Raw genomic sequence first — 57671 nt, 5'->3', positions numbered from 1 at the left:
GACGGTCGGCACGCCGCCGAGCTCGAGCGCTTCCATAACGTCGGTCGAGCCGGTCAGGTCGTCGCCATAGTAACTCAGAAGCAGGTTTTGCATGGCGTCAGGCCGCCTCGCCGCCGCCGAACTTCTCGATCGACCGCGCCAGCTCGACATGGCTCAAGGCATAATCCGCCAACGGAATATCCTGGACCGCCGCCTGCCAGGCCTGCTGCACGGCGCGCACGCCGGCGCCCGGCCCGTCCGGGTGGCTGACGATGCCACCGCCGCACAGATAGAGAAGATCGACCGTCCGGCCGGTTCGCTGGAAGGTTTCAGGCGCCTGCCCGCCCCACTGGCCGGAACCGGCGACCGGCAATGCGCAATCGGCCGGCGAAAAGATCGGCGTGGTCACCGCCTTGAAGGATTCGACGAAGGACCAGTCGGGTTCCCAGTATTTCGAGGCGATGCCGTTGATCTGGAACTGGTCGACGCCAAGCAGGCGCCAGAACTGCTGCCAGACCTTGAAATCCATGCCGAGACCGGGATGACGGGTGAGAATGTCCCAGCCATTGCGGTGGGCATGGAGCACAAGGCTGGAGCGTTTTCGAAGGTAAGCCATGCCGCCGAAACCGATCGAATTGATGTTGACCACGGCGCAATTGCCGCCGGCCTTTGCCACCAGGTCGTGGTTTCGCATCATCTCGTCGGGATCGGCATGTGAGATGCCGAAGGCATACATGACCTTCTTGCCGGTCTTCTGCTCGTGGTCGAGGATCAGCGGCATGATTGCCCTCACCCGCTCCGACAGCGGTGAATAGGCCGGGCTCATCAGCTTCTCGTCGTCCTTGATGAAATCGACGCCGGCGGCAATCAGCTCTTGCACCATTGCGGCCGTCTCGGGCGGGCGGAGCCCCAGCGCCGGCTTGACGATGGTCCCGATGATCGGACGATCCGCGACACCGGTCAGCCTGCGGCTGCCCGTGACGCCGAATTGCGGGCCCGGATGCGCGCCCCGGTACTCCTCGGGTAGCCTCATGTCGACGATCCGGATACCGGACAGGCCCTTGATCGAAAATGTGCCGCCGATGGCGATGGTCATCAACGCCGACAAATCGGTGCCGATGGCGTCTAGCGGAAACGCGATGTCGACGTCGGCGCGCTTGACCGGGCCATTGCGCGCTTCGGGACCGGTTTCGGGAAGAGACGGCCGATCCGCATCGGGCAGATGCCGTATCGCCAGGACTCGCGCCGCGACCCTGGCCTTGAGCTCTTCGGTCTCGCCGGCCAGCGCGACGAAGGTTCCAGTCGACTGGTCGCTTGCGATCTTGGCCGCCAGCGCCTCGATATTGCCGGGCGTTTCGATGCGATAGGTGAGAACAATCATATTCGCGCGGCCTGCCGGGTGGTTCGAAAAAGGTTCCTTGGCCCTTGAAATCTGGTATAATGAGTACATAAGCTTTGCAAGCCCTCTCCGGCTGGGCAGAGCCGGGCGAGCCGGCAGCAGGCGTTCCGGAATTCGCGCCGGAAATGCTAGATAGGGGCCGGTCAAAGGAGTGATTCGCGACGATGAACCGTTCGGAGCCGATCGTCCGGCGCAAGCTTTCCGACGAAGTATTCTTGAGACTGAAGCGCCTGATCACCAGCGGCGAATTGCTGCCGGGTGACGACATGCCATCGGAGCGCGAATTGATGGAGCGCTTCGAGGTCGGCAGGCCGGCGATCCGCGAGGCAATGCAGGCATTGAGCAATATGGGCCTCGTCGCGATCTCGCATGGCGAGCGGGCGAAAGTGCTGCAGCTGACCGCCAAGTCGATCATCAAACAGGTTGACGGCGCCGCCAAGATCATCCTGTCGTCGTCGAAGGACACGCTGGAGCACCTCAAGAACGCGCGTATCTTCTTCGAGCGCGGCATGGTCAGGGAAGCCGCGGAGAGGGCAACCGCCGAGGACGTGCAGCGGTTGCGCGCAACGGTTGCAGAGCAGCGCAGCCATCGTGGCGACTCGGAAGCCTTCATATCCGCCGACATGAAATTCCACACCCAGATCTCGGCAATATCCGGCAACCCGATCTATGTCGCCGTCAGCGAGGCAATGCTTGGCTGGCTAAAGGAATACCACACCGAAATGCTGATCTGGACCGGCAAGGAAAAGTTCACGCTGACCGAGCACGAAGAGATCATCGGACGCATCGAAGCCAAGGATGCGGATGGCGCCGAGAAGGCGATGATCAAGCACCTCGAACGCTCGCGTGCGCTTTACGTGATGAACTCCGGCAGCTGAAAATCAAGAGCAAGGTCCGGACCGGCGTAGCGGCCGGCACCTGCTCTCGGCCTACTGACTGACCACAGATCAGCCTGAGCCCGGAACCGACGCAGTTTTCTGTTGCCCTCTGAATCCGATGTATTGCCGCGTGTTTTCATTCAACGATTTCAGCATTTGCATCTTCGCAGCCATGGATTTCCGCGGCCCCGCCTTCATCAGCAAGCCCGCATAGGCCCTCCTGGAGCCCGCGCGCTTGTTCTGGAATTGGCAATTCTTGCAAAGACTATGCTAGGCTTGCCATCCACGAGAACGACACTGGAGTACCGCAATGGCTGTCAGGAGCCTCCACGTTGTGATCTGGCTGCCGTCGAATTTCTATTCGGCCGTCGTCTCGACGCTCGTGGAAATGTTTCAGCTTGTGAATGACGTCTGCCGTTCGCAGGTTCTCTCCTGTGAGTTCGTTTCAAGGAGCGCGCCGTCGGCATCAAGCACCGGAATTTCCTTCCCGACAAAAGCTCAACCATCCCGGAAAATGGATGTCCTGATTCTCATTGCCATGCCGGGTGTCGAGATTCCGCAGCTTCTGCGCTCGCTCGACGAGGAGAGTGAACATTCAAAACCGCTGATCGCGCTCGCGCAGCAGCAGGACGCAATCATCGCAGCACATTGCGGCGCGTCTTATCTGCTCGCCAATTCGGGATTATTGGACGGTAAACGCGCGACGATATCCTGGTGGCTGAGAGCCGAGGCAAGCCGCCGGTTTCCGCAAGTGCGATGGGACGCTTCCCGCCTACTCATTCGCCAGGACCGCCTCTACACATGCGGAGGCGGGTTTTCCGGACTTGAACTCGCCAGGGCTTTGCTGATCGATCTGGGCTTCTCGAAGGAAGAGCGGATCATTCGAAAACTTCTGGTTCTCCCGCCGCCGCGCACATTCCAGAGTCCCTACGAATTTTCCCTCGATGGAATTTCGAACGGAGCCAGCCCATTCGAGGACAAGTTGCGTGAGCTCTCGAAAGACAAGATGTCGGAAATCGATCTGAAATTTCTGGCAACCGAATTGGGCATGTCTTCGCGAACCCTGTCTCGCAGGTTTTTCGACGAACTCCAGACAACGCCGGGAAAATGGATCCAGGAAAGGCGGCTGGAGTTGGCAAGGTCCATGCTTGAGGAAACGAAACTGAGCGTTTCAGAAATTTGCTATCGGGTGGGTTATCAGGACGTCGCCTCGTTCAGCCGTCTTTTTTCCAAGACAACTGGAATGGCACCGGGCGAGTTTCGAAAGCAAATCCGGTGACAACTCGGCAGCGGAGTGCTGCGGCTACACGCAACCGCTACGCAAGTGCGGCTACCCATGAGCCTCGGCAAATGACTTCAGCCGATCCTGACGATTGCGTAGGGTGTCATCACAAGATGGTCTCGGCCCGACGTATCGCGCGGAATCTGGCGTGATAGTCGTCCATCCCAAATCTTGAGAGGACCCTGATCGGAGCCGAGCCCGGAAACGTCGACCGAAACGTCGACCGGAGTAAGGTTCGCCAGCCAGACGATGATCTTGCCTGCCTGGGAGCAGCCGGCAAGTGCCAGCACCCGCCTCTCATCGGTCGTTGTCGCCGCCACATGCGCATGGCCGGCCAGATCGCAAAGTCCTTTCACCGCGTGGAAAATCGGCCGGGGTGTACCTTCTTCGACAGGTTCGCCCGACGAGGCCAGCACGCCGAAGGTCCGGTGAAGCTGCAGAGCGTCAGCATTTCGAGTTCGGCCGGCGCAACACGTGCGGCATAGCCGATCGTCCATGCGGCTCCGAACAGCCCGGTATGGCGAGGGTCGCGGTCGGCCATGGCAATGCGCTGACTGTCGGGATTGGCCTTGGTCGCACCGCCATAGGGGTTCTGGCGCATGGCAATGGTCGACGGCCCGATCCGATAGGGTTTTGGCCCGAAGATCGCCCTCACCGAGGCTGTGATGGAAGGCAGCGTCTCCAACGATTGCATGACGCTGAGATCGTCGGCGGCGTGCACGATCGGGCAGGTGCAATGCGTGACGAAATCGAGCGGGTCGGTCGGCACACGCTTGCGATTGAGTTCGGTGAAATAGCTGAACATGCCGCCGCCGAGGCGGCTGTCGGGAAAGGCGCGTCGCGTCGCAGCATAGACGCCTTCGAGCGGCGGGCAGTGCGGCCACGCGCTGCCCGGTGGCGTCGACTGCCGGTCGACCGAGGGCGAAACGGCAATGGCCGAAAGCTCGAGCCCGGCCTGCCGCACCCTGTCGGCGACGCCCGAAAGCTCGGCGTCGAGATCGCCGTCGCCGGCAATGACACATTCGAGCGTTGTCCGGACCGGATAGGCGGCGGCGAGCTGGGCGTAAGCCCGCAAGGCGTCGAGCCCATGGCCACGCGTCGGGTCGAAGTGGAACATCAATTGCTGCGGGCCAAGCTCGGACAGCATCGGCAGCTTGCCCAGCGCCGCCTCGACCTCATCCGGGTAGATGATCACGCCGACATCCGGCAGCACCGGTCCGGCTTGGCCGAGCGTGATACGAATCGGTTCGGCGCTTGCCGCGGCAGCCGGCACTTTCCCGCCACCCGCCATCCGCAAGCTGATGGTCTGGCGGAAGGTCTTGCTGGCAGGCAGCACGTATGGCCATGGCAGCGCGAGCGGCCGGACATAGGTCTTGTAGGAGGCATCCGACCAGTTGCGCTGGTCCTCCATCTCGAAAATGTCGCCTTCCATCCGGCATTCAGCGGTGACGCCCGGCCGGACCTCATGGGTGATCGCCCGCAGATCCTTGAAAGGCTGCCAGGGATCGATCAGCTCTGGAAGCCTGGTCGCGACCACGCTGCCATCGGTATGCTCGACCGTGACCGGGCTGCCGGCCAAGCCGGCAATCGGATGCAGGATGCAGAAGCCACAGCGATTGGTTTCGAAATCGCTGTCGGGAAGAGCGCTCACGTCGAAGACCAGCTGGCCATCGGCGGAGCCCTTGATGGTGGCGCGGAAGCCGAGCCGGCTGCCGTCCGGCGCTTGGCAACTTGCCGTATAGCTGACGGAAAAAGCCTCGGCATCCTGCTCGATGGCAAGGTCGGCCAGTGTCGGCTCGTAGGTGCCCCAGTCGCGATCCCTGACGATGTAGGCGATAGCGCGCAGAACTTCGGTGCCGCCATGCCGAATGGTGCGCAGATTGCCGTTGACGAAGTCCGCCGTCAGCGCGCCGGCTTGCAGCCTGACCGGTTCGGCTTCAACGGCACGTGTGCCGTAGAGGAGGAAGGCGTCGGCTGTCATTTCAGCAAGGCGTCGAGTTGCACCGGCTCCCGGCTTGCGGCGCCGGCGTACGCTGCCTCGACCAGCGCTAATGTCTTGAGGTTGTCCGCGCCCGAGGTCGCGGGCTCGGTTCCGTTGGTCAGGCAATCGACCCAATGTTTTTGAATGGCGACGACGCTTTCCTGGATGTTGTGCCACGGCCGCGATGCCCAGGCCAGCAGCGGCGGCGAGACGTCGCTAACGACCGTCCCGCTCCTGCCGGTGACGGCGAGGCGGTAGCCCTGCGCCAGCCGGATCGTGCCGTCCTTGCCATCGATCTCGATCAGCGTCTCGGGGAACGGCTCTGTCGCGAGCTTGCTGGCGTAGCTACAGTCGACCACGGAAGTGGCGCCGCCCGTGTGGTCCATCAGCATCGTCGCAACGTCCTCGCCGGTTATGCCGGGATTGACGCGCGCCGTTCGCGCGGTGACTGTCGAGACGTCGCCCAGCAGAAAGCGGGCGATGTCGAGGATATGGATGCCGAGATCCTCGATAATGAAGCGCCTTCCGGTCGCCAGATAGGGCTGGCCGGAAAACACGTCATAAGCCGATCGGAACGAGATCCGTCCGAAGAAGGGGGTGCCGATTTCGCCGCTGTCGAGCACCGCACGCACCGCCTGGATCGGCGACTGCCAGCGAAAATTTTCATGCACCATCAACGGCACGCCGGCGTCGGCGCAGGCTTTCACCATGGCCTTGGCGTCGGCAAGCGACGGCGCGAACGGCTTTTGGCAGATTACCGGAACGCCATACTGCGCCGCCATCTCCACGAGCGTTCTGTGGCTTGGTGCGGTGGTAGCGATGTCGACGAAATCCAACCTTTCGCCGGCAAACAGCGCAGCAGCGTCGGTATAGCGCCGCGCGATGCTGAACTGGTCGCCGACGACCCTTAACCGGTCCGGATCGCGGTCGCAGATGGCGGCAATCGAAGCGCTCTCTATGTCGCGCCAGGCATGCATCTGGTTGACGGCAAAGAAGCCGCAGCCGATCAGCGCGCCACGCAGCTCCGCCATGTCAGCCGGCCTTTGCCATCTGCATCAGCGTGACACGGCTCTGCAGCCGGCGCTGGGCTTGGTCGACGACAACGGCTACGATGATGACGAGGCCCTTGATTACCATTTGCCAGAACGAGCTCACCCCCATCATCACCAGCCCGTCCGAAAGGATGCCGATTACGAAGGCGCCGACAATGGTGCCGCCGATGGTGCCGCGTCCGCCCGACATCGAGGTGCCGCCGAGCACTGCCGCGGCAATGGCGTTGAGTTCGAAGCTCTCTCCGGTCGCCGGATGCGAGGCCATCAGTTCGGACGAGATGATCAGCCCGACGATCGCCGCGCAGAACCCGGAAAACATGTAGACGAACATCTTCACCATGTTGACGCGGACGCCCGAAATCCGCGCCGCCCGCTCATTGCCGCCAACGGCGAAGATATGGCGGCCGAGCGGAGTGTATCTGGCGAGATAGGCCGCCCCCAGTGCGACGACGACCAATATCCATATCGAAACCGGCAAGCCAAGCAGCCGGCCGGCGCCGAGGAAGCCGAACCCCGTGGTGCCGAGCTCCGGCTTGCCGACGAGATTGGGGAAGGTGCGCCCGTCGGACGACAGCAGTGCCAGGCCGCGTGCGACATAGAGCACGCCGAGCGTGGCTATGAACGGCGCAACGTTAAGCCTGGTGATCAGCAAGCCGTTGACGGCGCCGATCAATATGCCGACGGCAAGCGTGATCAGCGCGATCTCGAAGACGTTGAAATAGATGGTGTAGCCGACCTGCAGGTCGACGCCGTTGAGCACGAGATAGCCGGCCACCATGCCGCACAGGCCGACGATCGAGCCGACCGACAGGTCGATGCCGCCGGTGATGATGACGAAGGTCATGCCCATTGCGAGGAATGCGTTCAACGCCACGTGCTTCGACATCAGGATAAGATTGGCGGCCGATAGGAAATTAGGGGCAGCTATCGAGAAGAATAACAGCACGGCGATCAGCGCGATGAACGTCCTCGCCTTCATCAGCGTCAGCAGGACCGAGCCGCTCGAAATGGAGTTGACCACCGCCTTGGCTGGAATGTCAGTCATGCGCCTTGCTCTCCGTGCGGGACCGGGCCGTGGCCGAGGGCCGAGGCAGCGACGAGCGCGGCCTCAGTCGCCTCCGCGCGATCGAAGATACCGGTCAATTTTCCATTGCTCATCACTGCGATACGGTCGGACAACGCCATCACTTCGTCGAGATCGGAGGTGGCAAACAGGATCCCCAGACCGTCGCGCGACAGCTTGCGCATGGTGCGGAAAACGTCGGCCTTGGCGCCGACGTCGATGCCGCGGCTCGGCTCGTCCATCAGCAGCACCTTCGGTCCGGTGAGCAGCGCCTTGCCGATCACCACCTTCTGCTGGTTGCCGCCCGACAGCGACGAGACTTCCTGCGTCGGATCGGCGACCTTGATGGCCAGTTCGCGCACCGTCTGGGTCACCGCCTGTCGTTCGGCGGCACCACGAATGTGGAACAGGCGCACGAACCGCGACAGGCTGGCCAGAGTCAGATTGCTGGCGACGGAGAGGATCGACACCAGCCCTTCGCGTTGGCGGTCTTCGGGGATCAGCGCCAGCCCGCGCCGGATGCGCCGTGTCGTGTCGCGCTCGCGCACCTTTTTGCCGGCAATGAATATCGCGCCGGTCGAATGGCCGTGGCGGCCCATGATGCAATCGAACAGCTCGCTGCGTCCGGCGCCCATCAGGCCGTAGATGCCAAGGATCTCGCCAGCGCGCAGCGACAGCGAGACGTGGTCGACCGCAAGCCCGCCGGTGACGCGCGGTAGGCAAATGTCCTCGGCGCGGAATATCTCTTCGCCCGGCACATGGCCGTCGGCCTTGGCGAAGTCCTTGGCGTCCGAGCCGATCATCTGCCGCACGATCCACTGGGTGTCGACGTCTTTCATCTCCGCCTGGCCGGTGATGCGCCCGTCGCGCAGCACCGTGATGGTGTCGCCGATGCGGATCAATTCCTCGAGCCGATGCGAGATGTAGACGATTGCCACGCCGCGCGCCTTGAGGTCGGCAATCACCTTGAACAGGATCTCGACTTCCGCCGCGCTGAGCGCCGAGGTCGGCTCGTCCATGATCAGGATGCGCGCATCGAGCGAAACCGCCTTGGCGATCTCGACCAGCTGCTGCTGGCCGATGCGCAGATCCTCGACCAGCATGTCCGGCCGGATGCCAGCCTCCAGGCGTTCAAGAAATTCCGCCGCGCGGCGCTCCTGCTCTTTGCGGTCGATTTTGCGGAAGCGGTTGGTGATCTCGCGGGTGGCAAAAATATTTTCGGCGACGGTCAGATTGCCGAACAGGTTGAGCTCCTGGAACACCATGCCGATGCCGCGATTTACCGCGTCCCCGGATGACGAGAGGGAGACCTCCTCGCCGTCCAGCAGAATGCGCCCGAGCGTCGGCTGCTCGACGCCGGCGATGATCTTCATCAGCGTCGATTTGCCGGCCCCGTTTTCGCCGACCAGCACGTTGACCGCACCCTTGCGCACCTCAAAATTCGCACGTTTGACCGCGACGGTGCCCGAATACACTTTCGAGACATCCTCCAGCTTCAGGATGACGTCTTGATCGCCGGTCATGGCTTCGGCCCGAGCTCTGCCTCCGCCGGCGTCACCAGCGGCAGGTCCCGGCCGCTGCCTGGCGTATAGGCACCGAGGATCTTGACGCTTCGGCCCTCGAGTGCCTCGCGCGGCAGCTTGGAAAGCACGGTCTTGTCGGCGTAGGCGTTGAAGGCCTTGCCGAACTGGGCGAAGTCGATCTGGTTGGTGAAATCGTTGAATTGAATGAAGTCAAGGCTGTCGCGCAGCGCTGTGCCGCGCATGGCGGGTCCGATCTGCACCCGCGCATCCGCCTTGCCGTCGCCGTCGGCATCGACGTCCATTGTCGCCGCGCGTGACTGTGTATTGGCTGCAACGACCTTGCCCTCGAGCCGGACGGCGAAGGTCCACGGCGAATTCGCCTGCTTTTTCGGATTGCCGTATTTGGCACCGGCAGCGGCGGGATCGGTCTTCGCCAAAGCATGAACCTCGGGAAACTGGCCGGCCTTCTGCTGCAGATAGGGTACCACTTTCGCCGCCCAGATGTCCTCGACCATCTTGTCGGGATTGAACGCCGAGCCAGGGCCGCCGTTTTCCGCTGACGGCGTCGGCAGGATCTTGCAGGCGGTCAGGCTGACTATAGCTGCAAGGAACGACACGACAAGGATCGGCCGGGTCAGCGTGTTGAACATGTCGGCTCGTTCGGCATGGTGGTCAGGAGCACCCAGAAATGGAAGCAAGGGCGAAATGGAAGCAAGGGACGAACCGGAGCTCGTCCCTTGCGCTTGATGTTACGCCGGCTCAGTTGGTGAGCGCGAATGTCTCCAGCTTGGCGGCATTGTCGCCATTGACCAGGACGCAATCCATCAATTGCTTTTCCTCGGCCGGAGACTTCTTGTTCTTGATGAAGTCGTTGGCCTGCTCGACCGCCATCTGTGCCTGCGCGAAGGCCGGCTGCAGGACCGTCGCCTTGATGCCGCCGGAAGTTATCGAGTCGCGCACGTCGTTCGACCCGTCGAAGCCGACGACGATGACGTCCTTGCGACCGGCAGCGGCAAGTGCCGCATAGGCGCCCATCGCCATCGTGTCGTTGCCGGAGATCACGCCCTTGATGTCCGGATTGGCCTGGAGGATCGATTCCATCTTTGAGTAGGCCTCGGTCTGGCTCCAATTGGCCGACTGCTGCGCCACCATCTTCAGGTCCGGATAGTCGTCGATGACGTCGTGGTAACCCTTGGAGCGGATGCCGGCATTGGTGTCGGATTCTTTGCCGACGAGCTCGACGAAATTACCCTTCTCGCCCATCAGCTTGACGAATTCCTGCGCGCCGAGCTGGGCGCCCTGATAATTGTTGGAGACGATCTGCGCGACGGCAACGCCGGTGGCATTGATCTCGCGATCGATCAGGAAGGAAGGAACGCCTGCGTCCTTGGCCTTCTGCACCGCAGCGACTGTGGCGTCGGCACCGGCATTGTCGAGGATGATCGCCTTGGCGCCGCGGCCGATCGCCGTATCGATCAATTCGGACTGCTTGTTGGCGTCGTCGTCATGGACGAGCACCAACGCCTCGTAGCCGAGTTCCTTGGCCTTGGCCTCCGCGCCGACAGCTTCCGCCTTGAAGAACGGATTGTCATGCGAGGGCGTGATGATGGCGATCAAATCCGCCGCATAGGCGGGCGCGGCGGTGCCAAGCGCCAGCATGCCGGCGAAAGCCGCAAGCGTCATTCTGCGTGTCAGTTTCATGTATTCCTCCCGTTGAAAATCCGCGCCTTGTCCCAAGGCTATATGCATTCGATTTCGCTAGCCGGCCGTAGGTGGCGGGTCGCGTCAGATTCACAAGCCTTTGCCGGCTTCACTTCGACGGATCGCTTCCCACTACCCCCCACTCATCTGGCCCCTGAGCCTGCTGCGAAGCTTGACGGTCCGATCCATCGAACAGCTAAGGCAACTGGTATAATGAGTCAATGACAATTTCAGGTGACATGTTCCGAAGACGCGTCACTGCCCTCAAGTGATGCGCTGAATGCTCGCGGCAATCTCCTCCGGCTCGAACACCCGTTTCCAGTCGTCGCGCATCAGAACCGGCTTGCCGAACTCTATCGCCTTGTTGCATGCGTCGGAGAACACGCCTTTGGTCTCGCCGAAGATGACGGCGCCAAGCACGTTCATATGACCAAGCAGGAAGTCGAGCGCCGCCTGCTTGTCGACCCCGCGCGCCACCACCTCGTCGACCGCCTCTTTCATGACGACGAGCAGCGAAGCGCATACCGTTTCCGAAAGGCCGGGCTCGAGCAGGGCCATCTGATCGACAGTGACGCGATGGGAGCGCATGACCGGCGCCCAGATGATCTTTGCGATCGCCTCACCCTTGGCGAAATCCTCCTCCGGTCCCTGCATCAAGGCGCTGACCATATGCTGCTTGGCCTTGACGCCGCCGAAATAGTCCTTCTTGGCCGCCATGTCGGTCTCGTCGTTGAAGATCGGCGGATGGCAGGGGTGGGTGACGAAATACGTCAGATCCGGCCGCTTCGGCAAATGCCCGGCGAAAGGTGCCGCGGCGTCGAGCACGACGACCATCGTGCCTGACGCAAGCTTGCTCTCGATACTCGCCGCGACCTTGCCGATGTGCGTGTCCGGCACCGCCAGGATCACCACATCGGCGCCATCAAGCGCCTCATCGGCGCTGACGGCATCGATGCCGAGGCCCGACTTCAGCCGCTCGCGGCCGGCGTCGCTGACCTCGACATGGCGTATCGTATACGAAGATCCGCGAAAATTGGTTGCCAGACGGTAACCCATTTTGCCGCCTGCACCAAACAGCGCAATCGTTGTCATATGTCGTTACTCCTGAATTCCAACGACGGCCCTACCGATCGTCATCTCATTGACTTGTATGCACATTGCCGCCGGCTGGCGGGTAAAAACGCGGGGAGCCGTCGCTCAAATGACGATGCCTGGACGTGTCTCGGGCGCCCGGATGTCCAGCGCAGCTACGCGGAGCATGCTACCTCAGGTACACATTATACCAGCATACCAAATTCGCAAGCGGCCGCGGCACTGCTCTGACCATTTGTTTGCCCGTCGTTTACCTCTGTTCAACGGCAAAGAGCGATCATCGCGCTGACCCGCCGATCGGCGGGATGATTCGCAGCCAACAAAGGCCCATGCTCGAAACGTCACTCTACAGCCCGGTCAAGGCCTTCCTCGAAGGCCTGGGATTTATGGTCAAGGGCGAGATCGGCGGCTGCGACCTGCTGGCGCTGAGTGCCGACTCTCCACCGATCGTCGTCATCTGCGAGCTGAAGCTGAAGTTCAATCTCGAGCTCATCCTCCAGGGCGTCGACCGTATGGCGGCGAGCGACGAGGTCTGGCTCGCGGCATGCATGTCGGCCCGTGGCAAGGGCCGCGAGAGCGATGTGAGATACCGCAATCTCTGCCGTCGGCTCGGCTTTGGCCTGCTTGGCGTGCGACCGAACGGCGAGGTTCAGGTGCTGCTCAGCCCGACGGCATTGGCCCCGCGTCGGGATCCCCGGCGCCGCTCGAAACTAATCGACGAACATCGGCGTCGGCAGGGCGATCCTGTCGCCGGCGGCGGCTCACGTGCGCCGATCATGACCGCTTATCGCCAGCAGGCACTGGCATGCGCCGCAGCACTCGCCGACGGCCCAAAACGGCCGCGTGACTTGAAGCCCAACCTGCCGAACGCACCCAAGATTCTGCTGCACAACGTGTATCGCTGGTTCGCGCGCACCGATCGCGGGATCTACGAACTGACCGCTCAGGGCCGTGAAGCCTTGCAGCGCTGGCCGCAGCCCGATCGCAGCCACGCCGCTGCCTGAGACAGGCAACGCCGGATTTCGCGCCCTGCTCTCCGCGACAATCACGGCTTTCGGCCAGACAGCACTCAGTACAAGACAGCACCTCAGTCACGGAACCATATTTCGACACGATGGTTTTGTCGTCACCGAATTGATCGTCCGCTGAGCAAACGGAAGGAACGGCCATGCGCCTATCGACGACAATTGCCACACTTTCGGCACTGGCCCTTGCCTCGCCGGTCTATGCGCAATCCGTGGGACCAGAGCTTGCCCCTGTGCCGCCGACGGCGCCGCAAACCTTGCCAGAGCAAGCCACGCCCCAAGGGACCACTCCCGACCAGGCTACACCGGAGGATGCGTTCTCCGCCCAGAATTTCACCGCAGTGACAATCGTGGCGATGGAGGATCTGCCTCCTGACATCAAGGCACAGGCGGAGGCCGTCGTCACCCAGACCAGCGCCGAGGATTTGCGCATCCTGCAAAGTTCGATCGACGCATCGCCGCAGGCGGCATCGGCACTGGCGGCGAATGGGCTTAATTCCACGCAGGTCGTGGCGGCCAATATCGACGGCGACGGCACGCTGACGCTGATCATCCAGACGACGACGTGAGCGGCTGAAAGCGGACAAGCCGGCTCCGGCACGGAACCAAAGCCCGCCTGATCGCGGAGGACTGTCATGGTCGAGGCTGCAGTTCGCAACTTCACCATCAATTTCGGGCCACAACATCCCTCCGCTCACGGCGTCCTGCGGCTGGTGCTCGAACTCGACGGCGAGATCGTGGAACGCGCCGATCCCCATATCGGCCTGCTGCATCGCGGCACCGAAAAGCTCATCGAGTACAAGAACTACCTGCAGGCCTTGCCCTATTTCGACCGGCTCGACTACGTCGCGCCGATGAACCAGGAGCATGCATTCTGTCTCGCCGCCGAGAAGCTCCTCGAAATATCGGTTCCGAAACGCGGACAGCTCATTCGCGTGCTTTTCTGCGAAATAGGCCGGCTGCTATCGCACCTCCTCAACGTCACCACGCAAGCCATGGACATCGGCGCGCTGACGCCGCCGCTCTGGGGTTTCGCCGAGCGCGAGAAGCTGATGGTCTTTTATGAGCGCGCGTCCGGCGCCCGCATGCACGCGAATTATTTCAGGGTCGGCGGCGTGCATCAGGATCTGCCGCCGGAACTCCTCGACGACATCTGGAGGTTCTGCGATCCCTTCCTCAAGGTCTGCGACAATCTCGAAGAGCTGTTGACCGAGAACCGCATCTTCAAGCAGCGCAATGTCGATGTCGGCGTGATCGGCCTCGATGATGCCTGGGCCTGGGGCTTTTCCGGCGTGATGGTGCGCGGATCGGGGGCATCCTGGGATCTGCGCAAGGCGCAGCCATACGAATGCTATTCGGAGATGGATTTCGATATTCCGGTCGGCAAGCATGGCGACTGCTACGACCGCTATCTTGTACGCATGGAGGAAATGCGCCAGTCGGTCCGGATCATGCGGCAATGCCTGGAAAAGTTGCGCTCACCCGAAGGCCAGGGACCGGTCGCGATCCCGAACCACAAGATCACGCCGCCGCCGCGTGCCACGATGAAGCGCTCGATGGAAGCGACGATCCACCATTTCAAACTCTACACCGAAGGCATTCGCGTGCCGAGCGGTGAAGTCTACGCCGCCGTCGAGGCGCCGAAGGGCGAGTTCGGCGTCTACCTCGTTTCGGACGGAGGCAATGTTCCCTACCGATGCAAGATCCGCGCACCTTCGTTCGCCCACCTGCAGGCGATGGATTTCCTGTCCCGAGGCCATATGATCGCCGATGTCGCCGCGATCATCGGCTCGCTCGACATCGTGTTCGGAGAAATCGATCGTTAGCCACGTCAAAGGGTCGCGGGTCCATCCTAGCCAGATCGCACCTGCCTCGACTGCGCTCGGACGCCGGTCGGACGACGGCTCTCACTTGCGGCGGGCCAACTCAAATTCTCGCATCAAAACGGACGCATGGCCGCGACAAGGCGCAGCCAAGCGTCGAGGACTTTCACAATCTGCGCGGCCCGACGTGGCACGTGCCCTTCCAAGTTCGGAAGCGCTCTCCACGGCGCGGAAAGAACGCGTGTTCCGCCGTTCCTCGTACCGCGTCAATGCGCGATCAATCCCTTCAACCAGGCAACAAATCTGTTGCCGCGGACTATCCCGCGCACCCTGGCAGCGGCCCATCGCGCTTGCATCGTAGCACCGACATGGCAATGGCAAACGATTTGGTGCAACTGCCGATCGCTCAGTTCGAAGAAGCGCTTTGCCTCACCGTAGGTATCGTCCTTCAGCCCCATGGCACGCAGAACCGGATCCTCGAAGGCGACGGTGAGCGGCGTTCCAGCACCACGCGATCTGTCGCGCGCTTCCCTGTTCATATATTCGGTGCCTGGAAGCGCCCCAAGGCATCGCGTCGGGTTTTGTTCGAGAAGTTCCGCCCAACGTTCAATCCGTTGGTTTCGAGTCATCGCCGGATACGCCGCGAAGGACTCAACTTCCGCGACGGCTTGCAGTTGGTCGAGTGTTTGATGTTTCATGGTCGGCTCCTGTCGACAGGTGAATTTGCCCACGCCTTTATGAGCAATTATCGCGCCGTGGAGCGCTGACAAGGCCGGACCGCCGCAACATGAAGCATATGAATCACCTGCCCGGTGAAACGGCGCTCTAGTTCGAACGCGCCGGCACCGCTCGGTGGGTTCGATGTCGACCCGTTAACCCGACCACCCCGTTCCGGACAGGAACTTTTGCGGAAGCTTGCCGTTTGGCTTTGCGTCCGCTTCGGCGGCTGCAATATCAGTCTTGAAAGCAATTCCGTTGGACACGAAGCCTCAAAGCGTCGAACAAGACGTCGAGCCTGTAAATGAAACTCGGGAGCAACCGGCCCGGGTGCGAGAATCTCGTGGGCGATCGGCAGAGCCCCGGCAGGAACAGCCCGACGGGAATGCCTCGCAACGAAAGGCCGGTCTGCTCGGCTTTCCCAGGCGCCATCCCTATGCGGCCGCAGCCATAGCACTTGCGCTGTTGCTCGTCGCGGCAGGCATCGCGATCTGGTGGCTGAACGCTCGCCAGTACGAATCGACCGACGACGCCTTCATAGACGCGCGCACGGTGACGATCGGCGCGCAAATAGCCGGCCGCGTTACCGAGCTGGCGGTTACCGACAATCAGCATGTACAGGCCGGCGATGTCCTCCTGCGTATCGATGACAGCGACTATCAGGCAAACCTGAAGCAGGCCGATGCCGGCGTCGCTGCGGCCGAGGCCGCAATCGTCAATGTCACCGCCCAGGTCGAGGCTCAAAACGCAAAGGTGAACGCTGCCCAGAGGCAGGTTGCCCAGGCCAAGGCGGCGCTGGATTTCGCCAAGGCCGAGGATCAACGCAACCGCGAACTCCTGGCCAGGGGCACGGCAACGCAGCAGCAGGCGCAGCAGGCGGCATCGACGTTGCGTCAGGACCAGGCCGCGCTGGACAGCGCCGAGGCCAATGTCGCCTCGGCAAAAAGCCAGGTTTCGGTCTTGCAGGCACAGGCCAGGAGCGCCGAGGCGCAGCTCGAGCAGGCCAAGGCCAGCCAGGAGCAAGCTCGCACGACGCTGTCGCGCACGACTATCACAGCACCCGCAGCCGGGCGCGCAACGAGCATTTCCGCCGCGAACGGCACCTACGCCCAACCCGGCCAGGTATTGATGATGTTCGTTCCCGACGAGGTCTGGGTGAAGGCCAACTTCAAGGAGACGCAGCTCGATCTGATGCGGCAGGGACAGCCGGTCGACATCGACATCGACGCCTACCCGGACAAGTCCTTCCATGGCCGCGTCGACAGCATCCAGGCCGGCAGCGGCACCGCCTTCAGCCTCCTGCCGGCTGAAAATGCCACCGGCAATTACGTCAAGGTGGTGCAGCGCGTGCCGGTCAAGATCGTCTTCGACAAGCCGCCGGATGTGCTTCTCGGTCCCGGCCTGTCGGTGGTGCCGACGGTCAAGGTGCGATGAACGGCGAAACCGCCAGAAATCAGGGCGAAAGCCGATCCGCCGCCGGGACGCACAATCCCTGGCTTATCGCCGTCGTCGTCTCCATCGCCACTTTCATGCTGGTGCTGGACACCTCGATCGCCAATGTCGCCCTGCGCAATATCGCCGGCAGCCTGGCGGCCGGAATGGACGAAAGCACCTGGGTGATTACCACCTATCTCGTTGCCAACTCGGTAATCATCCCGGTCAGCGGCTGGCTGGCAAACGTCATCGGCCGCAAGCGCTACTACATGCTCTGCGTTGCGACCTTCACCGTCGCGTCGCTGCTGTGCGGACTGGCGCCCAACCTGGAACTGCTCATCCTGTTCAGGGTCCTTCAGGGACTCGGCGGCGGCGGCATGGCGCCAAGCGAGCAATCGATCCTTGCCGATACGTTCCCGCCAGAAAAGCGCTCGCAGGCCTTCGCGCTTTACGGCATTGCGGTCATCGTCGCACCGACGGTCGGGCCGACGATCGGCGGCTGGCTGACGGACCATTTCTCCTGGCACTGGATCTTCTTCATCAACGTGCCGTTCGGCATCCTGTCGCTGGCGCTGGTGCAGTGGCTCTTGGTCGAACCGGACGTACTCGAACGCGAACGCAAGGAACGGCTGAAAGGCGGCCTGAAGATCGATGGGGTCGGTTTCGTCCTGGTGGCGATAGCCTTGGGGTGCCTGGAGATCTTTCTCGACCGGGGCCAGCGCTACGATTGGTTCGCCTCGAATTTCATCACCACTTTCGCAGTGATTTCCGCGATCGCGTTCCTGCTGCTTATCCCATGGGAAATCAGTCGCAGCGATCCGGTCGTCGACATGCACCTATTGTTCACGCGCCAGTTCGGCACGGCGTTCCTGGTCATGATGGCAGTCGGTGCTATCCTGTTCAGCACCACCCAGATCGTGCCGCAGCTGCAGCAGACGACATTTGCCTACACCGCGACGCTCTCGGGCCTTTCGATGATGCCGGGCGGCATCGCCATGCTGATCTTGATGCCGGTGTCCGGATTTGTAGGCAGCATCGTGCAGCCCAAATATCTGATCATGATGGGCATGTCGGTGGTCGCAGTGGCCCTTTGGCACATGACCTCGCTTACTCCGGACGCCAGCTTCCGCTTCTTTGCCTTTGCCCGTGTTTTCCTGATGGTCGGGCTGCCGTTCCTGTTCATTCCCATTTCAACCGCGGCCTATGTCGGCCTGCCCCCGCAGAAGACCAACCAGGCGTCGGCGCTGATCAACGTTGCACGCAATATCGGCGGCAGCATCGGCGTCTCGCTGTCCAACACCGTCATTTCGCAAAGCTCCCAGATCCATCAATCGAATCTGGTCGGCCACACCGCGCAATCGTCGCCCGCCTATCAGCAGGCGCTTCGGCAGGCGACTGAGCATTTCGTCGCCCAGGGTTCGCCGATGGTCGAGGCGAAGCAGCATGCGATCGGCTGGCTTGGTCAGTTGATCGCCCGCCAGGCCACGCTGCTCGCCTATGTCGATGTCTTCCGCTACTGCGCGGTGGCAACCGCCCTGCTGGTTCCGCTGGCGCTGCTGCTGCGGTCAAGCAAGTCGGGTGGCAGCCAGCCGAATCCCGAAATGGGCTGACCGGCAAGTGCGACGGTGTGGTTTTCCAAAAACGGGCAAGCCGGGAACCAGCCGACCTGTTGCGTTGTTCTGCGCCAAGAGGAGATGATTACGATGGCCACTATCCCCACACCCGAGCCGACACCGACGCCGGTGCCACCGCCTCCTATTCCCGATCCCAAGCCCGTGCGTGAGCCGGACCCCGACAGGCTCCCCGACGAGGACCCCGTTCCCAACCCGGATGAAAACGACATTCCACCGAAGCGGACGGCTTTTTAGCCGGCAATTGCCGTGATCGTTCTGCAGTGTGTACTGCGATTGCCTGCGCCAGTGGCGCCGCCTGTCAGATTTCGAGCATGGCGTAGGGGCGGCCGGTCGGCTTGGCGACATGCATGGCAACGTTATAGACCGACGCCCCGCCCGGCGTGCGGCCCTCGTAAGCGCCGCGATGCGCATGACCATGCACAACTGCGCTGACCTGGAACCGGTCTATCGTCTCGGCCAGACGTGACGAACCGAGAAACGGGAAGATCTCCAGCGGCTCGCCTTCGACCGTCTCGACGACAGGCGCGTAGTGCAGGACGACAAGCGTGCGTTTGGCGCGGACCTGCCGCATAGCGTTTTCAAGCCGCATCGCTTCGTTCACGCTTTCCGCCACCATCGACTTGATGGCCGGTTCGCCGAAGGAGCCGAGCATGCGCGATCCAAAACCGCCAACGAAACCCTTGACCCCCACGAACCCGACCTCATGAATCTCCGTCGCCTCGCCGTCGAGGAGGTGAACGCCCGCCTGGCGCAGAATATCGGTAACCTGCTCGACGGCGCCTGACTCATAGTCGTGGTTGCCAAGTACGGCGACGACCGGGATCGTGCAGGCACGCAGTTCCTCGGCAAGGATTTCGGCCTCCCTAGGCTTGCCGAGATTGGTAAGGTCGCCCGTCAGCACGAGAACCTGGGCTTCACGCGACATCTCGCCGAAAAGGTCGCGGTACGAGGCCTGGTCCTCCTTGCCGACATGCAGATCGCCGATTGCGGCGACCTTGAGAGTGCCGCCATTTTCCGCCTTTGCCGAAGCAGATTCGAGCCCGTCAGCCATCGCTATATTCTCCTTCACCGCCGACGTCGGCAAAGCCCCATTGCTTGACGTCGATCTCATAGTCGGTTCGTGAAAGCATGCGCCCGCGGCAGATCCGCATCCGGGAAGGCGGCAATTCGCGCTGCTTGGCCAGCCGGTCAAGCAGTTCGTCGAGCAGCCACGCGGGCACCCGGTCGCGCTCCGTCGGATAGATCCATCGGAAGTTCAAGAGATGCATCAGCAGAACTTCCCAATGGACTTCCATGTAGGAAAGCAGCCTTTGCCAGTCGATCTGGTCGTGCGCTTTGAGGATGGTATGCGCGACGTCGGCCCCATCGTGGCGGCCGCGATCCTGGATGAAGCATTTGGACCAGATAAGCTCGGTTGGGCCGATGATCCGCACCTGGCTGCCCAGCAATTCGGCCTGGCGAGCATGCTCCAGCCACTGGTCGTCGACAGGCATTGTGCCGTTCATCGAGGTGAAGATGACGTCGAAAAAATGCGTGCCCTTGAACACTTTGCCCAGCCACCGGTCGTCCTCGACCACGACGGCGTAGCCGATCTGCTTGAAATGGGCGAGGATGCGCGCGCAGTCGCCGGCCTTGCAGAAAATGTCCAGATCCTTGGTCGGGCGGGTGATCCCGGTATAGGCGCTTACGGCATAGGTGCCGGCGACGAGAAAGGGGATGCCGGTCGCGACAAGCTCGCGGATCGCTTCGATATAAAAGACCTCCGCTTCGGCATTGCGAGGCGTCGGGGCGGCTTTTGGATCGACCGACGGAACTGATGCCGGGATGGCGCTTTTCGGTGGGGGATCGATGATCATAAGCAATGGCTCCTGGCTCGGCAGACCAGCAGCCGCCTGTATCTAATAGCCAAGCATGCCCGATGGTTCCCGCCTGCTGCATCAGGCCGACACGCCGCCGTGGCCGGCCTTCGAAGCGGCTATGGGCGAGGTTGCGGCGGCGGCCATAAAAAGAAAAAATATGTGAGCGGCTACTTTTGGAGTCAAAATCGCAGCGCGGTCGGCCTCAAACGCGTCGAGATCGGCTCAAACGCGTCGAGGCGGAGTGGACCCCGCCATCCTCCGGTCCAGCAAGGATTGGCTTCAACATGGTTCCGGAGCTGTCGGAGGCGCTGCGCACCCGGCTTAACAGCCACTTGAGCGCCCGTAGCCAAACCGACTCTGTTTTTCGGAACGCTGCAGGCGGCGTGGCGAAAAGCCCATTCTCCATTTTGTAATTCCTCACTGTCTCAGTCCAATCAGCGTTCTTCAACGAGCAAAACTGGTGTTGGTTCCGCCTCGCCGTCGGGGAATGCGGGCTGGCCAGGCGAAGCCACCATTATGGGTTCAAGCAGGCTAGTCTCGCGCGGCAAGATCAGCGCCTCGCGAGATCGCATCCTCGGCGACCAAGTCGCGTAATTGCTAGCCGGCGGGATTCAGCTCGTATCCTGATGTGCCGGCTCTGGACACGGTCCGCGAAGGCTGAAATTGTGACCGGTATTTCCAGTTGCAAATTTGGTTGGGCTCGGCGGGATGGCGCTGGTTTCTGAAGATATTGCCAGCCATCCGGCATTGCGTCGGCACGTCCAGGCTCAGTCGCGGGCGCTGCTCCAGACCTATGAAGCGAACCCGCGGCTGGCTTCGGTGTTCGCCACGCAACAACGCTGGCTGATGGCCCATATCGGCCTTGCCTTGTATTTCGATCGAGAGCCGGACGACCATCGCAAGGGACTTACGTCCGCACGGTTCATGGACGGAATCCGCCGGCATTCGGTGGCCAGCCGCAACACCGCCGATGCCTTCCTGAAGGAGATGCTGCATTACGGTTTCATCCGGCATCTGCCGATTAAATACGGGCGCATCCGCCCCTTTGAGCCGGTCGCGGGCACTCTGGAGACGGTTGCCGGCTGGGTCATGGCTCATCTGAAAACGCTGGACAGCCTGGACGGTGGATCTCGACTGGCTGCATTCGTCGCACAACCGGACGTGCTCGCCAAACTGCAGCCGCTGGTGGCCGACGGCCTGCTTTCGTCGCATGCCGTGCGCGAGCCAAGACAGACTTTTTCCTTGTTCACCTGGCTCGACAATGGCGGCATCGTGATGGATTGGCTGATGTCCGGCGTCGATCCCGATCATGCCGACCTGGACCGAATTCCGACCGGTGTCGTCTCAATCGGAGATTTCGCGAACTGGCTCAAGCTTTCCCGGACCCACCTTTCACGCAAATTGCGCGATGCGGAGGAACTCGGCAGCATCGGCTGGCTGGGCCAGCGCGGTCATTCGGTCATGTGGGTGTCGAGCGAGTTCTATCAGGAATACATGACCGCCCAGGCGGTCAAGCTCGCCATCATCGATTCAGCCTTCGACAATTGTGTTGTAACTCCCGACGCCAGCTGAACCGCAAGCCGAACGCCGTCGTGGCGGCCTTGGCGCCGCCGCGACGGAGGTCTGGCATTTCAATCGATGTCGAACGACACGCCCTGCGCAAGCGGCAGCGCCTTGGAATAGTTCACCGTATTGGTAGCGCGCCGCATATAGGCCTTCCAGGCATCGGAACCGCTCTCGCGGCCGCCGCCGGTTTCCTTCTCGCCACCGAAGGCGCCGCCGATCTCGGCCCCTGACGTGCCTATATTGACGTTGGCGATGCCGCAGTCCGATCCGTCGACGCTAAGAAAGCGCTCGGATTCCTGCAGGTCGCGGGTAAAGATCGACGATGACAGCCCCGCTCCCACCGCATTGTGTTCTTCTAGCACGGCGTCGAAGTCCGAATATTTCATCACGTAGAGGATGGGCGCGAAGGTCTCCTCCGTCACTGGCGAAACCTGCCGCGGCATTTCGACCAGCGCCGGACGCACATAGTAGGCCTCGGGATGGCCGTTCTCGACCCGCATTCCGCCGGTTATCTTACCGCCATGCGAAGCCGCCTCCTCCAGCGCCTTCTGCATATTCTTGTAGGCAGCCTTATCGATCAGCGGGCCGACCAGAGCGCTTGTCTCCAGCGGATTGCCGACCGAGACGCTTCCATAGGCCTTCTTCAGGCGCGGAACGAGCTGGTCGTAGACGCTCTCATGCACGAACAGGCGCCTGAGCGTCGTGCAGCGCTGGCCGGCCGTGCCCATGGCGCCGAAGGCGATTGCGCGGAGCGCCATGTCGAGATCGGCCGTCGGGCAGACGATGCCGGCATTGTTGCCGCCGAGCTCCAGCACGGCACGGGCAAAGCGCTTCGCCAGCCGTGGTCCGACGTCCCTGCCCATGCGCGTCGAGCCGGTCGCCGAGACCAGCGGCACCTTGGGATGATCGACCAGGATCTCGCCGACGGCGCGATCGCCGATCAGAACCGGCGCCAGCCCCTTCGGCGCATCGCCGAAACGCTCTGCTGCACGCTTGAAGATCGCTTCGCAGGCGAGCGCCGTCAGCGGTGTCTTCTCGGACGGCTTCCACACCACCGCGTCGCCGCAGACCAGCGCAAGTGCTGCGTTCCACGACCATACCGCGACCGGAAAGTTGAAGGCCGAGATGACCCCGACGACGCCGAGCGGATGCCAGGTTTCCATCATACGATGGCCGGGACGCTCGGTGGCGATGGTCAGGCCGTACAGTTGCCGGGAAAGACCGACGGCGAAATCGCAGATGTCGATCATCTCCTGCACTTCGCCAAGACCCTCGGATGGGATCTTGCCGACTTCGATCGATACCAACCGGCCAAGCTCGGCCTTGTGTGTGCGCAATTCCTCGCCGAGCAGCCGTACCAGTTCTCCACGCTTGGGAGCTGGCACCTGCCGCCACGCCAGGAAAGCTTTGTAGGCATTGTCGATGGTCGTCGCCGCATCGGCCGGCGAGATGGTCTTCAGCGCGGCGATCTGCTCGCCGGTCACCGGGCTGCGGACGATGAGGTCGCCGCCCGTGAGCGCGCCTTCGGCAACGCCCAGTTTCGCCAGAAGCCCGGCCGTTTCCTTCGCAATCGTCATTTTCATCCCTTTCAGATCCCGTCGCTCATATGGCGTCGGTCCAAGCCTGGCGCCATACCCGCCCCCTGCCGGTTGGCACACCAGGCGCTGTCATGGCGTGGCATTACTCGTTTCAGGGAAAAATCGCCACCCCGGCATGGTCTAAGCAAAGGTCAGACCGTTGAACCAGGCGAAGGCGTCGGATCAATGCGCCGTTTGCTTGGCGCCTTCTTTCATCAGCCGGTCGATATGCATGCGGATATGCGCGGCCTCGGCGGCGGTATTGGCAAGCGCGATGGCGCGGTCGAAAGCGACGCGCGCCTCCTCGCCGCGGTCAAGCTGCATCAGCAGTCCGCCCTTGAGGCCGAAGAAATGGAAATAGCCGGAAAGCCGCCCCTCCAGCGGCTCGATCATGGCGAGTGCGGCTTCCGGTCCACGCACCTTGGAGACCGCGACGGCGCGGTTGAGCGTCACCACCGGCGACGGCTGCATCTGCTCGAGCAGGCCGTAGAGCAGGTCGATCTCGTTCCAGTCCGTATCCTCGGGCTTTTCCGCCCGCGCATGCAGTGCGGCGATCGCCGCTTGCACCTGGTACGGACCGGGCTTGCGATGGCGCAACGCCTTATCGACCAGCGCCAGGCCTTCATCGATCATCTTGCGGCTCCACAGGCTGCGGTCCTGGTCTTCGAGCAGCACGATCTCGCCGTTCTCGTCGAAGCGGGCAGGCGCGCGTGCATGTTGCAGCAGCAACAGCGCCGTCAGCCCCATGATCTCCGGCTCGGTCTGGAACAGCCTGAGCAGCAGCCGGGCCAGCCGGATCGCCTCTTCGCAAAGCGGCGCACGCGCCGATGCCTCGCCGCTGTTGCTGGAATAGCCTTCGTTGAAGATCAGGTAGACCATGGCAGCGACGGCGGCGAGCCGTTCGGAGCGCTCGACCGCTCCCGGCGTCTCGAACGGCACCCCGGCGTCGGCGATACGCGCCTTGGCGCGCGTGATACGCTGCTCCATCGCGCTCTCACCGACGAGGAAGGCGCGGGCGATCTGCTTGACCGTCAGGCCGGAGACGATGCGCAACGCCACGGCGATCTGCTGTGTGGCCGGCAGGTCTGGATGGCAGCAGATGAACAGCAGCCGCAAAATATCGTCACGGTAATGCGCCCCGTCCAGCCGCTCGGCGACGTCGCTCTCGGCATCTTCCAGGTCGGAGATCTGGTCCTCCTCCGGCAGCGGCGCCTGCTTGGCGCGCTTGCGCACCGCATCGATGCCGCTGTTGCGGCCGACGAAGATCAGCCAGGCTGCCGGATCGCGCGGCGGGCCGTTTTTCGGCCAGTTGTTCAGTGCCCTCAGGCAGGCGTCCTGGAATGCTTCCTCCGCCGCGTCGAGGTCGCGGAAGTAGCGCAGCAATGCCCCCATCACCTGCGGGCGAGCGGTGCTGATTGCCGTGCTGATCCAGGCGAGTTCGGTCATGCGGAAACCTTGGCGGGATTGAAGAGCGAGACCGGCCGGATTTCATAGGAGCCGCCGCTCGGGTTGACCTCGGAAAGCTCACGCGCGAAGTCGACCGCCTCATCGAGGTCGGCGCATTCGAGCGTGTAGAAGCCGAGGAACTGTTCCTTGGTTTCGGCAAACGGGCCGTCGATGACGATCGATTCGCCCTTGACCTTCCTCAGCGTCGTCGCCGCGGTCGTCGGCAAGAGCCGCGCCACCGGGCCAAGGCGGCCCGCCTGGGCATATTTTTCCTGCACACCCAGAAGTTTTTCCATGACGGCATCGTCCTGCTCCTTGCTCCAGGAGCAGACGACGTCTTCAGAGGCATAGCAGAGGATCGCGTAGAGCATGGTTCGTCCTTTTCTCAAAGGACGAAACACTAGGACCGATGCCGACATGGCGTCGACAAAAAAATACGCCGCGGTCCGACGTCAGCTTTCTCTCGCCTTCAGCCATCTCAAGACCAGGGCCTCCTCGTCGTCTAGCCCGGCGACCGAGCGCTTGCCTTTGTTGGCATCCGCCATTTCGTCGAGCAGCCGTCCTTCGGACCAGGCGCGGAAGACCTCCGGATGAATATAGCATTGGCGACAGACCGCGCGTGTGTTGCCAAGCCGCTCGGCAACCTTGTCGATGACATTGTTCATCACCCGCTTTTGCTGCGCCTGGCTTTCGGGACGTTCGGTTTGGGCAAACAGCGACGCGGCATGAATGGTGCCACCCCAGGTTCTGAAGTGCTTGGAACTGAACTCCGCTCCGACGTGTTCCCTGATATAGCGGTTGACGTCGTCTGAGCGCACCGGACGCCTGTTTCCCTCCTCGTCGAGATACTGGAACAACTTCTGCCCCGGCAGGTCCTGCGCTCCACGCACGACCTTGGCAATCCGGCGATCGACAAGCTTCAATCTCCATTCCTTGCCGGATTTGCCGATGAAGGCGAAGCGCAGGCTCGAGCCCTTGATGTCGACATGGCGGTCGCGCAGCGTGGTCAACCCAAAACTCTTATTGTCGCGCGCGTAGGCGGCATTGCCGACACGGATCATCGTGTTGTCGAGCAGCCAGACGATAGCCGAAACGACGCGTTCCAGCGGCAGGCCGTGACGGCGCAAATCGACGTCGATCTGCCGCCGCAGTTCGGGCAGGCTCTCGGCGAAGGCGACCAGGCTCGAATATTTGACGCCGTCACGCTCCTCCGCCCAGTGCGGGTGATAGCGGTATTGTTTGCGTCCACGCTGGTCCCTACCGGTCGCCTGGATATGACCATCGGAATCCGGCGAGATCCAGACGTCCGTCCAGGCCGGGGGGATGGCGAGCGCCTTGATGCGTGCCAGCGCCTCCCCGTCGACAATCCGCCCGTCGGGTCCTTTGTACGAGAACCCCTTGCCCGAACGCAGCCGGCGAATACCGGGTTCAGTGTCGGTGACATAATTGAGCGAGGCCCGAACGGCCGAGGCTTGCGCGCCATTCTCCAGCGCCCCGTTCCGCGGCACCCCGTTCTTTGGTGCAGCTTTCCTCACAGCCGATCGGCCAGACGACGACTCGGATTTGTCGAGCATGTCCTCTCCACGGAATTTCCGTAGATAAGCCGCTTGCCGGCTGCGGGTTCCACCGCCTCTTGATCTCTTGGTTCCAGAACAGCCTATCGACGTCGCCGTGCAACGAAGACATGCGTCATCACGCCTTTTCGAGCACGACCGGTATGACGTCGACCGCCTGTTCGCCGACCTGCCCGCCCGTGGTTTTCAACACGCCGACGATCGGCGCCACATCGGAGTAGTCGCGGCCGTAGCCGACCGTGATATGGTCGTTGCTTGCCCGCATGCCATTGGTCGGATCGAATTCCTGCCAGCCGGCATCGCGTCCGCACCACACCTTGACCCAGGCATGCATGGCGTCGGCGCCTTCGAGCCGCGGCTTTCCGCGCGGCGGGATGGTGCGCAGGAACCCGCTGACATAGCCGGCAGGAATGCCGAGGCCGCGCAGGCCGGCGATCATGATGTGGGAAAAATCCTGGCAGACGCCGCGCTTCAGGCCGAAGGCGTCGCTGGCCCGCGTCTGCACGGTGGTCGCCTCGCCGTCATAGGTGAAATCGCGGTGAATGCGGTTGCACAGAGCCATGGCCGTGCCGACTGTCGAACTGCCGGCACTGTCTTTCGCATAGGCAGTGATTGCCGGGTCGATGCCGGCATGATCGCTGGTGGCCAGAAAGTGATGCGGCGACGCCGGCGCCAGCGAGTGCACGGCGCCGAGTTCTTCCCTCAGCCGGCGTATGTCCGGCGATACGTCGAGCCCGGGCTCCGGCCGCGACACTGAAACACGCGCGCTCATCCTGATGTCGAGCGCATCATGCGCGTTACGAAAGGCGATCGAGGTGACACTGTTGCCGAAAAAGTCGGAAAAGTCGGAGCGTTCGCTGGGCGCCGGCACAAAAGACAGTGAAGCGGCGACGACGCGCTGCACGCCAGGGATGGTCGGCGGCAGCACGCGCACCTGATGGCGGCCGCCACCGGCCGCCGCATCATAGTCGTAACGCAGGTGAAGCCTGATGTCGTAGAGCATGCTGTCTCTACCCGAAATAGGCTTTGGCGAGGCTGTTGTAGAGCCCGCCGATTTCATTGGCGAGATCGCCGAGGGCCTCGGCCGTCATGTCCGAGGGCTCCTTGATGGCGATCGACGTGTTGAGCTGCAGAATTTCCTTGGCCGCCGGCGACATATGGCCTTCAGCCCCGACGGAGGGCAGCAGCGCGATTTCGGCCTTCAGCCGTTCGAGCTGGAAAAGGATCGAGCGCGGGTTGAGCGGATCGAGCGCCAGAAGGTCGACCACCGTGCGCCGCCCCGCCTGCACCGGATATTGCCGACGGTGCGTCATGACGCTGTCGCCGATCTCCAGCATCATGTCGAGTGCGCCTTCAGGCGCCTGGGCTCTGGTCAGCCGGGCGAGCGTGCGGGCGATCTGGATGCCGCGTTCGAGCCTGCGGCCGATTTCGAGGAAACGCCAGCCGGCAAAGCGGTACATGTTCTCGTGCAGCAGGCCGGAAAACCCGGCCAGCTTGCGCAGGATCACCGTCATTGCCCTTGTCGCGTCATCGCCCGGCGCCACAGTGGCGGCAAATTGATGGATGGTCTTCGACAGATCCTTCAATGCCAGCCAGCCATCCGGCGAGAAACGGTCTCGGATCTGTCCGGCACTGTAGACGGCGCTGTCCAGGGTGCTGATGAGCCCCAATGGGATTGCCGTCTCGACGTCGATGCCGAACGGCGCGAGATGGTCCCTGATATCGGCGAGCAGCGGCATCTCGGGATCGGATGTCTCGGCCAGCCGCACATGGTAGGCGCGCAGGATGCGCACCGTGTCTTCCGACCGCTCGATATAGCGCCCAAGCCATGTCAGGTTTTCCGCCGCGCGGCTGGGCAGGCTGCCTGGCAAGGTTCGGGTAAAGCTGTCGTGCTCCTGCGGCAGCAGCGTCTCGCGCTCCACCGGCCTGTCGCTGACCACCCAGACATCCGCCGCCTGGCCGCCACGCTGCATGGCGATGGCCGTCGGGTCGAGCGAAAAGCCGACACGGGCAAAACCGCCCGGCATCACGGTCCAGCCTTCGGGCGTCCGCGCCAGATAGACGCGCAGGCTTGCCGGCCGCGGCTCCAGCCAGCCGCCGACATAGACCGGGGTGGTCGACAGCGTCACCGCTTCCTGGCCGACGAAGTCGCCGCCGTCCCGTTCGATCCGGGCGACGAGTTCGGCCCGCTCCTCGACCGACAGCGCTGACCCGAGCTTGGTCGAGCCGTCATCCTCGAAGGCGAGCCGCGTCGACAGCGCCGGACCGATCACCATGCTATCGATATTGGCGAGCACATGCTCGCGCTCCGCCTCCTGCCCGCACCACCACGTCGCCACGGTCGGCAGCAGCAGTTCCTCGTTGCGCAGGGCGCGCGAAATCTTCGGCAGGAAGGCGAGCAGCGCGCGTGTCTCCATCAGGCCGGAGCCCAGCGCGTTGACGGCCGAAACCGCCCCCTGCCGGACCGCTTCGACCAGCCCCGGCGTGCCGATCTGCGAGTCCGGCCGCAGTTCGAGCGGATCGGCGAAGGCGGCGTCGAGCCGCCGCCACAAGACGCTCACCGGCATCAGCCCCGAAACCGTGCGCACCATCAGCCTGCCGCCCGAGACGGTCAGGTCCTCGCCCTCGAGCAGCATGATGCCGAGATAGCGGGCGATATAGGCATGTTCGTAATAGGTTTCGTTCAGCGGTCCCGGCGTCAGGATGGCGACACGGCCACCGGCTTGCTTGGCCATGCCGATCAGCGCATCGCGAAAACGGCGGAAGAAGCCGGCCAGGCGGTGCACATGCATTTCGCCGTAGATGTCGGACAGCGCCCTGGTGGTGGCGACGCGGTTTTCCAGTGCGAAGCCGGCGCCAGATGGGGCCTGTGTGCGGTCGCCAAGCACCCACCAGCGGCCGTCCGGGCCACGACCGAGCTCGAAGGCGCAGAAATGCAGGAAATGGCCGCTGGCCGGCCTGGTGCCGACGACCGGCCGCAAATATTCCGGGCTGGCCGCGATCAACCCGGCCGGCAGAATGCCTTTCTCGACCAGCCGGTTCGGCCCGTAAATGTCGGCGATGGTCTCCTCGAACAGATCGGCGCGCTGGACCAGGCCGGCGCTGATGTCAGCCCATTCCTGCTCCTCGATCAGCAGCGGCACATGCGCCAGCGGCCATTCCCGCTCGTTGGCGCCGGCCTTGTCATAGACGCGGTAATAGACGCCGGCGTCGCGGAGGTATTGGTCGGCGCGGGCGAAGCGCTGGGCAAGCTTTTCCGGCCCCAGGTCCTCCAGCGCCTCGATGAAGTGCCGCCAGGCCGGCCGCGGATTGCCCGACGCATCGACCATCTCGTCGACGACGCCGTCGATCGGCTGGTAGTGCTCCAGCAGACTGTGGGTCTGCGGCTTGCTGCGCAGCCTTTTGTGATTCCCCTTCGCCATGGCTGATCAGAGTCTTTGCGGTCGCCGAAGGTCAAGGGTCATCGGGAAATCTTCAGAGGCTTCTTCGTTGCGCAGCACATAGCTGGACGGCGTATGGCCACGTGGCTCGAAGCGGGCGAGCCGCCGCGCCTCCGCTTCGTTGCCGTTGACGGGGAACGTGTCGTAGCTGCGCCCGCCGGGATGCGCGACGTGGTAGACGCAGCCGCCGACCGCGCGGCCCGACCAGCGGTCATAGATGTCGAAGACCAGCGGCGTGTTGACCGGCAGCGCCGGATGCAGGCCCGACGCCGGCTGCCAGGCCTTGAAGCGCACGCCAGCCACCGCGATCTCGCGGTTGTCGGTCACCTTCATCGGCACCAGGCGGCCGTTGCAGACGACCGCGTGACGCTCCGGGTTGAGCCCCTCGGTCTTCACCTGCAGCCGCTCGACGGAGGAATCGACAAAGCGCACGGTGCCGCCGATCGCGCCTTGCTCGCCCATGACATGCCACGGCTCCAGCGCTTGCCGCAGTTCCAGCTTGATACCGGCATGCTGGACCTCGCCGCAGAACGGGAAGCGGAATTCGAGCTGGGCGTCGAACCATTCCGGACGGAACGCAAAGCCGTTCAGCTTGAGGTCGTCCAGCACATCGAGAAAGTCAGCCCAGACATAATGCGGCAGCATGAAACGGTCGTGCAGCGAGGTGCCCCAGCGCACGAAGCGGCCGTCGAGCGGGTTCTTCCAGGCCCGAGCGATGATGGCGCGCACCAGCAATTGCTGCGCCAGGCTCATGCGCGCGTTGGGCGGCATCTCGAAGCCGCGGAATTCGACCAGCCCGAGCCGGCCGGTCGGCCCGTCCGGCGAAAATAGCTTGTCGATGCAGATTTCCGAGCGATGGGTATTGCCGGTCACGTCGGTCAGAAGGTTGCGGAACAGCCGGTCGACCAGCCACGGCAGCGGTGCCGCGCCCTTGTCCGGATGCGGCACCTGCGCCATCGCGATTTCGAGTTCGTAGAGCGAATCGTGGCGTGCCTCGTCGAAGCGCGGCGCCTGGCTGGTCGGGCCGATGAACAGGCCGGAGAACAGATAGGACAGCGACGGATGCCGCTGCCACTGCAGCACCAGGCTTTTCAACAGGTCGGGGCGGCGCAGGAACGGACTGTCATTGGGCGTTGCGCCGCCGACGACAACGTGGTTGCCGCCGCCGGTGCCGGTATGGCGGCCATCGATCATGAACTTGTCGGCGCCAAGCCGCGTCTGCCGCGCCTCCTCGTAGATCGCCGTGGTCGTCGCCACGCAATCCTGCCAATTCGCGGCGGGGTGGATATTGACTTCGATGACGCCGGGATCGGGTGCCACACGGATGACGTTGAGGCGCGGATCGTGCGGCGGGCCGTAACCCTCGATATGCACAGGCAGGCCAATAGCCTTTGCCGCGTTCTCCGCCGCCGCGACCAGTTCGAGATAGTCCTCCAGCGCCTCGACAGGCGGCATGAACACACAAAGCCGTCCGTCGCGCGGCTCGACCGAAAGTGCCGTGCGCACGGCGCCGCCGATCTCGGTGATCTCCTGTTCGACGCGGTCCTGCTGGCCGGTAACGGCCGTGAAGGAAACGGCCTGCTGGCGTCGCGCCATTTCGTCGGCGCCTTCAAGTTCGGCCGACGCAGGCGAAGAAGCAGAATCGGGCAAGATCGCCTCACGCGCCGGCAATGGTCCGCGCGGCAGCGATGGGTCGACCGGCACGATGTAGGGGAACTGCGCCGGCGGCACGTAAGGCAGCGTGCCGAGCGGCAGGCGGTAACCTACCGGTGAATCTCCCGGCACCAGGAACAGCCTGCCGCGCCGCGTCTTCCACTTCTCCGAGCGCCAGCGCGGTCCTGACGCCTGGCTGTTCCAGCGCTGGACAGGCAGCACATAGCCCGACGGCTTGGTCAGCCCGCGTTCGAACACCCGCGCCATGCGGCTGCGCTCCTCCGGGTCCTCCAGCTTCGAATTGGAAGGATCGACGTTGTCAGGCAGCTTGCCTTCCTTGAGCAGCCATTCGGCGGGGTCCTCATAGGCTTCGCTGACCATCGTCTTGTCGATGCCGAGTTCGTCGGCAATCGCGGTCAGCAGGCTCTCGGCCTGCATCGGTCCGACATCCGCCTCGCTCTTTTCATGCGCGATCAGCGACGGGTCGCTCCACACCGGCTCGCCGTCGGTGCGCCAGTAGAGCGAGAAGGTCCAGCGCGGCAGGCTTTCGCCGGGATACCATTTGCCCTGTCCGTAATGCAGGAAGCCGCCCGGCGCGAAGCGCTCGCGCAGCCGGCGGATCAGCGCATCGGCCTTTTCGCGTTTGGTTGGCCCGACGGCGGCGGTGTTCCACTCTGCAGCCTCGAAATCGTCGATCGAGACGAAGGTCGGCTCGCCGCCCATGGTCAGCCGCACGTCGCCGGCATCAAGCGCGGCGTCAACCTGGTTGCCCAGCGCATCGAGCGCCTGCCAGCTTTCGTCGGAAAACGGCTTGGTAATGCGCGGATGCTCGGCGATGCGGTCGACCCGCATGTCGAAGCCGAACTCGACATTGGCGAAGCTCGCCATGCCGGAGATCGGCGCGGCATTGCGGAAATGCGGCGTTGCCGCGAGCGGCACATGGCTTTCGCCGGTGAGCAGGCCGGAGGTCGGGTCGAAGCCGATCCAGCCGGCGCCCGGCAGATACACCTCGCACCAGGCATGGAGATCGGTGAAGTCGACTGCGGTGCCGGGCGGTCCGTCAAGCGCGACGAGGTCGGGCTTCAGCTGGATCAGGTAGCCGGAAACGAAGCGCGCAGCGATGCCGAGGTTCCTCAGTATCTGCACCAGGAGCCAGCTGGAATCCCGGCACGACCCCTTGCCGGCGGCCAGCGTTTCCTCGGGCGAGAAGACGCCGGTTTCCATGCGCACGATATAGGCGATCTCGCGCTGCAGCCTCGCATTGAGGTCGACGACAAAATTGACGGTGTTGGTCGGGCTGCGGTCGAGGGTTTTGAGGAATGCCTCCAACAGCGGCCCCGCCGGTTCCGGCGTCCGGTAGATGGTCAGATCGTCCCTGATCTCTTCGGGGTATTCGAACGGAAACGTCTCGGCCGAGGGCTCGACGAAGAAATCGAACGGATTGTAGACCGTCATGTCGGCAACGAGATCGACCTCGATCTTCAGTTCCGTCACCGGCTCGGGGAAGACGAAGCGGGCAAGGAAATTGCCGTAGGGGTCCTGCTGCAGATTGACGAAGTGATTTGCCGGCCCGACCTTCAGCGAATGGCTGAGCACCTTGGTGCGGGATTGCGGCGCAGGCTGCAACCTTATGACTTGCGGGCCTAATACGACCGGCCGGTCGTATTTGTAATGGGTCAGGTGATAGACGGCTGCCAGAATTGCCATGGTGCCCCTGAAGTCGGCGTTTCAAAAGGAGTTCGCTGAACCCTGACACGAATGCTGACCATTCTCCAAGCAGAGATGTTGCGCTGCACCTAAATTAAGCAGCTTTCATAGCTCACGAAACGGAGCGCCGACCCCGGGATTCCGCAGTGTGGCGGCAAGACGTTGCAACGCTGCAGAGCCGAAGTGCGGCGGGTCAGCACCGGGCGCGGTCCCGCCGATATCGATGATCGGCAGCACACGCGACGCTTGGTCGAAAAGAAGCTGAAAGAAAAACCCGCCTCGGTGGGCGGGTCGTCGGCGCCCATTGGCACCATACCCAAATTAATAGCATAGCTGCCGGCACAAAGCAAGAACAAAATGTGACACCGCCGACGAAAGCTGCCGATCGCCCGCCTTGCGGGGATGCCAGGCAATGGCGCCCTGGAAGCGGAGGACCCCTGCCAATGCTAGAAGAACGCCTGCAACCCGGTCTGCGCCCGTCCGAGGATCAGCGCATGCACGTCATGCGTGCCCTCATAGGTGTTGACGGTTTCCAGGTTCTGGGCGTGGCGCATGACGTGGTAGCCGATCTGGATGCCATTGCCGCCATGCATGTCGCGGGCCTGGCGGGCGATGTCGAGCGCCTTGCCGCAATTGTTGCGCTTGACGAGCGAGATCATCTCGGGCGCCATCTTGCCTTCATCCATCAGCCGCCCGACGCGCAGGCTACCCTGCAGGCCGAGCGCGATTTCGGTCTGCATGTCGGCGAGCTTCTTCTGGAAAAGCTGCGTGCCGGCCAGCGGCTTGCCGAACTGCTTGCGATCAAGGCCATACTGGCGGGCGCGGTGCCAGCAATCCTCGGCCGCGCCCATGGCACCCCAGGAGATGCCGTAGCGCGCCCGGTTGAGACAGCCGAACGGACCCTTCAGGCCCGAGACATTGGGCAGCAACGCATCTTCGCCGACCTCGACGCCTTCCATCACCACTTCGCCGGTGATCGAGGCGCGCAGCGACAGCTTGCCGCCGATCTTCGGCGCCGACAGCCCGTTCATGCCCTTTTCCAGGATAAAGCCGCGAATCTGGTTGTCATGCGCGCCCCCACTTTCGTCGGACAACTTTGCCCAGACCACGAAAACGTCGGCGATCGGCGCGTTGGAAATCCACATTTTCGAGCCGGAGATCCTGTAGCCGTTCGCGGTCTTCTCGGCCCGCGTCTTCATGCCGCCCGGGTCGGAACCGGCATCAGGTTCGGTCAAGCCAAAGCAGCCGATCCATTCGCCCGACGCCAGCTTCGGCAGGTATTTCCTGCGCTGTTCTTCCGAGCCATAGGCATGGATCGGATACATCACCAGCGACGACTGCACGCTCATCATCGAGCGATAGCCGGAATCGATCCGCTCCACTTCCCGCGCGACCAGCCCGTAGGTGACGTAGTTGGCGCCGAGCCCGCCATATTCCTCGGGGATGGTGATGCCGAGCAGACCCGCCTCGCCCATTTCGCGAAAGATCCCGGCGTCGGTCTTTTCCTCGAGGTAGGCTTCCTCGATCTTCGGAGCGAGCTTGTCGGCGGCAAACGCCGCGGCGCCATCGCGCACCATGCGCTCGTCCTCCGAAAGCTGGTCCTCGATCAGGAAAGGATCATCCCAGACGAATGCGTTCTTGTCGGCGGCCATGGCTCTCGGTCTCCCAAACTCATGCATGTCGCCCAAAGCTTGCCCGCGGGCCTGACCCGAGGGTGTTCGGCAGCCTGGAGATAACGACATGCATCGAAACAGAAATCTTGAAACGCGCGGCTTATCGGCTCCCGTCCTAAAAAAATCAAACGAAATAGCTTCGCCGATCCATGAGCATTGGTGATGGATCATCAATGTCGAGCGCCGCCGTCTGACCTGGCACAGCCCGGCTCGCGAAATTATTTCCGCTTTAACGCATCGGCCAACGCGGCGCCGAACGCGCCCTGCTGCGCCGGCCGCTCCGGCTGGCGTTGGGGCGCCGGCGCGCGCGGCACCGGCCTGCTGCCATTGTCGCGTGGCTTCGGTGCGCCACCGTCGCCGTCCTTGCGCATCGACAGGCCGATGCGCTTGCGCTTGATATCGACGTCGACGACGCGCACTTTGACCACGTCGCCCGCCTTGACCACTTCATGCGCGTCCTTGATGAACCGATCAGCCAGTTGCGAGACGTGCACCAATCCGTCCTGGTGCACGCCGATATCGACGAAGGCGCCGAAAGCCGCGACATTGGTGACGGTGCCTTCAAGCTGCATGCCGGGCTTCAGATCCTTGATGTCGTCGATGCCATCGGCAAAGGTCGCGGTCTTGAAGCCGGGGCGCGGATCGCGGCCGGGCTTTTCCAGCTCCGCCAGGATGTCGCGCACCGTCGGCACGCCGAAGCGCTCATCGACGAAGACGCGCGGATCGAGCGCCTTGAGTGCGGCGCTGTCGCCCATCAGCGAGCGGACGTCGCGCCCGCAGGCCGCAACGATCTTCTTGGCAACGCCATAGGCTTCCGGATGCACGGCCGAGGCATCGAGGGGTTCGCTGCCGTTTGGAATGCGCAGGAAGCCGGCGCATTGCTCGAACGCGCGGGGTCCAAGGCGGGAGACCTTCAACAGTTCGCGGCGGCTGGCGAACGGGCCGGTCGCGTCCCGGTGCGCGACGATCGCCTCGGCCAGCGATGCGCCGAGACCCGAAACCCGCGCCAGAAGCGGCGCTGACGCCGTGTTGAGATCGACGCCGACGGCGTTGACCGCATCCTCGACCACCGCTTCCAGCGAGCGGCCGAGCCGGTACTGGTCGACATCGTGCTGATACTGGCCGACGCCTATCGACTTCGGCTCGATCTTGACCAGTTCGGCGAGCGGATCCTGCAGGCGCCGCGCGATCGACACCGCCCCGCGCAGCGACACGTCGAGGCCGGGAAATTCCGCCGCCGCCGTTGCCGACGCCGAATAGACCGAGGCGCCGGCCTCGCTGACGATCACCTTGAGCGGCTTCGGCCCGGACCCGGCCGGCATATCAGCCAGCATGTCGGCCACCAGCCTTTCGGTCTCGCGGCTGCCAGTGCCGTTGCCGATCGAAATCAGCTCGACCTTGTGCAGCCGGATGAGCTTCGCCAGTTCGGCCTGCGTGCCGCGGACATCGTTCTTCGGCGGGAACGGATAGACCGTCGTCGTCGCCAGAACCTTGCCGGTGCCGTCCACCACCGCCACTTTGACCCCGGTGCGGATGCCCGGATCGAGGCCCATCGTCGGCCGTGAGCCGGCGGGCGCGGCAAGCAGCAAATCCTTGAGATTGCGGGCGAAGACATGGATTGCTTCCTCCTCGGCCCGCTCGCGCAAGTCCCGCATCAGATCGAGCGTCAGGTGCAGCGACAGCTTTATGCGCCAGGTCCAGCCGGCGACCTCCATCAGCCAGCGGTCGCCTGGCAACTGGCGGCCGATGGCGTAGGCGTCGGCGATCATCCGCTCGACCGGTTTCACCGGTGACACATCGTCGGCATCGACCTCGATGTCGAGCGACAGCACCTCCTCGTTGCGGCCACGCAGCATGGCCAGTGCGCGATGGCTCGGCACGTTGGCCCAGCGCTCTACATGGTCGAAATAGTCCGAAAATTTGGCGCCGGCCTCCTGCTTGCCGTCGACGACGCGCGACCGCAGGAATGCGCGTTCCTTCATATAAGTCCGCAATCTGCCGACCAGGTCGGCATTCTCGGCGAACTGCTCGGACAGGATGTCGCGCGCACCCTCGAGCGCTGCCTTGGCGTCTGCCACGTCTTCGCTGATGTAGGCCAGCGCCAGCTCGGCGGGCATGGCCGCACGGTCGGCGAGAATAGCTTCCGCCAGCGGGCCCAGCCCACGCTCGCGCGCGATCTCCGCCTTGGTCCGGCGCTTCGGCTTGTAAGGCAGGTAGATATCTTCGAGTTCCGCCTTGGTCACGGCAGCAGCGATTTTCGCTTCAAGCTCCTCGGTTAGCTTGCCCTGCTCGCGGATCGAACCAAGGATGGTGTCGCGGCGCGCGTCGAGTTCGCGCAGATAGGCGAGCCGCTCGGCAAGATCGCGCAGCTGCGTGTCGTCGAGGCCGCCGGTGACCTCCTTGCGGTAACGCGCCACAAACGGCACTGTCGCGCCGTCGTCCAGCAAACCGATCGCCGCCGCAGCCTGTTCGGGCCGCGCGCCGATTTCGGCGGCTATGATGATTGCGATGCGCTTGATGTCGGATGCCATGTCGTACCTGTCGTTAGTCGAAAAGAGCAGCGACCATAGGCGGAGACGCCCGCTGCGCCAACCGCGACGTTTTCAACCCGCTGAGAGGTCCACAGGAAGCTGCGGGCTGTCTGGATCGGATCAGACCATCCGGCTCAGCGCCTCGAAGAAAGAAATCATATCCAGATCGAGCGGATCGTCGACCGGTACCGGCTGCGACGACATCTTTGCGATTACAATTTCGGCCATCGGATTGACGTAAAGCCACTGGCCGTGGATGCCGATGCCGCAGAAGGCGCCGCTTGCCGCGCCCGTCTGGTACCATTTGTTGCGATAGCGGCCACGCGGAAACAGGAACGCCATCGTGCCGCGTTGCCAAGCCTCGGCGTCACCGCCAGTTTCGGTCGTATCGCGCACCCAGCTCTCCGGCACGATACGGCAGCCATTGGCCATGCCGCCTTGCCGCATCATCTCGCCGACCCGGGCGAGGTCGCGCGGCGTCACCGAAATGCCGCCGGCCGTACGCGCCGTGCCTTCCATGTCCACGGTTACCGAAGCTTCGCTGACAGCGCCGAGCGGCTCCCATAATTTCTCGCGCATCAGATCGGCGAAGCGCCGGCCCGACGCACGTTCGAGCAGGATGCCGAGCAGGTCGGAATTGGGCGAACGGTAGCGGAACGTCCGGCCATGCGGCTCGGCCAGGCCCTGCAGCGTCATGAGGAAAGTGGCCAGGCTCTCGGTGCCCCCGCCTGGATTCCACAGCATGGCGCGGCGATAGCGGGCGAAGGCGCTTTCCGGATCGAGATAGGCCTCTTCGAAGTCGAGGCTGACACCCATGTCGAGCACGTGCCGCACACTCGCATCGCCATAGGCCGAGCCGGCAGCTTCGGGCAGATAGCGGCTTACCGGAGCCTGCGGATCGAAAATCCCCTCGCCTGCCAATATCCCGGCAACAATCGCGGTCAGCGACTTGCTGATCGAAAAGACGATGTGGCGCGCCCCGAACTCCATATGCGGTGCGAACCAGTCGCCGACGAATTTGCCGCCTTTCATGATCGTCAGCGCGTCGGTATCGGAGCGCTTGAGAAAAGCTGCGACAGTCCCCGCGCCGCCTGCAAGAGCGACCTTTTCACCAAGTAGCCCGCCGAAATCCTGCGCCGGCGCCTCGCTGCTGCCCGGCTTTGCCGCCACGGCAGCGCTCGGCACCAGCTCGCCGGCATTCTGGAACGACCACCGGCTGAACGGGCTTTCTCGCCAATTGCCGAGCAGCACTTGGTTTCGGGCAAAGCCATACCTGGTCTCGAACGCGGTCCTGCCGGCCATTGGAGCTTCCTTCGGTCTTGGCGTTCTAGGCGAGCGCCGCGGCGATCGCGTGCACGGCTTTCAAAGTCGCCACCGAATAGGCGACGTTGGTAAAATCCGGATAGCTCGAAAGCTTCACCACGACCATTTTCATGTTCCAGTCGATATGGATCAGCTGCCCGAACACGCCCCGGCACATCAGTGCCCGCGAGCGCGGGTCCTCGATCCAGAACTGGTTGCGGTAGCTGCCTTCCGGCAGGCTGGGACTGAAGTCCGGTCCATGCCTGCCATTGCGCGTCGCCTCGATCCAGTCGGCCGGCACCACGCCGCCGCCATTGTCGAGGATCAGCTGGCCGAAGCGGCCATAGTCGCGCAGCGTGGCGTTGAAGCCGCCGTCGGCAACTGCATAACCGGCGCTGTCGACGGTGAAGCAGGCACTTTCATCCGCGCCGAGCTTTTGCCAGAGCTCTTCCGAGACCAGCTGCGCCAGGCGCTTGCCGCTCACCCGTTCCATGATGAAGGCAAGCACGTCGGTCTCGATCGAGCGGTATTCGAAGGCAGCGCCGTGCGGTCGGCTCTTTTCCTTAAGCCCCAGGATCAACTCGAATATGTGCGACGGCCAGCGGAAGGCCGGATCGCTGTCCGGCGGCACCGGCTTCCAGCCGGTGGCGACATCGACCTGGCCGATGTCCGAATAGGGATCGGTGTATTCCTCGGAAAAGCTCAGCCCGCTCGTCATGTCGAGCGCATGCTGCACACTGGCGCCTGCCCAGCCGGTCGCCTCCAGCTCCGGCAGATAGGTCGTCACCGGCAAAGCCGGATCGATCAGCCCGCGTCCGACCAGTATGCCGAACACCGATGCGGTGACCGACTTCGCCATCGACTGCGACAGATGCAGCGTGCGCTCGGTCATGCCGTTGAAGTAGCGCTCATAGGCGACCTTGCCGTCCTTGAGCACGAGGAACCCGTCGGTGTAGGTCTCGTCGAGCAGCCCGGCCAGCGTCGTCGCCTTACCCGTGCTGTCGCTCACCGGCAGCGCATCGAAATCGACCTCGGCCCGGTCCAGCCTGTGGCGATGGCCGTTGCCGCGCCAGACTTCGACGGTCGGCAGAATTTCGCGGATATGCTGGAACGCCCATCGGTTCCATGGCGGCCGGTCCCAGTCGAGCTTCGGCGGAACCATCTGCGGCGGCGAACCCTGCATGATCGGCGGCGCCGGTTCGCTGTTGCGGTAAGATTTCATCCAACCCCCTTGCGCAAGGAAGGGAGGCCGAAGCCTCCCTTCAGTCTGATCCTAGAGCAAGGCTACTTGCGCAAATTGGTCCAGATCTTGTTGTAGATCTCGACCACTTCCGGTGGGCAAGGCGGTACGAATTCCGCCGCCGGTGCACCGGCCGGCGGATTGATTTCCGGCGCGCTGGCGAAATCGGGCGGCAGGAACTTGTGACTGCCGGCAATGCCGTTGTCGTAGCCGGCGAATTCCGAAATCAGCGCCGCGTTTTCCGGAGCCATGACGAAATCCTGGAACAGCTTGGCGTTTTCGAGATTCTTGGCGCCCTTCAACACGGCGACATTGTCCATCCAGCCTTCGATGCCTTCCTTGGGATAGGCATATTTGATCGCCGGGATTTTCTGGCGCGCACGATAGGTTGCGCCATTCCAAGCCTCGGTAACGATCACGTCGCCGGAGGTGATCTTGGTTATGGTGTCGTAGCTGAAGGTCTTCCATGACGGCTTGGCGGCCATCAGTATGTCGTTGACCTTCTTCAGATTGGCCTTGTCGGCGCCGCAGCGCGGCACGCCGGCATAGCGCTCGGCCGCATGCATCACAGTGTTGACATCGTCGAGCATGTTGATCTGGCCCTTCAACTCGTCTGGCGGATCGAACAGGATCGCCAGCGTGTCGATGTCGCCCTTGTATTTGTCGGTGTTGACTTCGAACGCAGTGGTGCCGAATTGCCACGGGACGGTGTAGTGACGGCCATTGTCCCAGTAGATGTCGACGAAGCGCGGGTCGAGGTTCTTGCCGTTCGGCATCGCATTGGGCTCGGTCTTTTCGAGCAGGCCCTCATCGATCATGATCTTCACGGTGTAGTCGGAAGGGACGACGATGTCATAGCCGGAATTGCCGGCGCGTACCTTCGACAGCATCGTCTCATTCGAATCGTAGTCGTCCAGCGTCACTTTGACGTTGTACTGTTTTTCGAATTTTTCGATCAGCTTCGGGTTGGTGTAGTCACCCCAATTGTAGATGTGCAGCTCACCGTCGGCGAGCGCAGGCACCGCCCATAAAAGCGCCGCCGTCGACACGGCAGCCATCATTTTCCTAGACATCACGCTCTCCTTTGCCTTCGCATTGATTCACTGGCCTATAATTTACTTGGCGCGTCGGCGCGCGATCAGGAACGAGATTGAGACGAACAGAATCGAAACCAGCAGCAGGATGGTGGAGATGGCATTTATCTCCGGCGTCATTGGCCGCCTGATCTGGTTCCAGATGTAGAGGGGCAGCGTCGTCTGCCCGGGGCCGGCGACCAGCTGCGTGATGGTGAAATCGTCGAAGGAGACGATAAAGGCGAGCGCCCCACCTGACAGGATGCCGGGAACCAGCAATGGCAGCGTTATGCGCCTGAAAGCATGCCACGGCGTGGCATAGAGGTCGGCCGCCGCAGCTTCGAGCGTCAGGTCCATGTCCTCGAGCCGCGCCCGGATCGGCATATAGGCGAATGGAATGCAAAAAACGGTGTGGGCGAGGATCAGATTGCCGATGCCGAAATTGAGCCCGAAAGTGCCCGCGATCAACGCAAAGAAAGAGAGCGTCGCCACCGCTGTGATGATTTCTGGAACCATCAGCGGCAGGTTGATGACCATGAAGGCGGCCGACAGCCCGCGCCACGGCTTCACGCGGGTCATGCCGATTGCCGCCAGCGTCGCGGCGATCGTCGAAACGATCGTGGCGGTGACAGAGATGATCAGCGTGTTCTTGGCGGCGTTGTGGAATTCCTGGTTGAACAGCGCCCTGCCATACCAGCCGAACCCGATGCCCTCCCAACGCGTCACCAGAGACCCTGTATTCAGCGAAAAGATCATCAGGATCAGGATCGGCGCGTAGAGCACGCAGAGGCAGATGATGGCGATCGAGCGGAACCCCGGCTGGTCCTTGATATCGGTACTGCGGGGGTCAGCCATGCGCCATCTTCCCCGACGTGTTGCGGACATAGAAGTAGAGCGCCACCAGCACCGCAGCCATCAGGATCAGCGCCTGCGCGCAACCGAGCGGCCAATTGCGCCCGGAACCGAACTGCTGGGCGAGGAGATCGCCGATCATCAGATGGATGCCGCCGCCCAGGATCAGCGGCGTCACATAAGCGCCGAGGGCCGGAATGAAGACCAGCAGGCAGCCGGCGATGATGCCGGGCCGCGACAGCGGGATGATCACGCGCCACAGCACCTGCCGACGTGTCGCGTAGAGGTCGTAGGCGGCCTCGACCAGCCGGAAATCCAGCTTCTCCAGGCTGGAATAGAGCGGCAGCACCATGAACGGCAGGAACGAATAGAGCAGGCCGAGCTGGATGGCGAAGTTGGTGTAGAGCATGGTGATCGGCTTCTCGATCACCCCCAGTGCCATCAGCGCGTTGTTGATGAGGCCTTCGTCGCGGATGATGAACATGATGGCGAGCGTGCGCACCAGAAGGTTCGACCAGAATGGGATGGTCATCAGCAGCACCCACCAGTTGCGCTGCGCCGGCGGTCGCGTCGCCATGAAATAGGCGGTCGGAAAGCCGAGCAGCAGGCAGATGATCGTCGTCACCACGGCAAACAGAAACGAGCGCAAATAGATGATCAGGAAATCCGGCGTGAACTGCAGCGTGTCGTCGAAAATATCGCGCTGGAACAGGAAGTTCAGATAGGCGTCTGTCGAGAACTTCCACTGCACCCCGCCATAGGGTGCTGCGGCGAGAAATGAATAGATGAGGATGATGAGAAGCGGCAGCACGCCGAAGATGCCGATGATTACCAAAGCCGGTAGCGAAAGCAGGCGGTGGCGCCTTGCAGTGGCTTTCTCCGCCTCCGCTTCGAATACCGCCGCCTTGGAAAACGTGACTGCCATCAATCCCTCAAAATGCGCGCGCCATCGTCCTCGAACACGACACCGACCTTGACGCCCGGCTCGAATGAGACGGCGCCCGAGCGGCTGTTCTGGTGGCGCACGATGAAATCGTCGCCGCCGTCGAGCTTCACGTGATAGTGGGTGTCGGTGCCGAAATAGACGACATTTGCCAGGGTTCCCGAGACCATGCCCTTGGCGGCATCGGCGACGAGATCGGCATGTTCCGGCCGCACCACAACAGTCACCGCGCCGGAAGGGTCGAAGTTTTCCGGAAATCCCGCCGCCACCGTCGCTTCGGAGGCGATCTTCACCATCGCGATACCGGATTTCTTCGACACGACAGTGCCCTTGAGGAAATTGGTTTCGCCAATGAAGTCGGCAACGAAGCGCTCGGCCGGCCGGTCGTAAATATCGCGCGGCGTGCCGACCTGCAGGATCTTGCCGGCCGACATCACCGCGATGCGGTCCGACATGGTCAGCGCTTCTTCCTGGTCATGGGTGACGAAGATGAAGGTGATGCCGGTCTGGTGCTGCAGCCGTTTCAGTTCGATCTGCATTTCCTTGCGCAGCTTGTAGTCGAGTGCCGACAACGGCTCGTCGAGCAACAGCACTTTTGGCTGCGGTGCCAGCGCGCGCGCCAGTGCCACGCGCTGCTGCTGGCCGCCGGAGATCTGGCTGGTGCGGCGGGCACTCAGCGCCTCCATCTTGACCAGCTTCAGCATCTCGGCGACGCGCGCCTTGATTTCGGTCTTCGGCTTGCCCAGCATCTCCAGGCCGAAGCCGATATTCTCGGCCACGGTCATGTGCGGGAACAGCGCGTAGGACTGGAACACGGTGTTGACTGGCCGCTTGAACGGCGGTAGCGGCGCGATGTCGTGCCCGTGCAGCAGGATTTCGCCTTCGCTGGGAAAATCGAAGCCGGCGATCAGCCGCAGCAGCGTCGTCTTTCCGCAGCCCGACGGCCCCAGCAGCGTGAAGAACTCGTTCTCGCGGATCGACACCGAAACCGTGTCGAGAGCGGCGACTTGGGCGTCCCCGGTACCGAACACCTTGCGGACGCCGCGGACCTCGATTGCACTCTTACCCGGTTGATCCGGCACGCATTACCCCATTTTCATGTCCGCTCTTGATGGCGGATCCAGTTCCCATTCGATTGTCAGCATATGCCGGTCGGCTTGGCAACCATGCATCTGGACCTCGGTTCAGAATGCAAGCTCCGTGCCATCGTCAGCGTCATCATCAACCCTGGTAAGTGATCTTGCCGCCGCAGATGGTGCTGACCGGATGCACCTTGTGTAGCAAACCCGGTTCAGTTGCCTCGATATCGGCCGACAGCACCACCAGATCGGCCAGATAGCCTGGTTTCAGCCGGCCTTTGCGGTGTTCCATGAATTCGGCATAGGCACCTTCGACCGTATAACCGGCAAGCGCCTCGATCAGCGAGAAGCTCTGGTCTGGATCGCCCTCTGCCCAAGGCTTGCGCAGCACCGCCGCCTGAATGCCCAGGATCGGGTCGACCCGCGACACCGGCCAGTCGGAAGCGAAGACGACATGCGCGCCCGCCTGTTTCAGTGTCCGCCAGGCATAGCTCAGCGGCCATCTTTCGCGGCCGATGCGCGAAAGCGTCGGCTCCAGCGGGAAGTCCATGGCGCCGGGCGGGTGCGGCGGCTGCATCGAGGCGATGACGCCGAGTTCGGCGAAGCGCGGCACGTCGGCGGCAGTGGTGACCTCGATGTGCTCGACCCGGTGCCGGCTGTCGCGCCTGCCGTTCTTCCGCTGCGCCGCCTCGTAACCGTCGAGAACCGCGCGCACCGCGCCGTCGCCGATCGAATGCACGGCGATCTGCAGGCCGCGCCTGTCGGCCTCCAGCGCCACCTCGGCGAAATGCTCGGGCGTAAACAGCGGCTCACCGCGCCAGCCCGGCCGGTCGGCATAGTCATCGACCATGACCGCGGTCCAGCCCTCCAGCACGCCGTCGTAAAACATCTTGACCATGCCGGACGACAGCCATTCCGATTGGTAGGAGTTGGCCATGCTCGATGCCTTTTCCAGCATGTCGAGCGTCATGAAATTCTTGAAATGAAAAGGTATCTTGGTGCGGCAGAGCAGCCGCCCTTCCTGTTCCAGCCCGGCTAGCAGCTGGAGCTGGTAAAAATTGCCGTCCATGTTCTGGATCGAGGTGATGCCGTGGCGGGCGCACCATTCCAGCCCGCGATGCATCAGGTCGCGATCGGCAGCGACTTCGGCGGCGGAAGGGTACGGCTCGGGCTCGCCGCCTGTCGCAAGGCCGAGCCGCACGCGGTTCTGCCCGGAAAGCTCGAGGATCGGCCCGAACGCCTCGCCCTCGCGCAATTCGCCGGCCGCGAGGCCGTCGGCGCCCATGACGATCTCGTTGCCGGGCCCGAGTTGTCTGCCGTGCAGGATGCCGGCCAGCTCCAGCGCCTTGGTATTGGCCCACATCGTGTGGTGATCGGAAGCCGACATCGCGAACGGCCGGTCGGGGATGATGCGGTCGAGATGGTGGCGGGTGACCGGCTCTTCCCTGGACAGGATGGTGTAGTCGACGCCGGCCCCAAGCAGCAGCTTGGCGTACGGTCGTGCCGCCGCGTAGGCACGGATCGCTTCGCTCAGCGCATCGAAGCCATGCACGCCCTGAAGGTGCAGATTGTCGAGTTCGGCCGCGCCGCCGAAAAGATGCATATGCGCTTCGATGAAGCCCGGCACCACCGACCCGCCTTGCGCATCGATGACCTTCGTGGCCGGCCCTTTCAGCGCCTCGACCGTCCGGCGATCGCCGACCGCCAGGATGTTGCCGTCCTTTATCGCCACCGCCTCGGCCGTCGGATTGCCTTCGTCCATGGTCAGCACACGGGCATTGGTGACGATCAGGTCGGCATTTGAACTCATGATTACCCGCGGTTCGGTTGCGCTGCCGACAGGCTAGACGACCGGCTGCCGGGCCAGCAAGCCATGGCCGGTTGGCCCAGCGCCTTGTGGAGGGCCATGCAGGACGGTTAGGGTCGCCGCGTCTCACCACGGAACAAGTTCATGAAGACTGTTTTTTCGCCTCTCCATGCCGGCCATTCCGGCAATGTCGAATTGATCGCCGGCGCCATCGTGCCCGCATTTGAAAAGCCTTCGCGCGCCGAGTTCATCAGGGCGCGGGTGGAGAGCGAAAAACTCGGTCCGATCCTGCCGCCGGAAATCCACGACCTCGCCGCCGCCAGGAAGGTGCATGACAGCGACTACATCGATTTCCTGCCGACCGTGTGGCCGCTCTGGGAAGCATCGGGCCGCAGCGGTTCGGCCATTCCCTTCACCTGGCCGACGCGCGGCCTGCGCGGCGACGTGCGACCGAATGGCATCGATGCGCTGCTCGGCTTCTACTCCTTCGATGGCGGCGCGACGTTCGTCAAAGGTACATGGGACGCGATCAAGTCGTCCTATGACGTCGCGCTGACAGCCGCCGCGTTGGTCAAGGCCGGTGACCGTTCGGCCTTCGCGCTCTGCCGACCGCCGGGGCACCATGCCGGCGCAGCCTTCATGGGCGGCTATTGCTTCATCAACAACGCCGCCGTCGCCGCGCAATGGTTTCGCGACCATGGCGCCGGGCGCGTGTCGATCCTCGACGTCGATTATCACCACGGCAACGGCACCCAGGAGATCTTCTACCGCCGCGGCGACGTGCAGGTGCTGAACCTGCATGGCGATCCGATGACCGAATATCCCTTCTTCCTCGGCCATGCCGACGAGCGCGGCGAGGGCGACGGCGAAGGCTTCAACGACAATTATCCGATGCCCTTCGGCACCGGCTGGGAGGTGTGGAACGCCTCACTTGAGGACGCCTGCACGAGGCTTTTGGCTTATGCTCCTGACGTCGTCGTGGTTTCGCTCGGCGTCGACACCTTCGAGAAGGACCCGATCAGCCAGTTCAAGCTGAAAACGGGCGACTATCCCAGGATCGGCCGCCGCATCGCCAGGCTCGGCCTGCCGACGCTGTTCGTCATGGAAGGCGGCTACGCCGTCGAGGAGATCGGCATCAACGCCGTCGGCGTGCTGACCGGTTTCGAGGACCGCTAAAAGTGCCGCCGTGCCCGCAACTCATATGGCGCACTCGGCGCGGCGAGCGCCACGGCGGGCCGGCGCTATCTTGTTGTTGGACCATGATGTTTTTCCAGAATGCGTTCGCCCTTTGCGACGTGATGTTCTATTTTTTGAATCCATGGCTTGAGGGGCCGATTCATCGGAAGAACAAACGCATTTGAGCCCGGGAAAGCATTTATGAGGGACGACACACCGGAAAGCGAAAGCGCCTCGGCGCTGGCGCCGTTCCGGCACGGCATCTTCCGGGCGGTGTGGTCCGCCAGCCTGGTTTCCAATTTCGGCGGTCTCATCCAGGGCGTTGGCGCCGCCTGGATGATGACGACGATCGCCACCTCGTCCTACCAGGTCGCGTTGGTCCAGGCCTCGACCACCTTGCCGATCATGCTGTTTGCGCTGCTGGCCGGCGCTATCGCCGACAGCTTCAACCGGCGCAAAATCATGCTGATCGCGCAGATGTTCATGCTCGTCGTCTCGGCTCTTCTGACCGTCTTCACCTATCTCGACCTGATGACGCCGTGGACGCTGCTCGCCTTCACCTTCCTGATCGACAGCGGCACCGCGCTCAACAGCCCGTCCTGGCAGGCTTCGGTTGGCGACATGGTGCCTCGCACCAAGGTGCCGGCGGCGATCGCGCTCAACTCGATGGGCTTCAACCTGACGCGCAGCGTCGGCCCGGCGATCGGTGGTATCATCGTTGCCGCGGCAGGTGCCGCCGCGGCCTTCGCCGTCAACACGCTGAGCTATGTCGGCCTCATCGTCGTGCTGGCCCGCTGGAAGCCGGAACTGCCGGCATCGACCTTGCCGCGCGAGACGCTGGGCGCCGCAATGGGCGCTGGCCTGCGCTACGTCGCCATGTCGCCTAACATCGGCAAGGTGCTGGTCAGGAGCTCCGCTTTCGGCTTCAGCGCCGGCGCGGTCCTGGCATTGCTGCCGCTGGTCGCACGTGACGTCGTCAAGGGTGATGCCCTGAGCTACGGCATCATGCTCGGCGCCTTCGGCATCGGCGCCGTCGGCGGCGCGCTGATCAGCGTCAGGCTACGGCAGCTGCTGTCCAGCGAAACCATGGTGCGCACGGCATTCGCCGGTTTCGCCGTCTGCGCCGTCAACGCCGCCGTCAGCAATCATGCGTGGCAGACGTCGCTCGGCCTGCTGGTCGGCGGCGCCTGCTGGGTGACGGCGCTGTCGCACTTCAACGTCACCGTACAGATGTCGACGCCGCGCTGGGTGGTCGGCCGCGTGCTCTCAGTCTACCAGACCGCGACCTTCGGCGGCATCGCGCTCGGCAGCTGGGTCTGGGGCGTCGTCGCCGACGCGCATGGCGCCGAAGTCGCCCTGATGGCGGCCAGCGTCGCCATGCTGGCGGGAGGTGCCATCGGCCTGCTGCTGCCGCTGCCGCAGCAGGCGGTGCTCAACCTCGATCCGCTCAACCGCTTCCAGGAGCCGCATCTGGCGCTTGATCTCAAGCCGCGCAGCGGTCCAATCGCCATCATGATCGAATATGTCATCCGTAACGAGGACGTGCCGGAATTCCTCGCCACCATGGCCGAGCGCGGCCGCATCCGCCGCCGTGACGGCGCCCGCAACTGGACATTGGCGCGCGATCTCGAGAATCCGTCGATATGGATCGAGCACTACCACACGCCGACCTGGGTCGAGTATATCCGCCACAATCGGCGCGCCACCTACGCGGACGCCGTCATCGGCGAGCGTATAAGGGCGCTGCACAGCGGCAACGAGCCACCGCGCGTCCGCCGCATGATCGAGCGCCCGACGACAGCCGGCACGGCGCTGGTCATGCCGAAGGGGCCGATCGAGCATTAGTGGCTGGCGGTGCGTCCAGTTGGACGAGCAAAATGAAATTGCGGCGCCTGGCCCAATCCGCGAATGCACGAACAGGATGGCCATTGTCGAGAGACGGTTATATCAGTTGATGTGACTATGACCAGTAAGGGGAGACGATGCGTTACATACGTCCGCTTTCAATTGAAGACGCCGCCGGCCTGTTGGCCGACTCAGCCGGCACGGCCGCCATCCTCGCCGGAGGCAGCGACCTCTTGGTAAGAATGAAGGGCGGCTTTATCGAACCCGACCTGATCGTCGACATCAAGGCGATCGACGGGCTTGGCGAGATCAGGGAAACAGCCGAGGGCTTCAGCATCGGCGCGGCGGTCCCATGCGCCGTGCTGGGCGAGAACACGGCCCTGCAGAAGGCATGGCCCGGCGTCGTCGAAGCGGCCAAGCTGATCGGCTCGAAGCAGGTGCAGGGACGCTGCACCATCGTCGGCAATCTCTGCAACGCCTCGCCGGCCGCCGACAGCGTGCCGGCACTGGTGGCCGCTGGCGCCAAGGCGGTGGTCGTCGGCCCTGGAACCAGGCGACCGATTGCCGTGGAAGCGGTGCCGACTGGGCCGGGCAAGACGTCGCTGGCCAAGGGCGAGATCATCGAGGCAATCCTGCTCGACAAACGTCTGCCGCGTTCGGGCGATGCCTATCTGCGTTTCATTCCGCGTACCGAGATGGACATCGCGGTGGTCAGCGCCGGCGTGAACCTGACGCTCGATGAGCAAGGTCGCGTCAAATCCGCCCGCCTGGCGCTAGGCGCCGTGGCGCCGACGGTGGTTCTGGTCGAGGAGGCTGCCGAGGTTCTCATCGGCTCCAAGCTGGACGAAGCCACGTTGGAAAGGCTCGCCAAAGTCTGCTCGGGCGCCTGCCGTCCGATCGACGACAAGCGAGGCACTATCGAATTCAGACGGAAAGTTGCGGGTGTGCTGGCCAAGCGGGCCGCCACGACCGCCTATGCACGTGCAGGAGGCAAGTGATGGCCGGTGTAGCAGTATCAACGACAATCAACGGCGACAATGTCGAGTTCCTTTGCCAGCCGGACGAGACGCTGCTTGATGTCCTGCGCGATCGCCTGGGGCTGACGGGCGCCAAGGAAGGCTGCGGCACCGGCGACTGCGGCGCCTGCAGCATCATCCTCGACGATCGGCTGGTGTGCTCGTGCCTGGTGCTCGGTGCGGAAGCCGAGGGCCGTCACCTCGAGACCATCGAGGGTATGGCGCATGGCGACAGGCTGCATCCGCTGCAGCAGAAATTCCTGGAGCACGCCGCACTTCAATGCGGCGTCTGCACGCCGGGCTTCCTCATGGCGGCCAAGGACCTTTTGGCCAAGAACCCCGATCCGACCGAGGAGGAGATCCGCTTCGGCCTCGCCGGGAACCTCTGCCGCTGCACCGGCTATGACAAGATCGTGCGTGCCGTTCAGGACGCCGCCATCGTAATGAAACAAGCGTGATGAAGGGAGCATAACGATGAATTTCGATCCGCGTTACTCCGGACGCAATTTCACCTCTGTCGGCACGCGTCCCATTCGTCCCGATGGTGTCGACAAGGTGACGGGCCGCGCACGCTATGGCGCCGACTTCAACATGGCCGGGCAGTTGGTCGGGCGCGTTCTCAGAAGCCCCCATGCGCATGCCACGATCAGGAAGATCGACACGTCGAAGGCGCAGATGCTCCCCGGCGTCAAGGCGGTGATCACCGCGGCCGACCTGCCCGACCTGACCGACGGCGATGCCGCCATGTACGACATCCTCGACAACTGCATGGCGCGCAAGAAAGCGCTCTATGACGGCCATGCCGTGGCCGCGGTCGCTGCGGTCGATGCCCGCACGGCGAGGCAGGCACTGAAGCTGATCGAGGTCGACTACGAGGTGCTGCCGCATGTCACCGACGTCGACGAGGCGATGAAGCACTCCGCACCCCTGATCAACGACGCCATCTTCACCGAGGGCCTCGAGGAAAAGCCCGTCAAGCCTTCAAACGTCACCAAGCGCACCCAGTACGGCCATGGCGACATCCATGAAGGCTTCGGCCAGGCCGATTACGTCGTCGAACGCTCCTTCAAGACCGAGCAGACGCACCAGGGTTATATCGAGCCGCATGCCTGCGTGGCCAATGTCAGCTCCGACGGCACCGCCGACCTCTGGGTCTGTACGCAGGGCCATTTTGTCTACCGCCAGCACTGTGCCCAGTTGCTTGGCATGGAAGCCTCGAAGCTGCGCGTCACCTCGTCGGAGATCGGCGGCGGTTTCGGCGGCAAGACCCATGTCTGGGCCGAGCCGGTGGCACTGGCGCTGTCACGCAAGGCCGGCCGGCCGGTCAAGCTGGTCATGACGCGCGACGAGGTGTTCCGCGCCTCCGGCCCGACCAGCGCCACCTCGATCGATGTTCGGATCGGCGCCCGCAAGGACGGCACGATTACGGCGGCCGAGGCGACGCTGCGCTATTCCTGCGGCCCCTATGCCGGCATGTGGGCCGAGATCGGCGCCATGACCGCCTTTGCCTGCTACAAGCTCGAGAACGTCAAGACGGTCGGCTACGAAGTGCTGGTCAACCGGCCCAAGACCGCGGCCTATCGGGCGCCGTCGGCGCCGATGGCAGCGTTTGCGGTGGAAAGCGCGGTCGACGAGCTGGCCAAGGAGATCGGCATGGACCCGGTCGAGTTTCGGATCAGGAACGCGGCGCAGGAAGGCACCAGATCGTCCTACGGCCCGGTATATGGGCCGATCGGCATCGGGCCGACGCTGGAGGCGGCCAAGAACCATCCGCACATGAAGGCGCCGCTCGGCAAGAATCAGGGCCGCGGCATGGCTTGCGGCTTCTGGTTCAACTTCGGCGGCCAGACCTGCACCGACCTCAACATAGGCATGGATGGCTCGGTCTCGCTTGCCGTCGGCACGGTCGATGTGGGTGGTTCCCGCGCGTCGCTGTCGCTGGTGGCGGCGGAGGAGCTCGGTATCCCCTATGAGCAGATCAAGGCGGTGGTCGCCGATACCTCCAGCCTCGGCTACAACGACATGACGGACGGCAGCCGCGGCACCTTCTCGTCTTCGATGGCGACGATCTCCGCCGCTCGCAACGCCATCAAGATCCTGCGAGAACGCGCCGCGCAGATGTGGGACATAGCCGTCGACGACGTGGTCTGGGAAGAGGGTCATGCGATTGCCAAGGGCGCGACGCACGGCAACCTCTCGCCGCTGTCGCTGAAGGAGATCGCGGCCGCTTCCGGAAAGACGGGCGGACCCATTGCAGGCCATAGCGAGCTCGTCGCCGACGGCGCCGGCGTCTCCTTCGCCACCCATATCTGCGATATCGAGGTGGACCCCGAGACAGGCTCGACCAGGGTGCTGCGCTACACCGTCGTTCAGGACGCCGGCAAGGCGGTGCATCCGACCTATGTGGAGGGGCAGTACCAGGGCGGTGCCGCGCAAGGCATCGGCTGGGCGCTCAACGAGGAGTATATCTACGGCAAGGACGGGCGGCTGCAGAACCCTGGCTTCCTGGATTACCGCATCCCGGTCTGCTCGGACCTGCCGATGATCGACACGCAGATCCTCGAGATCCCCAATCCTAACCATCCTTACGGGGTGCGCGGCGTCGGCGAGACCTCGATCGTGCCGCCGCTGGCGGCGATCGCCAATGCGGTGTCGAACGCCGCGGGCGTGCGGATGACGCATATCCCGATGTCGCCGCCGCGCATCCTGGCGGCGCTCGAGGCGGAACGGGGAGGCTGATGGTCGAAGTAACGCTCTGGGGGTCGCTCGGCGCGATCGCCGGAGGCAAGAGCAAGGTCGAGATCGAGGCCAAGGATATTCGGGAGCTGTTCAGGAAACTGGCTGAACAGTATCCCGGCCTCGAGCCATACATCGATCGCGGCATCGCCGTCGCCATCGACGGGACGATCTATCGCGACACCTGGTCGAAGGAACTGCCGGAAGGGGCGGAGATTTTTTTGTTGCCGCGGTTGGCTGGGGGGTAGGCGAGGTCGTCGGCATTGCCTAGCATCAAGGTCTCAAACGTCGTTGATGGGGCCGACAACGGACCGGCAGCTTCGAGCCCGCGGATATCGAAAGCGGACATTCACGTCGAGTGGGCATGATCATGATCTGACCCCGAACAGACTGGGAGCGAGGTGCCAAAAGCTTCAACGCCGAAGAGCGATGTAGGTCAAATCAGACGATCCTCATTATGACATCGATATTGCCCCGTGTCGCTTTGGAGTAAGGACAAATCTCGTGCGCTTCATCCACCAGAATTTGTACCACATCGCGCTCCAGACTCGGCACGGCAATATCCAGTTGGACGCTAAGAAAGTGGCCGTTTTCTCCGTAGTTCAGATTCACCTCGGCCTCGATGCTCATCCCTGCAGGCAGCGCGATTTTTCGTTCGTGGGCCGCAGATGCGATTGCGCTTGCGAAGCTGGCCGACCAGCCGGCCGCGAGCAACTGCTCCGGATTGGTGCCGATGCGCGCCGATCCAGGCGTCGATAGCCAGATGTCCAGAAGGCCGTCGGAACTGCGCGAGGCGCCATTTTCGCGGCTGCCCGTGGTTGCGGTCCTGGCCGTATAGACAACCCTTGCGATGTGGCTCATTGGCATTCTTTTGCTGGTAGCGGTAACCGCCGCTTGGGCGGTTGCCGCGAACTCCATCAGGCGTCGACTTCGACAACTGCATCGGCAAAGGCCTGCGGCGCTTCCTGGGGCAGGTTGTGCCCGATGCCGCCGCTGACGACCCGATGCGCGTATCTGGCCGGGAACATCGTGGCGTACACGCTGGCGTCCGGATGCGGCGCGCCATTGGCGTCGCCTTCGAGGGTGATCGTCGGCACGCCGATGACCGGTGCCTGGGCGAGTCGCTCCTCGAACGCGTCGTATTGCTGCTCGCCGGCGGCGAGTCCGAGCCGCCAGCGATAATTGTGGACCACAATGGCCACGTGATCGGGATTGTCGAAGGCTGCGGCGCTGCGCTCGAATGTGGCATCGTCGAAATTCCACTGCGGCGACGCAAGTTGCCAGATCAGCCTGGCGAAATCCCGTGTGTATTTCTCGTAGCCGGCGCGGCCGCGATCGGTGGCGAAGTAATATTGATACCACCATTGCAGCTCAGCCTTGGGTGGCAGCGGCAGCTTGCCGGCTTGCTGGTTGCCGATGAGGTAGCCGCTCACCGAGACCATCGCCTTGCAGCGTTCAGGCCATAGTGCGGCAATGATGTTCGCGGTGCGGGCGCCCCAGTCGCAGCCGCCAATCGTCGCCTTTTCGATGCCCAGCGCGTCCATCAGGGCGACAATGTCCGCGGCAATCGCAGACTGCTGACCGTTGCGCATCGTGTCATCCGACAGGAATCGGGTCGTGCCGTATCCGCGCAGGTAGGGCACAATCACGCGGTACCCCTTTGCGGCAAGCAGGGGAGCGACATCGGCATAGGTGTGGATGTCATACGGCCAGCCATGTAGCAGGATGACGGGCGGGCCGTCGGTCGGTCCAAGTTCCGCATAGCCGACGCTCAGCACGCCGGCCTCGATCCGCTTCAAGGGCCCAAAGGACGCCGCAGGCTCGCCAGTCGTCTGTTGCGCTTGTGCCGGGCCGATCAGGCCGAACTGAGTGGCGGCGACAGCCATCGCGGCGGCGCCAAAGAACCGACGGCGATCTTGGTCGATCTCATCCGGGATATTGAGTGAATGCATTTGGGAACCTCTATCCTTGCGCGGGCGATCAGCCGAACGTGAATGCAAAGACCTCCACGCCTGAGTCGAGAAACTCGATCTCGAACTGCCGATCGATGATGGGTTTCGATTGTCGGATCAGTTGGTACAGGCGCTGCTCTGTCACTGCGCCTTCGCCCTTTTCATTGACGTCGATGCCGTGAGCCGTGCCTGGCGGCTGTCCGTCGATCAGCACGCGAAATCTCACAGACGTTCCCGGCGCTGCCGGACCCATGACCAGATGAAGGTCGCGCGCGTGAAAACGGTACGCGATGCGGCCATCGGCCTTGTTCAGTACGGCGGTTTCTTTCCTTACCGTCCAACTGCCAGACAGCCCCCACTCATTCAGGCGTAGTCGCGCCGGCACGTCGTAGATGTGCGGCGCGTCCAAGACCGCTTCATCGCCGGAGGCAAAATTCTGGGTGCGTTCGTAGCCGAGATAATTTTCCAGAGACTTGAGGGTCTCCCAATCGGCCGCGGCTTCGATGCCGCGGGCATCGACCGACACAGGCTCACGGTCGAATCCGCCGGCGCCAGCCTCAGTCAGCAATTCCTGGATGACCATTTCCGACTGTTGGTATGAGCCCTCGCCAAAGTGGTGATACCGGACGCGTCCTCGCGAATCGACGAAATAGAGTGCCGGCCAGTACTGGTTGCTGAAAGCCCGCCATATGAGATGGTCATTGTCGACGGCGATCGGGTAATCGATCCCCAGGTCTTTCACCGCCCGGTGCACGTTGTTCAGGTCTTTTTCGAACGCGAACTCCGGCGCGTGGATTCCGATCACCACCAAACCATGCTTCCGGTATTTCTCGTCCCAGGTCTGAACGTAGGGAAGCGTGCGCAGCCAGTTGATGCAGGTGTAGGTCCAGAAATCGATGAGGACGACCTTGCCATGCAAAGCCGACGCCGTCAGCGGCGGCGAATTTATCCACTCGTTCGCCACGCCAAGCGAAGCAAGCTCGGATTGACCCTCAAACTGGAGGGAGAAAAGTCCGTGAAGAAACGGAACCCTCATCGGTGCGGAGGCTATCGGCTGAGCCACATTCGTGTCTCCCAGAAAACTGGCAATCGGAGCCCCGATTGCCAGTGCGAGCACCACGGCGACGAGCAGCTTGGTTGCTTTCATCGACGACGCCTTTTCAGTTTCGATCGATATCGCCGCGGAGACGATTCGGCGACGCGCTGCGCGCTGAATCCTTCAAAGCGGAAGCTCTTTGCCGGCCTGCTCAGCCACCATGTATTCCGCGTACCAGTCCGGCCAGTTCTCATCGCGCTGGCCGCCGTTGCGCTTCTCGTGCTCGCCGTGGGCCTCCGACGCGCGTCGCAGCGCGGCAGCAAGATCCGCTCCGGAAGCGTAGGTCGTGACATTGGAGTCGATCCGGCCGGGAAAGCGGGTGGTGATTTCCTGCAGCAGCCATTCGTTGCCGTCCGGGTCCTTGAACGTCGCGAACGAGGAGTAGCTGCGCCGCTCGGGATCGCGCCCCTTGACCGCCGGCTTGCCGGGACCTGCGCGGTGAAACGCCTCGCTGACCTCGGCGCCGTGGCCAATGAGCTCGACGCGCGCCGCCTCGATGTCCGACACGACAAGATAAAGTCCGCTTGCCGAGCCGGGCGCCGCCGTCGTGATCCCCGTGCCGAAGTGGATCGAGGCAGGCGAGCCCGGAGGTGTGAACTGCACACCCCGGAACGTATCGCCGACGACGAAATCGCCGTCGAGCCGCCAGCCCAGGCCGCTATAAAAGCTCTTGGCGCGATCGACGTCCGAGACGGGGATGACCACGACCTCGAGCTTCATGTCGAGCGCCTGCTTTTTGAGGGTCCCGGTCGCAGTTTCGCGCTTTTCGTCATGGGGCGGTTTCATGGTTTGAGACATTTGTCGTTCCTTTCGAGTAAGGTGGTTGTTTGGTTTGCCGCAGCGGCCTGAACGCGGCGCGCAACTCGGCAGAAAAGAGCTCCGGCTGCTCCCACGCGGCGAAGTGGCCGCCTTTGTCGGCCTCATGGAAGTAGATCAGGTTGGGGTAGGCGCGCCTGGCCCAGGTCTCGGGGGCCCGATAGCCTTCCCCCGGAAAGACCGTGATGGCCACCGGCAGCGAGACTTCGCTGGTCTTTTCAGCGCCGGCAAAAACGGGACTGCGCCCGCCGCCGTACTCCCAGTAAATTCGCCCGGACGAGGTGGCGGTGTTCGTCAGCCAGTACAGCGTGATATCGTCCAGCACTTCGTCAGGCGACTTTTCAGGGTCGCTTTTGTCGTAGGTCCAGCCCGAAAAGCCCGGATGTCCGAGCATCCAAGCGGCGAGCCCTGCGGGGGAGTCATTGATGGCGTAACCGATCGTCTGGGGCCGGGTGCCCATCATCGTGGCGTAGGATCTGTTCCCCATCTTGGCGGCCATGCTGAGCGCATCGAACGCCGCGCGCTCCTTGTCCGTGAGCCCCGACGGCGCCGGTCCGCCGGCGGCGAGCACCGCGGCAATCTCTGGCGGTACGACAGCCGGCAGGTTGACATGAATGCCGAGCAGGCCTGCCGGGGCCAGACGTCCCATTGCATTCGAAACGGGAGAGCCCCAGTCGCCGCCCTGGGCGACGTAATCTGTGTAGCCAAGGCGCTTCATCAGCTCTGCCCAGGCTCGTGCAATGCGGTCTGTACCCCAGCCAGTATCTGTGGGTTTGCCGGAGAAGCCGAAACCCGGCAACGACGGCAGTACGAGGTCGAACGCGTCTTCCGGGCTACCGCCATGCGCCGTGGGATCGGTGAGCGGGCCGACGGTCTTGAGCAGTTCGAGCACCGAGCCGGGCCAGCCATGCGTCATGATCAGCGGCAGGGCATTGGGATGTTTCGAGCGAACGTGAATGAAGTGGATTTCCACGCCGTCGATCGTGGTCATGAACTGGGGCAGGGAATTCAGCTTCGCTTCCGCTGTCCGCCAGTCGTAGGCCGTGCCCCAATACTCGACGAGCGGCCTGATCTTCGCGAGCTGTATGCCCTGCGACTGGTCATCGACCGTCTCCCGGTCGGGCCACCG

Annotated in this window: 47 protein-coding genes and 1 pseudogene (2 of these 48 only partly in view); 15 read left to right on the top strand and 33 right to left on the bottom strand. The window is 63.2% G+C overall.

The annotated features are described in order from the left end of the window. On the bottom strand, nt 1-93 hold the 5' end (the start) of the coding sequence (locus NKJ12_RS12225; protein ID WP_352702881.1) for a four-carbon acid sugar kinase family protein. The gene continues 1242 nt to the left of window position 1, outside the view; the window shows 93 of its 1335 coding nt (coding positions 1-93); its start codon is at nt 91-93; its stop codon lies off the left edge, out of view. A gap of 4 nt (nt 94-97) precedes the next feature. Then, nucleotides 98-1360 carry a 3-oxo-isoapionate-4-phosphate decarboxylase OiaX gene (oiaX, locus tag NKJ12_RS12220; protein WP_352506274.1) on the bottom strand — a complete coding sequence of 421 codons (1263 nt, stop codon included), beginning with the start codon at nt 1358-1360 and terminating at the stop codon, nt 98-100. A 182-nt stretch (nt 1361-1542) separates the two neighbouring features. On the opposite strand from oiaX, the gene NKJ12_RS12215 reads away from it, so the two are divergent. Then, nucleotides 1543-2256, top strand: a complete 714-nt coding sequence (locus tag NKJ12_RS12215; protein ID WP_254817024.1) for a transcriptional regulator NanR — start codon at nt 1543-1545, stop codon at nt 2254-2256. A 310-nt stretch (nt 2257-2566) separates the two neighbouring features. Then, nucleotides 2567-3535, top strand: coding sequence for a GlxA family transcriptional regulator (locus NKJ12_RS12210; protein ID WP_352702879.1), 969 nt, complete (start codon nt 2567-2569; stop codon nt 3533-3535). A gap of 77 nt (nt 3536-3612) precedes the next feature. On the opposite strand, the pseudogene apnL reads toward NKJ12_RS12210, so the two are convergent. The 7 genes and pseudogenes from apnL to NKJ12_RS12175 all read right to left on the bottom strand — a co-directional run bounded on the left by apnL (nt 3613) and on the right by NKJ12_RS12175 (nt 11950). After that, nucleotides 3613-5519: pseudogene (gene apnL / locus NKJ12_RS12205) on the bottom strand (D-apionate lactonase). Next, nucleotides 5516-6550, bottom strand: coding sequence for a Gfo/Idh/MocA family protein (locus tag NKJ12_RS12200; protein WP_352702877.1), 1035 nt, complete (start codon nt 6548-6550; stop codon nt 5516-5518). Before NKJ12_RS12200 ends, apnL begins: the two are co-directional and overlap by 4 nt. A gap of 1 nt (nt 6551) precedes the next feature. Beyond that, nucleotides 6552-7616, bottom strand: a complete 1065-nt coding sequence (locus NKJ12_RS12195) for an ABC transporter permease (RefSeq protein ID WP_352702875.1) — start codon at nt 7614-7616, stop codon at nt 6552-6554. Then, nucleotides 7613-9157, bottom strand: a complete 1545-nt coding sequence (locus NKJ12_RS12190; RefSeq protein WP_352702872.1) for a sugar ABC transporter ATP-binding protein — start codon at nt 9155-9157, stop codon at nt 7613-7615. Before NKJ12_RS12190 ends, NKJ12_RS12195 begins: the two co-directional genes overlap by 4 nt. Further along, the gene (locus tag NKJ12_RS12185; RefSeq protein WP_352702870.1) at nt 9154-9807 is read right to left on the bottom strand and encodes a DUF2291 family protein; all 654 of its coding nucleotides are present in this window, start codon (nt 9805-9807) and stop codon (nt 9154-9156) included. Before NKJ12_RS12185 ends, NKJ12_RS12190 begins: the two co-directional genes overlap by 4 nt. Nucleotides 9808-9916: 109 nt before the next feature. Continuing rightward, on the bottom strand, nt 9917-10858 hold the full coding sequence (locus NKJ12_RS12180) for a D-ribose ABC transporter substrate-binding protein (protein WP_023675475.1): 942 nt from the start codon (nt 10856-10858) through the stop codon (nt 9917-9919). Between the two features lie 264 nt (nt 10859-11122). Beyond that, complete coding sequence (locus NKJ12_RS12175; RefSeq protein WP_352506281.1) at nt 11123-11950, bottom strand: phosphogluconate dehydrogenase C-terminal domain-containing protein; 828 nt, start codon at nt 11948-11950, stop codon at nt 11123-11125. A gap of 329 nt (nt 11951-12279) precedes the next feature. Here NKJ12_RS12175 and NKJ12_RS12170 point away from each other — a divergent pair, with 329 nt between their 5' ends. The 3 genes from NKJ12_RS12170 to NKJ12_RS12160 all read left to right on the top strand — a co-directional run bounded on the left by NKJ12_RS12170 (nt 12280) and on the right by NKJ12_RS12160 (nt 14801). Beyond that, nucleotides 12280-12954: a DUF2161 domain-containing phosphodiesterase gene (locus NKJ12_RS12170; protein ID WP_352478434.1), complete on the top strand. Its 675-nt coding sequence runs from the start codon at nt 12280-12282 to the stop codon at nt 12952-12954. A gap of 164 nt (nt 12955-13118) precedes the next feature. Further along, complete coding sequence (locus NKJ12_RS12165; RefSeq protein WP_352506283.1) at nt 13119-13544, top strand: hypothetical protein; 426 nt, start codon at nt 13119-13121, stop codon at nt 13542-13544. Between the two features lie 66 nt (nt 13545-13610). After that, nucleotides 13611-14801 (top strand): NADH-quinone oxidoreductase subunit D, encoded by a 1191-nt coding sequence (locus tag NKJ12_RS12160; protein WP_352506284.1) that lies wholly within the window; start codon nt 13611-13613, stop codon nt 14799-14801. A 263-nt stretch (nt 14802-15064) separates the two neighbouring features. Here NKJ12_RS12160 and NKJ12_RS12155 read toward each other — a convergent pair whose 3' ends face one another. Further along, nucleotides 15065-15496: a hypothetical protein gene (locus NKJ12_RS12155; RefSeq protein ID WP_254817079.1), complete on the bottom strand. Its 432-nt coding sequence runs from the start codon at nt 15494-15496 to the stop codon at nt 15065-15067. Between the two features lie 349 nt (nt 15497-15845). Between NKJ12_RS12155 and NKJ12_RS12150 the strand changes: the two genes are divergently transcribed. The 3 genes from NKJ12_RS12150 to NKJ12_RS12140 all read left to right on the top strand — a co-directional run bounded on the left by NKJ12_RS12150 (nt 15846) and on the right by NKJ12_RS12140 (nt 18817). Further along, entirely contained in the window at nt 15846-16949 is a 1104-nt protein-coding gene (locus NKJ12_RS12150) for an HlyD family secretion protein (RefSeq protein ID WP_352506285.1), read from the top strand. After that, nucleotides 16946-18559, top strand: coding sequence for a DHA2 family efflux MFS transporter permease subunit (locus NKJ12_RS12145; protein ID WP_352506286.1), 1614 nt, complete (start codon nt 16946-16948; stop codon nt 18557-18559). Before NKJ12_RS12150 ends, NKJ12_RS12145 begins: the two co-directional genes overlap by 4 nt. Nucleotides 18560-18652: 93 nt before the next feature. Beyond that, nucleotides 18653-18817: a hypothetical protein gene (locus NKJ12_RS12140; RefSeq protein ID WP_352478323.1), complete on the top strand. Its 165-nt coding sequence runs from the start codon at nt 18653-18655 to the stop codon at nt 18815-18817. 64 nt (nt 18818-18881) lie between these two features. On the opposite strand, the gene NKJ12_RS12135 is transcribed toward NKJ12_RS12140, so the two are convergent. Together NKJ12_RS12135 and NKJ12_RS12130 are read right to left on the bottom strand one after the other, a co-directional pair. Next, nucleotides 18882-19634, bottom strand: a complete 753-nt coding sequence (locus tag NKJ12_RS12135) for a metallophosphoesterase family protein (protein WP_352478321.1) — start codon at nt 19632-19634, stop codon at nt 18882-18884. After that, on the bottom strand, nt 19627-20439 hold the full coding sequence (locus tag NKJ12_RS12130) for a nucleotidyltransferase family protein (protein WP_254817010.1): 813 nt from the start codon (nt 20437-20439) through the stop codon (nt 19627-19629). Before NKJ12_RS12130 ends, NKJ12_RS12135 begins: the two co-directional genes overlap by 8 nt. Before the next feature lie 711 nt (nt 20440-21150). On the opposite strand from NKJ12_RS12130, the gene NKJ12_RS12125 reads away from it, so the two are divergent. Then, nucleotides 21151-22014 (top strand): hypothetical protein, encoded by an 864-nt coding sequence (locus NKJ12_RS12125; protein WP_352689986.1) that lies wholly within the window; start codon nt 21151-21153, stop codon nt 22012-22014. A 59-nt stretch (nt 22015-22073) separates the two neighbouring features. Here the strand turns inward: NKJ12_RS12125 and amaB are convergent, their stop codons facing one another. The 16 genes from amaB to NKJ12_RS12045 all read right to left on the bottom strand — a co-directional run bounded on the left by amaB (nt 22074) and on the right by NKJ12_RS12045 (nt 45908). Then, on the bottom strand, nt 22074-23585 hold the full coding sequence (amaB, locus tag NKJ12_RS12120; RefSeq protein WP_352689998.1) for an L-piperidine-6-carboxylate dehydrogenase: 1512 nt from the start codon (nt 23583-23585) through the stop codon (nt 22074-22076). 183 nt (nt 23586-23768) lie between these two features. Further along, nucleotides 23769-25031, bottom strand: coding sequence for an RNA polymerase sigma factor (locus NKJ12_RS12115; protein ID WP_254817008.1), 1263 nt, complete (start codon nt 25029-25031; stop codon nt 23769-23771). Beyond that, nucleotides 25028-25402 (bottom strand): YciI family protein, encoded by a 375-nt coding sequence (locus NKJ12_RS12110; protein WP_254817007.1) that lies wholly within the window; start codon nt 25400-25402, stop codon nt 25028-25030. The genes NKJ12_RS12115 and NKJ12_RS12110 overlap by 4 nt, the downstream gene beginning before the upstream one ends. Before the next feature lie 81 nt (nt 25403-25483). Continuing rightward, the gene (locus NKJ12_RS12105) at nt 25484-26605 is read right to left on the bottom strand and encodes a DNA topoisomerase IB (RefSeq protein ID WP_352702868.1); all 1122 of its coding nucleotides are present in this window, start codon (nt 26603-26605) and stop codon (nt 25484-25486) included. A gap of 118 nt (nt 26606-26723) precedes the next feature. After that, nucleotides 26724-27608 carry a transglutaminase family protein gene (locus tag NKJ12_RS12100; protein WP_352702866.1) on the bottom strand — a complete coding sequence of 295 codons (885 nt, stop codon included), beginning with the start codon at nt 27606-27608 and terminating at the stop codon, nt 26724-26726. A gap of 7 nt (nt 27609-27615) precedes the next feature. Beyond that, nucleotides 27616-30027, bottom strand: coding sequence for a circularly permuted type 2 ATP-grasp protein (locus NKJ12_RS12095; RefSeq protein WP_352702864.1), 2412 nt, complete (start codon nt 30025-30027; stop codon nt 27616-27618). A gap of 6 nt (nt 30028-30033) precedes the next feature. Beyond that, nucleotides 30034-33405 carry a transglutaminase family protein gene (locus NKJ12_RS12090; RefSeq protein WP_352702861.1) on the bottom strand — a complete coding sequence of 1124 codons (3372 nt, stop codon included), beginning with the start codon at nt 33403-33405 and terminating at the stop codon, nt 30034-30036. A gap of 446 nt (nt 33406-33851) precedes the next feature. Beyond that, complete coding sequence (locus NKJ12_RS12085; RefSeq protein WP_352702859.1) at nt 33852-35057, bottom strand: acyl-CoA dehydrogenase; 1206 nt, start codon at nt 35055-35057, stop codon at nt 33852-33854. Nucleotides 35058-35296: 239 nt separating this feature from the next. Beyond that, entirely contained in the window at nt 35297-37609 is a 2313-nt protein-coding gene (locus tag NKJ12_RS12080; RefSeq protein WP_352702858.1) for a Tex family protein, read from the bottom strand. Between the two features lie 120 nt (nt 37610-37729). Next, a complete protein-coding gene (locus NKJ12_RS12075; RefSeq protein ID WP_352702857.1) occupies nt 37730-38911 on the bottom strand; it encodes a serine hydrolase domain-containing protein in 1182 nt (393 codons plus the stop codon). A gap of 25 nt (nt 38912-38936) precedes the next feature. Further along, nucleotides 38937-40133 carry a serine hydrolase domain-containing protein gene (locus NKJ12_RS12070; protein WP_352702854.1) on the bottom strand — a complete coding sequence of 399 codons (1197 nt, stop codon included), beginning with the start codon at nt 40131-40133 and terminating at the stop codon, nt 38937-38939. Nucleotides 40134-40195: 62 nt separating this feature from the next. Then, nucleotides 40196-41224, bottom strand: a complete 1029-nt coding sequence (locus tag NKJ12_RS12065) for an extracellular solute-binding protein (protein WP_352702851.1) — start codon at nt 41222-41224, stop codon at nt 40196-40198. Between the two features lie 42 nt (nt 41225-41266). Continuing rightward, nucleotides 41267-42079 carry an ABC transporter permease gene (locus tag NKJ12_RS12060; protein ID WP_352702849.1) on the bottom strand — a complete coding sequence of 271 codons (813 nt, stop codon included), beginning with the start codon at nt 42077-42079 and terminating at the stop codon, nt 41267-41269. Then, entirely contained in the window at nt 42072-43001 is a 930-nt protein-coding gene (locus tag NKJ12_RS12055) for an ABC transporter permease (RefSeq protein WP_352702847.1), read from the bottom strand. Before NKJ12_RS12055 ends, NKJ12_RS12060 begins: the two co-directional genes overlap by 8 nt. Further along, the gene (locus NKJ12_RS12050; RefSeq protein WP_352702845.1) at nt 43001-44101 is read right to left on the bottom strand and encodes an ABC transporter ATP-binding protein; all 1101 of its coding nucleotides are present in this window, start codon (nt 44099-44101) and stop codon (nt 43001-43003) included. The genes NKJ12_RS12055 and NKJ12_RS12050 overlap by 1 nt, the downstream gene beginning before the upstream one ends. A 139-nt stretch (nt 44102-44240) precedes the next feature. Further along, entirely contained in the window at nt 44241-45908 is a 1668-nt protein-coding gene (locus NKJ12_RS12045) for an amidohydrolase (RefSeq protein WP_352702842.1), read from the bottom strand. Nucleotides 45909-46049: 141 nt separating this feature from the next. Between NKJ12_RS12045 and NKJ12_RS12040 the strand changes: the two genes are divergently transcribed. The 6 genes from NKJ12_RS12040 to NKJ12_RS12015 all read left to right on the top strand — a co-directional run bounded on the left by NKJ12_RS12040 (nt 46050) and on the right by NKJ12_RS12015 (nt 52926). Beyond that, a complete protein-coding gene (locus tag NKJ12_RS12040) occupies nt 46050-47081 on the top strand; it encodes a histone deacetylase family protein (RefSeq protein WP_352702840.1) in 1032 nt (343 codons plus the stop codon). Between the two features lie 201 nt (nt 47082-47282). Next, nucleotides 47283-48926 carry an MFS transporter gene (locus NKJ12_RS12035; protein ID WP_352702838.1) on the top strand — a complete coding sequence of 548 codons (1644 nt, stop codon included), beginning with the start codon at nt 47283-47285 and terminating at the stop codon, nt 48924-48926. 137 nt (nt 48927-49063) lie between these two features. After that, nucleotides 49064-49924 carry an FAD binding domain-containing protein gene (locus NKJ12_RS12030; RefSeq protein WP_352702836.1) on the top strand — a complete coding sequence of 287 codons (861 nt, stop codon included), beginning with the start codon at nt 49064-49066 and terminating at the stop codon, nt 49922-49924. After that, nucleotides 49924-50400: a (2Fe-2S)-binding protein gene (locus tag NKJ12_RS12025; protein ID WP_352478287.1), complete on the top strand. Its 477-nt coding sequence runs from the start codon at nt 49924-49926 to the stop codon at nt 50398-50400. The genes NKJ12_RS12030 and NKJ12_RS12025 overlap by 1 nt, the downstream gene beginning before the upstream one ends. A 16-nt stretch (nt 50401-50416) precedes the next feature. Then, entirely contained in the window at nt 50417-52681 is a 2265-nt protein-coding gene (locus NKJ12_RS12020; RefSeq protein WP_352689976.1) for a xanthine dehydrogenase family protein molybdopterin-binding subunit, read from the top strand. Further along, nucleotides 52681-52926: a MoaD/ThiS family protein gene (locus tag NKJ12_RS12015; RefSeq protein WP_023675441.1), complete on the top strand. Its 246-nt coding sequence runs from the start codon at nt 52681-52683 to the stop codon at nt 52924-52926. The genes NKJ12_RS12020 and NKJ12_RS12015 overlap by 1 nt, the downstream gene beginning before the upstream one ends. Nucleotides 52927-53119: 193 nt before the next feature. On the opposite strand, the gene NKJ12_RS12010 is transcribed toward NKJ12_RS12015, so the two are convergent. From NKJ12_RS12010 to NKJ12_RS11990, 5 genes are all read right to left on the bottom strand, one after another. Next, entirely contained in the window at nt 53120-53539 is a 420-nt protein-coding gene (locus NKJ12_RS12010) for an Ohr family peroxiredoxin (protein WP_112563035.1), read from the bottom strand. Nucleotides 53540-53595: 56 nt separating this feature from the next. Beyond that, the gene (locus NKJ12_RS12005) at nt 53596-54615 is read right to left on the bottom strand and encodes an alpha/beta fold hydrolase (protein ID WP_352702965.1); all 1020 of its coding nucleotides are present in this window, start codon (nt 54613-54615) and stop codon (nt 53596-53598) included. Nucleotides 54616-54658: 43 nt separating this feature from the next. Beyond that, complete coding sequence (locus tag NKJ12_RS12000; RefSeq protein WP_352702833.1) at nt 54659-55777, bottom strand: redoxin domain-containing protein; 1119 nt, start codon at nt 55775-55777, stop codon at nt 54659-54661. A gap of 72 nt (nt 55778-55849) precedes the next feature. Then, on the bottom strand, nt 55850-56446 hold the full coding sequence (locus tag NKJ12_RS11995) for a VOC family protein (RefSeq protein WP_352702832.1): 597 nt from the start codon (nt 56444-56446) through the stop codon (nt 55850-55852). Nucleotides 56447-56495: 49 nt separating this feature from the next. After that, nucleotides 56496-57671, bottom strand: partial view of an epoxide hydrolase family protein gene (locus NKJ12_RS11990; RefSeq protein WP_352702830.1) — the 3' portion only. It continues 159 nt past the right edge of the window; the window shows 1176 of its 1335 coding nt (coding positions 160-1335); its start codon lies off the right edge, out of view; its stop codon occupies nt 56496-56498.

Origin of the sequence: Mesorhizobium sp. M0195 (assembly GCF_040322115.1) — a bacterium.
GTDB lineage: Bacteria > Pseudomonadota > Alphaproteobacteria > Rhizobiales > Rhizobiaceae > Mesorhizobium.
This window is presented reverse-complemented; position numbering and strand designations above follow the sequence as displayed.

Excerpts from the sequence above, each read along its gene's own strand:
- oiaX (WP_352506274.1), bottom strand. The coding sequence starts at position 1,360 with ATGATTGTTCTCACCTATCGCATCGAAACGCCCGGCAATATCGAGGCG.
- NKJ12_RS12215 (WP_254817024.1), top strand. The coding sequence starts at position 1,543 with ATGAACCGTTCGGAGCCGATCGTCCGGCGCAAGCTTTCCGACGAAGTA.
- NKJ12_RS12210 (WP_352702879.1), top strand. The coding sequence starts at position 2,567 with ATGGCTGTCAGGAGCCTCCACGTTGTGATCTGGCTGCCGTCGAATTTC.
- NKJ12_RS12200 (WP_352702877.1), bottom strand. The coding sequence starts at position 6,550 with ATGGCGGAGCTGCGTGGCGCGCTGATCGGCTGCGGCTTCTTTGCCGTC.
- NKJ12_RS12195 (WP_352702875.1), bottom strand. The coding sequence starts at position 7,616 with ATGACTGACATTCCAGCCAAGGCGGTGGTCAACTCCATTTCGAGCGGC.
- NKJ12_RS12190 (WP_352702872.1), bottom strand. The coding sequence starts at position 9,157 with ATGACCGGCGATCAAGACGTCATCCTGAAGCTGGAGGATGTCTCGAAA.
- NKJ12_RS12185 (WP_352702870.1), bottom strand. The coding sequence starts at position 9,807 with ATGTTCAACACGCTGACCCGGCCGATCCTTGTCGTGTCGTTCCTTGCA.
- NKJ12_RS12180 (WP_023675475.1), bottom strand. The coding sequence starts at position 10,858 with ATGAAACTGACACGCAGAATGACGCTTGCGGCTTTCGCCGGCATGCTG.
- NKJ12_RS12175 (WP_352506281.1), bottom strand. The coding sequence starts at position 11,950 with ATGACAACGATTGCGCTGTTTGGTGCAGGCGGCAAAATGGGTTACCGT.
- NKJ12_RS12170 (WP_352478434.1), top strand. The coding sequence starts at position 12,280 with ATGCTCGAAACGTCACTCTACAGCCCGGTCAAGGCCTTCCTCGAAGGC.
- NKJ12_RS12165 (WP_352506283.1), top strand. The coding sequence starts at position 13,119 with ATGCGCCTATCGACGACAATTGCCACACTTTCGGCACTGGCCCTTGCC.
- NKJ12_RS12160 (WP_352506284.1), top strand. The coding sequence starts at position 13,611 with ATGGTCGAGGCTGCAGTTCGCAACTTCACCATCAATTTCGGGCCACAA.
- NKJ12_RS12155 (WP_254817079.1), bottom strand. The coding sequence starts at position 15,496 with ATGAAACATCAAACACTCGACCAACTGCAAGCCGTCGCGGAAGTTGAG.
- NKJ12_RS12145 (WP_352506286.1), top strand. The coding sequence starts at position 16,946 with ATGAACGGCGAAACCGCCAGAAATCAGGGCGAAAGCCGATCCGCCGCC.
- NKJ12_RS12140 (WP_352478323.1), top strand. The coding sequence starts at position 18,653 with ATGGCCACTATCCCCACACCCGAGCCGACACCGACGCCGGTGCCACCG.
- NKJ12_RS12135 (WP_352478321.1), bottom strand. The coding sequence starts at position 19,634 with ATGGCTGACGGGCTCGAATCTGCTTCGGCAAAGGCGGAAAATGGCGGC.
- NKJ12_RS12130 (WP_254817010.1), bottom strand. The coding sequence starts at position 20,439 with ATGATCATCGATCCCCCACCGAAAAGCGCCATCCCGGCATCAGTTCCG.
- NKJ12_RS12125 (WP_352689986.1), top strand. The coding sequence starts at position 21,151 with ATGGCGCTGGTTTCTGAAGATATTGCCAGCCATCCGGCATTGCGTCGG.
- amaB (WP_352689998.1), bottom strand. The coding sequence starts at position 23,585 with ATGACGATTGCGAAGGAAACGGCCGGGCTTCTGGCGAAACTGGGCGTT.
- NKJ12_RS12115 (WP_254817008.1), bottom strand. The coding sequence starts at position 25,031 with ATGACCGAACTCGCCTGGATCAGCACGGCAATCAGCACCGCTCGCCCG.
- NKJ12_RS12110 (WP_254817007.1), bottom strand. The coding sequence starts at position 25,402 with ATGCTCTACGCGATCCTCTGCTATGCCTCTGAAGACGTCGTCTGCTCC.
- NKJ12_RS12105 (WP_352702868.1), bottom strand. The coding sequence starts at position 26,605 with ATGCTCGACAAATCCGAGTCGTCGTCTGGCCGATCGGCTGTGAGGAAA.
- NKJ12_RS12100 (WP_352702866.1), bottom strand. The coding sequence starts at position 27,608 with ATGCTCTACGACATCAGGCTTCACCTGCGTTACGACTATGATGCGGCG.
- NKJ12_RS12095 (WP_352702864.1), bottom strand. The coding sequence starts at position 30,027 with ATGGCGAAGGGGAATCACAAAAGGCTGCGCAGCAAGCCGCAGACCCAC.
- NKJ12_RS12090 (WP_352702861.1), bottom strand. The coding sequence starts at position 33,405 with ATGGCAATTCTGGCAGCCGTCTATCACCTGACCCATTACAAATACGAC.
- NKJ12_RS12085 (WP_352702859.1), bottom strand. The coding sequence starts at position 35,057 with ATGGCCGCCGACAAGAACGCATTCGTCTGGGATGATCCTTTCCTGATC.
- NKJ12_RS12080 (WP_352702858.1), bottom strand. The coding sequence starts at position 37,609 with ATGGCATCCGACATCAAGCGCATCGCAATCATCATAGCCGCCGAAATC.
- NKJ12_RS12075 (WP_352702857.1), bottom strand. The coding sequence starts at position 38,911 with ATGGCCGGCAGGACCGCGTTCGAGACCAGGTATGGCTTTGCCCGAAAC.
- NKJ12_RS12070 (WP_352702854.1), bottom strand. The coding sequence starts at position 40,133 with ATGAAATCTTACCGCAACAGCGAACCGGCGCCGCCGATCATGCAGGGT.
- NKJ12_RS12065 (WP_352702851.1), bottom strand. The coding sequence starts at position 41,224 with ATGTCTAGGAAAATGATGGCTGCCGTGTCGACGGCGGCGCTTTTATGG.
- NKJ12_RS12060 (WP_352702849.1), bottom strand. The coding sequence starts at position 42,079 with ATGGCTGACCCCCGCAGTACCGATATCAAGGACCAGCCGGGGTTCCGC.
- NKJ12_RS12055 (WP_352702847.1), bottom strand. The coding sequence starts at position 43,001 with ATGGCAGTCACGTTTTCCAAGGCGGCGGTATTCGAAGCGGAGGCGGAG.
- NKJ12_RS12045 (WP_352702842.1), bottom strand. The coding sequence starts at position 45,908 with ATGAGTTCAAATGCCGACCTGATCGTCACCAATGCCCGTGTGCTGACC.
- NKJ12_RS12040 (WP_352702840.1), top strand. The coding sequence starts at position 46,050 with ATGAAGACTGTTTTTTCGCCTCTCCATGCCGGCCATTCCGGCAATGTC.
- NKJ12_RS12035 (WP_352702838.1), top strand. The coding sequence starts at position 47,283 with ATGAGGGACGACACACCGGAAAGCGAAAGCGCCTCGGCGCTGGCGCCG.
- NKJ12_RS12030 (WP_352702836.1), top strand. The coding sequence starts at position 49,064 with ATGCGTTACATACGTCCGCTTTCAATTGAAGACGCCGCCGGCCTGTTG.
- NKJ12_RS12025 (WP_352478287.1), top strand. The coding sequence starts at position 49,924 with ATGGCCGGTGTAGCAGTATCAACGACAATCAACGGCGACAATGTCGAG.
- NKJ12_RS12020 (WP_352689976.1), top strand. The coding sequence starts at position 50,417 with ATGAATTTCGATCCGCGTTACTCCGGACGCAATTTCACCTCTGTCGGC.
- NKJ12_RS12015 (WP_023675441.1), top strand. The coding sequence starts at position 52,681 with ATGGTCGAAGTAACGCTCTGGGGGTCGCTCGGCGCGATCGCCGGAGGC.
- NKJ12_RS12010 (WP_112563035.1), bottom strand. The coding sequence starts at position 53,539 with ATGAGCCACATCGCAAGGGTTGTCTATACGGCCAGGACCGCAACCACG.
- NKJ12_RS12000 (WP_352702833.1), bottom strand. The coding sequence starts at position 55,777 with ATGAAAGCAACCAAGCTGCTCGTCGCCGTGGTGCTCGCACTGGCAATC.
- NKJ12_RS11995 (WP_352702832.1), bottom strand. The coding sequence starts at position 56,446 with ATGAAGCTCGAGGTCGTGGTCATCCCCGTCTCGGACGTCGATCGCGCC.